53 protein-coding genes and 2 pseudogenes (1 of these 55 cut by a window edge) are annotated in these 50126 nt (G+C 70.3%); 31 read left to right on the top strand and 24 right to left on the bottom strand.

Features of this window, described 5'->3' with window-relative positions; genetic code table 11:
* A partial coding sequence (locus BIU99_RS02820; protein ID WP_139205315.1) for an HNH endonuclease signature motif containing protein occupies positions 1-297 on the top strand: 297 nt, incomplete at its 5' end.
* Between the two features lie 200 nt (positions 298-497).
* Here the strand turns inward: BIU99_RS02820 and BIU99_RS02815 are convergent.
* Together BIU99_RS02815 and BIU99_RS02810 are read right to left on the bottom strand one after the other, a co-directional pair.
* Entirely contained in the window at positions 498-1991 is a 1494-nt protein-coding gene (locus BIU99_RS02815) for a mannitol dehydrogenase family protein (protein ID WP_071259235.1), read from the bottom strand.
* Positions 1992-2060: 69 nt separating this feature from the next.
* Positions 2061-2777, bottom strand: a complete 717-nt coding sequence (locus BIU99_RS02810) for a nucleoside/nucleotide kinase family protein (RefSeq protein WP_064296393.1) — start codon at positions 2775-2777, stop codon at positions 2061-2063.
* Positions 2778-2998: 221 nt separating this feature from the next.
* On the opposite strand from BIU99_RS02810, the gene BIU99_RS02805 reads away from it, so the two are divergent.
* On the top strand, positions 2999-3727 hold the full coding sequence (locus BIU99_RS02805; protein ID WP_064296395.1) for an SDR family oxidoreductase: 729 nt from the start codon (positions 2999-3001) through the stop codon (positions 3725-3727).
* A gap of 35 nt (positions 3728-3762) precedes the next feature.
* Positions 3763-4746 (top strand): LacI family DNA-binding transcriptional regulator, encoded by a 984-nt coding sequence (locus BIU99_RS02800; protein WP_071259233.1) that lies wholly within the window; start codon positions 3763-3765, stop codon positions 4744-4746.
* Positions 4747-4834: 88 nt separating this feature from the next.
* Here the strand turns inward: BIU99_RS02800 and BIU99_RS02795 are convergent, their stop codons facing one another.
* From BIU99_RS02795 to BIU99_RS02785, 3 genes are all read right to left on the bottom strand, one after another.
* Positions 4835-5386 (bottom strand): GIY-YIG nuclease family protein, encoded by a 552-nt coding sequence (locus tag BIU99_RS02795; RefSeq protein WP_071259232.1) that lies wholly within the window; start codon positions 5384-5386, stop codon positions 4835-4837.
* 112 nt (positions 5387-5498) lie between these two features.
* Complete coding sequence (locus BIU99_RS02790; protein ID WP_071259230.1) at positions 5499-6677, bottom strand: Gfo/Idh/MocA family protein; 1179 nt, start codon at positions 6675-6677, stop codon at positions 5499-5501.
* Positions 6674-7516, bottom strand: coding sequence for a class I fructose-bisphosphate aldolase (locus tag BIU99_RS02785; RefSeq protein WP_064294740.1), 843 nt, complete (start codon positions 7514-7516; stop codon positions 6674-6676). Before BIU99_RS02785 ends, BIU99_RS02790 begins: the two co-directional genes overlap by 4 nt.
* A gap of 124 nt (positions 7517-7640) precedes the next feature.
* On the opposite strand from BIU99_RS02785, the gene BIU99_RS02780 reads away from it, so the two are divergent.
* Entirely contained in the window at positions 7641-8717 is a 1077-nt protein-coding gene (locus BIU99_RS02780) for a carbohydrate kinase family protein (RefSeq protein ID WP_071259228.1), read from the top strand.
* 25 nt (positions 8718-8742) lie between these two features.
* The gene (locus BIU99_RS02775; RefSeq protein WP_083397169.1) at positions 8743-9765 is read left to right on the top strand and encodes a LacI family DNA-binding transcriptional regulator; all 1023 of its coding nucleotides are present in this window, start codon (positions 8743-8745) and stop codon (positions 9763-9765) included.
* 58 nt (positions 9766-9823) lie between these two features.
* Here BIU99_RS02775 and BIU99_RS02770 read toward each other — a convergent pair whose 3' ends face one another.
* The 3 genes from BIU99_RS02770 to BIU99_RS02760 all read right to left on the bottom strand — a co-directional run bounded on the left by BIU99_RS02770 (position 9824) and on the right by BIU99_RS02760 (position 13092).
* Positions 9824-11596, bottom strand: coding sequence for a glycoside hydrolase family 3 protein (locus BIU99_RS02770; protein WP_071259224.1), 1773 nt, complete (start codon positions 11594-11596; stop codon positions 9824-9826).
* A gap of 136 nt (positions 11597-11732) precedes the next feature.
* Positions 11733-12686, bottom strand: coding sequence for an alpha/beta hydrolase fold domain-containing protein (locus tag BIU99_RS02765; RefSeq protein WP_071259222.1), 954 nt, complete (start codon positions 12684-12686; stop codon positions 11733-11735).
* 40 nt (positions 12687-12726) lie between these two features.
* Positions 12727-13092 (bottom strand): MerR family transcriptional regulator, encoded by a 366-nt coding sequence (locus tag BIU99_RS02760; protein WP_071259219.1) that lies wholly within the window; start codon positions 13090-13092, stop codon positions 12727-12729.
* 121 nt (positions 13093-13213) lie between these two features.
* Here BIU99_RS02760 and BIU99_RS02755 point away from each other — a divergent pair, with 121 nt between their 5' ends.
* The 5 genes from BIU99_RS02755 to BIU99_RS02735 are packed head-to-tail and all read left to right on the top strand — an operon-like array spanning position 13214 to position 18381.
* The gene (locus tag BIU99_RS02755; RefSeq protein WP_083397157.1) at positions 13214-14410 is read left to right on the top strand and encodes an MFS transporter; all 1197 of its coding nucleotides are present in this window, start codon (positions 13214-13216) and stop codon (positions 14408-14410) included.
* A gap of 50 nt (positions 14411-14460) precedes the next feature.
* Complete coding sequence (locus BIU99_RS02750) at positions 14461-15312, top strand: siderophore-interacting protein (RefSeq protein ID WP_071259216.1); 852 nt, start codon at positions 14461-14463, stop codon at positions 15310-15312.
* Between the two features lie 56 nt (positions 15313-15368).
* A complete protein-coding gene (locus BIU99_RS02745; protein ID WP_071259214.1) occupies positions 15369-16304 on the top strand; it encodes an iron-siderophore ABC transporter substrate-binding protein in 936 nt (311 codons plus the stop codon).
* The gene (locus tag BIU99_RS02740; protein WP_254773552.1) at positions 16301-17356 is read left to right on the top strand and encodes an iron ABC transporter permease; all 1056 of its coding nucleotides are present in this window, start codon (positions 16301-16303) and stop codon (positions 17354-17356) included. The genes BIU99_RS02745 and BIU99_RS02740 overlap by 4 nt, the downstream gene beginning before the upstream one ends.
* Positions 17353-18381 (top strand): iron chelate uptake ABC transporter family permease subunit, encoded by a 1029-nt coding sequence (locus BIU99_RS02735; protein WP_071259211.1) that lies wholly within the window; start codon positions 17353-17355, stop codon positions 18379-18381. Before BIU99_RS02740 ends, BIU99_RS02735 begins: the two co-directional genes overlap by 4 nt.
* Before the next feature lie 18 nt (positions 18382-18399).
* Here BIU99_RS02735 and BIU99_RS02730 read toward each other — a convergent pair whose 3' ends face one another.
* From BIU99_RS02730 to BIU99_RS02715, 4 genes are all read right to left on the bottom strand, one after another.
* Positions 18400-18639, bottom strand: a complete 240-nt coding sequence (locus BIU99_RS02730) for a helix-turn-helix transcriptional regulator (protein WP_071259208.1) — start codon at positions 18637-18639, stop codon at positions 18400-18402.
* Positions 18639-19289 carry a DUF2975 domain-containing protein gene (locus tag BIU99_RS02725; protein ID WP_139205314.1) on the bottom strand — a complete coding sequence of 217 codons (651 nt, stop codon included), beginning with the start codon at positions 19287-19289 and terminating at the stop codon, positions 18639-18641. Before BIU99_RS02725 ends, BIU99_RS02730 begins: the two co-directional genes overlap by 1 nt.
* 100 nt (positions 19290-19389) lie before the next feature.
* Positions 19390-19722 (bottom strand): biopolymer transporter Tol, encoded by a 333-nt coding sequence (locus tag BIU99_RS02720; RefSeq protein WP_071259206.1) that lies wholly within the window; start codon positions 19720-19722, stop codon positions 19390-19392.
* A gap of 81 nt (positions 19723-19803) precedes the next feature.
* Positions 19804-20112, bottom strand: coding sequence for a hypothetical protein (locus BIU99_RS02715; RefSeq protein WP_064294727.1), 309 nt, complete (start codon positions 20110-20112; stop codon positions 19804-19806).
* Positions 20113-20381: 269 nt separating this feature from the next.
* Between BIU99_RS02715 and BIU99_RS02710 the strand changes: the two genes are divergently transcribed.
* Positions 20382-20867: a pyridoxamine 5'-phosphate oxidase family protein gene (locus BIU99_RS02710; protein ID WP_071259204.1), complete on the top strand. Its 486-nt coding sequence runs from the start codon at positions 20382-20384 to the stop codon at positions 20865-20867.
* Positions 20868-20888: 21 nt separating this feature from the next.
* Here the strand turns inward: BIU99_RS02710 and BIU99_RS02705 are convergent, their stop codons facing one another.
* The gene (locus BIU99_RS02705; protein WP_071259201.1) at positions 20889-22301 is read right to left on the bottom strand and encodes a PLP-dependent aminotransferase family protein; all 1413 of its coding nucleotides are present in this window, start codon (positions 22299-22301) and stop codon (positions 20889-20891) included.
* Between BIU99_RS02705 and BIU99_RS02700 the strand changes: the two are divergent.
* Together BIU99_RS02700 and BIU99_RS02695 are read left to right on the top strand one after the other, a co-directional pair.
* Positions 22300-23214: pseudogene (locus BIU99_RS02700) on the top strand (DMT family transporter). The gene BIU99_RS02705 and the pseudogene BIU99_RS02700 sit on opposite strands and share 2 nt — an antisense overlap.
* 7 nt (positions 23215-23221) lie before the next feature.
* A complete protein-coding gene (locus BIU99_RS02695; protein ID WP_071259198.1) occupies positions 23222-23839 on the top strand; it encodes an FMN-binding negative transcriptional regulator in 618 nt (205 codons plus the stop codon).
* On the opposite strand, the gene BIU99_RS02690 is transcribed toward BIU99_RS02695, so the two are convergent.
* Positions 23757-24767 carry a DMT family transporter gene (locus tag BIU99_RS02690; RefSeq protein WP_064294722.1) on the bottom strand — a complete coding sequence of 337 codons (1011 nt, stop codon included), beginning with the start codon at positions 24765-24767 and terminating at the stop codon, positions 23757-23759. The genes BIU99_RS02695 and BIU99_RS02690 overlap by 83 nt on opposite strands.
* Before the next feature lie 32 nt (positions 24768-24799).
* On the opposite strand from BIU99_RS02690, the gene BIU99_RS02685 reads away from it, so the two are divergent.
* Together BIU99_RS02685 and BIU99_RS02680 are read left to right on the top strand one after the other, a co-directional pair.
* Positions 24800-25387, top strand: coding sequence for a TetR/AcrR family transcriptional regulator (locus BIU99_RS02685; protein WP_064294721.1), 588 nt, complete (start codon positions 24800-24802; stop codon positions 25385-25387).
* Between the two features lie 54 nt (positions 25388-25441).
* Positions 25442-26233 carry an SDR family oxidoreductase gene (locus BIU99_RS02680; protein ID WP_071259195.1) on the top strand — a complete coding sequence of 264 codons (792 nt, stop codon included), beginning with the start codon at positions 25442-25444 and terminating at the stop codon, positions 26231-26233.
* On the opposite strand, the gene mmuM is transcribed toward BIU99_RS02680, so the two are convergent.
* A complete protein-coding gene (mmuM, locus tag BIU99_RS02675) occupies positions 26230-27129 on the bottom strand; it encodes a homocysteine S-methyltransferase (protein ID WP_254773551.1) in 900 nt (299 codons plus the stop codon). The two genes, BIU99_RS02680 and mmuM, sit on opposite strands and share 4 nt — an antisense overlap.
* Before the next feature lie 237 nt (positions 27130-27366).
* Between mmuM and BIU99_RS02670 the strand changes: the two genes are divergently transcribed.
* Positions 27367-28953: an MFS transporter gene (locus BIU99_RS02670; RefSeq protein ID WP_175484340.1), complete on the top strand. Its 1587-nt coding sequence runs from the start codon at positions 27367-27369 to the stop codon at positions 28951-28953.
* On the opposite strand, the gene BIU99_RS02665 is transcribed toward BIU99_RS02670, so the two are convergent.
* From BIU99_RS02665 to BIU99_RS02650, 4 genes are all read right to left on the bottom strand, one after another.
* Complete coding sequence (locus tag BIU99_RS02665; RefSeq protein ID WP_071259191.1) at positions 28934-29410, bottom strand: hypothetical protein; 477 nt, start codon at positions 29408-29410, stop codon at positions 28934-28936. The genes BIU99_RS02670 and BIU99_RS02665 overlap by 20 nt on opposite strands.
* A 15-nt stretch (positions 29411-29425) precedes the next feature.
* Positions 29426-29605: a twin-arginine translocase TatA/TatE family subunit gene (locus BIU99_RS02660; protein WP_064294717.1), complete on the bottom strand. Its 180-nt coding sequence runs from the start codon at positions 29603-29605 to the stop codon at positions 29426-29428.
* A 56-nt stretch (positions 29606-29661) separates the two neighbouring features.
* Positions 29662-30645: an intradiol ring-cleavage dioxygenase gene (locus BIU99_RS02655; RefSeq protein ID WP_071259189.1), complete on the bottom strand. Its 984-nt coding sequence runs from the start codon at positions 30643-30645 to the stop codon at positions 29662-29664.
* A gap of 135 nt (positions 30646-30780) precedes the next feature.
* On the bottom strand, positions 30781-31056 hold the full coding sequence (locus BIU99_RS02650; RefSeq protein ID WP_064294714.1) for a hypothetical protein: 276 nt from the start codon (positions 31054-31056) through the stop codon (positions 30781-30783).
* A 139-nt stretch (positions 31057-31195) separates the two neighbouring features.
* On the opposite strand from BIU99_RS02650, the gene BIU99_RS02645 reads away from it, so the two are divergent.
* The 9 genes and pseudogenes from BIU99_RS02645 to BIU99_RS02610 all read left to right on the top strand — a co-directional run bounded on the left by BIU99_RS02645 (position 31196) and on the right by BIU99_RS02610 (position 40747).
* Positions 31196-32686 (top strand): glycoside hydrolase family 32 protein, encoded by a 1491-nt coding sequence (locus BIU99_RS02645; protein ID WP_083397156.1) that lies wholly within the window; start codon positions 31196-31198, stop codon positions 32684-32686.
* Between the two features lie 80 nt (positions 32687-32766).
* A complete protein-coding gene (locus BIU99_RS02640) occupies positions 32767-34128 on the top strand; it encodes an ABC transporter substrate-binding protein (RefSeq protein WP_254628360.1) in 1362 nt (453 codons plus the stop codon).
* 70 nt (positions 34129-34198) lie between these two features.
* The gene (locus BIU99_RS02635) at positions 34199-35080 is read left to right on the top strand and encodes a carbohydrate ABC transporter permease (RefSeq protein WP_071259372.1); all 882 of its coding nucleotides are present in this window, start codon (positions 34199-34201) and stop codon (positions 35078-35080) included.
* The gene (locus BIU99_RS02630; protein ID WP_064294712.1) at positions 35077-35991 is read left to right on the top strand and encodes a carbohydrate ABC transporter permease; all 915 of its coding nucleotides are present in this window, start codon (positions 35077-35079) and stop codon (positions 35989-35991) included. The genes BIU99_RS02635 and BIU99_RS02630 overlap by 4 nt, the downstream gene beginning before the upstream one ends.
* Positions 35988-37028: a LacI family DNA-binding transcriptional regulator gene (locus BIU99_RS02625; protein ID WP_071259187.1), complete on the top strand. Its 1041-nt coding sequence runs from the start codon at positions 35988-35990 to the stop codon at positions 37026-37028. The genes BIU99_RS02630 and BIU99_RS02625 overlap by 4 nt, the downstream gene beginning before the upstream one ends.
* 4 nt (positions 37029-37032) lie before the next feature.
* A pseudogene (locus BIU99_RS20400) lies at positions 37033-37464 on the top strand (glycoside hydrolase family 32 protein); the annotation flags it as partial.
* A gap of 17 nt (positions 37465-37481) precedes the next feature.
* Positions 37482-38465, top strand: a complete 984-nt coding sequence (locus BIU99_RS02620) for a GH32 C-terminal domain-containing protein (RefSeq protein ID WP_071259184.1) — start codon at positions 37482-37484, stop codon at positions 38463-38465.
* 81 nt (positions 38466-38546) lie between these two features.
* Complete coding sequence (locus tag BIU99_RS02615; protein ID WP_071259181.1) at positions 38547-40124, top strand: glycoside hydrolase family 32 protein; 1578 nt, start codon at positions 38547-38549, stop codon at positions 40122-40124.
* Positions 40125-40159: 35 nt separating this feature from the next.
* A complete protein-coding gene (locus BIU99_RS02610) occupies positions 40160-40747 on the top strand; it encodes a DUF1349 domain-containing protein (protein WP_071259179.1) in 588 nt (195 codons plus the stop codon).
* Here BIU99_RS02610 and BIU99_RS02605 read toward each other — a convergent pair.
* Positions 40701-41708, bottom strand: a complete 1008-nt coding sequence (locus BIU99_RS02605) for a YafY family protein (RefSeq protein WP_064294707.1) — start codon at positions 41706-41708, stop codon at positions 40701-40703. The genes BIU99_RS02610 and BIU99_RS02605 overlap by 47 nt on opposite strands.
* 98 nt (positions 41709-41806) lie before the next feature.
* On the opposite strand from BIU99_RS02605, the gene BIU99_RS02600 reads away from it, so the two are divergent.
* The gene (locus tag BIU99_RS02600; protein WP_071259176.1) at positions 41807-42265 is read left to right on the top strand and encodes a VOC family protein; all 459 of its coding nucleotides are present in this window, start codon (positions 41807-41809) and stop codon (positions 42263-42265) included.
* 88 nt (positions 42266-42353) lie between these two features.
* On the opposite strand, the gene BIU99_RS02595 is transcribed toward BIU99_RS02600, so the two are convergent.
* Positions 42354-42944, bottom strand: a complete 591-nt coding sequence (locus BIU99_RS02595) for a DUF805 domain-containing protein (RefSeq protein ID WP_071259173.1) — start codon at positions 42942-42944, stop codon at positions 42354-42356.
* Between the two features lie 241 nt (positions 42945-43185).
* Here BIU99_RS02595 and BIU99_RS02590 point away from each other — a divergent pair, with 241 nt between their 5' ends.
* Together BIU99_RS02590 and BIU99_RS02585 are read left to right on the top strand one after the other, a co-directional pair.
* Positions 43186-44457: an HNH endonuclease signature motif containing protein gene (locus tag BIU99_RS02590; RefSeq protein ID WP_071259170.1), complete on the top strand. Its 1272-nt coding sequence runs from the start codon at positions 43186-43188 to the stop codon at positions 44455-44457.
* 341 nt (positions 44458-44798) lie between these two features.
* Positions 44799-46142, top strand: coding sequence for a BNR-4 repeat-containing protein (locus tag BIU99_RS02585; RefSeq protein ID WP_071259167.1), 1344 nt, complete (start codon positions 44799-44801; stop codon positions 46140-46142).
* 98 nt (positions 46143-46240) lie between these two features.
* Here BIU99_RS02585 and BIU99_RS02580 read toward each other — a convergent pair whose 3' ends face one another.
* Complete coding sequence (locus BIU99_RS02580) at positions 46241-46552, bottom strand: GNAT family N-acetyltransferase (protein WP_071259164.1); 312 nt, start codon at positions 46550-46552, stop codon at positions 46241-46243.
* Between the two features lie 178 nt (positions 46553-46730).
* Between BIU99_RS02580 and BIU99_RS02575 the strand changes: the two genes are divergently transcribed.
* Together BIU99_RS02575 and BIU99_RS02570 are read left to right on the top strand one after the other, a co-directional pair.
* Positions 46731-47999 carry an ammonium transporter gene (locus BIU99_RS02575; RefSeq protein WP_064294702.1) on the top strand — a complete coding sequence of 423 codons (1269 nt, stop codon included), beginning with the start codon at positions 46731-46733 and terminating at the stop codon, positions 47997-47999.
* A 46-nt stretch (positions 48000-48045) separates the two neighbouring features.
* On the top strand, positions 48046-48669 hold the full coding sequence (locus tag BIU99_RS02570) for a hypothetical protein (protein WP_071259162.1): 624 nt from the start codon (positions 48046-48048) through the stop codon (positions 48667-48669).
* A 3-nt stretch (positions 48670-48672) separates the two neighbouring features.
* Here BIU99_RS02570 and BIU99_RS02565 read toward each other — a convergent pair whose 3' ends face one another.
* Complete coding sequence (locus tag BIU99_RS02565) at positions 48673-49164, bottom strand: DUF4188 domain-containing protein (RefSeq protein ID WP_071259160.1); 492 nt, start codon at positions 49162-49164, stop codon at positions 48673-48675.
* A gap of 69 nt (positions 49165-49233) precedes the next feature.
* Between BIU99_RS02565 and BIU99_RS02560 the strand changes: the two genes are divergently transcribed.
* Positions 49234-49866 carry a MerR family transcriptional regulator gene (locus tag BIU99_RS02560; RefSeq protein ID WP_071259158.1) on the top strand — a complete coding sequence of 211 codons (633 nt, stop codon included), beginning with the start codon at positions 49234-49236 and terminating at the stop codon, positions 49864-49866.
* A 26-nt stretch (positions 49867-49892) separates the two neighbouring features.
* Here BIU99_RS02560 and BIU99_RS02555 read toward each other — a convergent pair whose 3' ends face one another.
* Positions 49893-50126, bottom strand: partial view of a carbohydrate kinase gene (locus BIU99_RS02555; RefSeq protein ID WP_071259155.1) — the 3' portion only. The gene runs 684 nt beyond the window's last position; the window shows 234 of its 918 coding nt (coding positions 685-918); its start codon lies off the right edge, out of view; its stop codon occupies positions 49893-49895.

The following is a 50126-nucleotide window of genomic DNA, read 5'->3' as shown; positions in this document are numbered from 1 at the left end:
CGCCTGTTCACCCGCGGACAGCAACTCGCCCTCGCCGAACGCGACGGCGGCTGCGCCTGGACCGGCTGCACCCACCCACCATCCTTCACCGAAGCCCACCACATCACCTGGTGGTCACAAGGCGGCCCCACCAACCTCGACAACGGCATCCTCCTCTGCCCCTTCCACCACCACCGCATCCACGACGACCACTGGAGCATCACCACCCAAAACGGCATCCCCTGGTTCATCCCACCCAGCCACATCGACCGCCACCAAACCCCCATCCGAGGCGGACGCATCCACCTCGCCGCCTAGACCAAGGCACCCGCCTGCCTCCGCACAGGCCTGCCCTTCGACAAGCTCAGGGACCGACACGCGAACCGCCCTTCGACAAGCTCAGGGACCGAGATGGGAAAACGACACGCTCGGCGAACGACGCCGTCCTCGACAACCCCGCCACCCCGGTCCTTGAGCCTGTCGAAGGGCACACGGGGCGCGCCCCGTCCTCCGCAGACTCACCCCGCGGCGACGACCTCTTCCACCGTCACCCGCGCACCGACGTCCGCCAGCCGCGCGCGCGCCGCGATGAACGCCTCGCGCAGTCGCGCGTCCGATCCGAGGTCGCCGAACACGACCTCCAGGTCCAGGAACGCCCCAGGGCGCTCCGCCTCCTGCGCGACGGCCGCCTGCAACTCGGCCAACCGCCGATCGACCGGGGCAAGCTCCCGCCCGTCGTCACCGACACCCTCGATGAACCGACTCCACGCTGCGAGGACGAGCGCCGAACGCGCGATCCCGCCGCCGGTCCGCAACTGCTCACGGACCACGGGGAGCAGGAACTTCGGGATGCGCTCCGACCCGTCGACGATCTGCCGCGCCAACGTGTCCTTGATCGCCTCACTGCCGAATCGGCGCATCAGCTCCGCACAGTACGCGTCGATGTCGATGCCCGGGACCGGCGCGAGCGTCGGCCTCGCCTCCTCGTGCATGTACCCGAGGAGGAACCGCGAGAACAGCTCGTCGCGGCAGACGTCGTGCACGTACGTCTCCCCCGCCAGCAACCCGAGGTAGCTCATCGCCTGGTGGGAGGCGTTCAACAACCGGAGCTTCATCAGCTCATACGGCTCGACGTCCTCCACGAGCTGCACGCCCACCTGCTCGTACGGCGGACGACCGTCGGAGAAGTCGTCCTCGAGCACCCACTGCTCGAACGATTCCGAGAGCACCGGCCAGCGGTCGTCGATCCCGAACCGCTCGGACACGAACGCACGCTGCTCGTCCGTCGTCGCCGGCGTGATGCGGTCCACCATCGAGTTCGGGAACCGCGCCTCGGCACCGATCCAGGCGGCGAGCGCCGGGTCGATGCGCTCGGCGAAGGCGAGGATCGCGGTCCGGGCGACGTGCCCGTTGCCCTGGATGTTGTCGCAGGACATGACCGTGAACGGGACCGCACCGGCGTCGCGTCGGGCACGGAGGGCCGCCGTGATGAACCCGAGCGGGCTCTGCGGCAGCGCCCCCGCCGGCAGTCCGTCGAGGTCCGCGAGCGTCGCACCGTCGCTCGGCTCGAAAGCCCCGGTCGCATCGTTCACCCCGTAGCCGCCCTCGGTGATCGTGAGCGACACGATCCGCGTCGACGGATCGCTCACGCGGGCGAGGACCGCTTCCGGGTCGTCGGGAGCGAACAGGTACTCGACGATCGACCCGACGACGCGTGCCTCGACCTCGCCGTCCGGACTCGTCGTCACGAGCGTGTAGAGCCGGTCCTGAGCGCCGAGCGCGTCCCGCATGGCGGCGTCACCGGCCAGTGTGCCGACGCCGACGAGCCCCCAGGACGCGTGTTCGTCGCCGGGGAGCCCGAGCACGCGGTCGACGAACATCGCCCCGTGCGCACGATGGAAGGCGCCGACCCCGAAGTGGACGATGCCGGGTCGGATGGCCGAGCGGTCATAGGCGGGGACGGCCACCCGCTCGTCGAGAGCGGTGAGGGTGGCGTCGGAGAGCTGGGTCATGTGGTGCCTTCTCGTCGGTGAGCGGGTTCCGGGTGGTGCAGGTCGAGCGTGCTGGGGCTGCAGGGTGGGTCAGGCGCCGTGGGTGGATTCGGTCTCCACCGGCGTCGATGCGTCGAGCGTGACGATCCGGGTGGCACGTTGCTTGGTCGCGTCGACCAGGCGGGCGTTCGGCTCGTCGACGCCGAGCACCCAGGCTTCAGCCTCGTCGCGCGGGTGTCCGTGACCGAGGCGGCGGGCGATGAGTCGGTCGCGGCGGACCTCGTCGTCCACGTCGACGTACCAGGACTCGTCGAGATGCGCGGCGACACCCTGCCAGCCGTGGTCGTCGAACAGGAGGTAGTTGCCCTCCGTGATCACGAGCGGCACCTCAGGTCGGACGAGGACGGCACTGCCGATCGACGCCTCGAGCGAGCGGTCGAACCGGGGTGCGTAGATGGGTGTGCCCGGCGAATCGGCGGTGCGTCCGGCACGGGCGAGGCGGGACAGTAGTGCGACGTAACCGTCGACGTCGAAGGTGTCGGGCGCGCCCTTGCGGTCGCGTCGCCCGAGGCGGACGAGCTCGGCGTTGTCGAGGTGGAAGCCGTCCATCCCGACGATCACGGCCTGGTCGCCGAGCGCCGCGGCGATCGCGTCGCTCACGGTGGACTTGCCCGCACCGGGTGCCCCGACGATCCCGAGGATCCGGCGGGACCCGGTGGCGGCGAGCGAGCGGGCGTGATCGATGAGGCCGTCGAGGTCGACGAAGCCATCGAGGCCGGTCCCGGCGGTGGTCGTCGTGCCGCTCATCGTGATGCCTGACCTCTCCTGGGAGCCGACCGGTCGCGGTCGCGCCGTCGCCCGACTCACGGTAAGTCCAGGGGATGCGTGTGTCAACACCAGATGTCACCGGTGTCATTATCTGCGACAGAAATCCATGTCACGGGTGACATGACCGTCATTCCGTGGTTATGATGCTCCCGACCCGGTGCACCGACGCACGGGCCTCATCACGTCGATCGGACCACCTCATGACTGACTTCAACGGCCGCACCATCCTCGTCACGGGAGCGAGCGGCGGCATCGGCGGCGCGACCGTCCGCCACCTCGTCGCAGCGGGCGCGCAGGTGATCGCCTCCGGTCGCAACGTCGAGCACCTCGACGCCATCGCCGCTGAGACGGGCGCCGAACCGCTGCCCTTCGACCTCACCTCGGAGGACAGCATCCGCGACGCGATCGAGGGACGCGACATCTGGGGCGTCGTCAACTCCGGCGGTTGGGGCGGCGAGATCGCCTCCCCTCAGGAGACCGACATCGACGTGTTCGACAAGGTCATCAGCATCAACGCACGCGGGTCACTGCTCGTCACCAAGTACGCGTCCCGCGAGATGATCCGCCAGGAACGCGGCGGCGCGATCGTGAACGTCTCCAGCCAGGCGAGCCTCGTCGCGCTTTCCGGCCACATCTCCTACGGCTCGTCGAAGGCCGCGCTCGACAACATCACGCGGGTCTCCGCCCTGGAACTCGGGAAGTACGGCATCCGGGTGAACGCCGTCAACCCGACGGTCGTGATGACGCCGATGTCCGCCTGGTACTGGGGTCGGCCCGACATCGAAGGCCCCTTCCTCGAGGCGATGCCGCTCGGCAAGTGGGCCACCGAGGACGACATCGCCGGCCCGATCACCTTCCTGCTGAGCGACGCCGCCGGCATGATCTCGGGCGTCTCGCTGCCGATCGACGGCGGCTACACCGCGCGCTGACCCGAACCGGCAGGACCGAACGGGGGGACCCGAGCATGGCCACGATGCGCCAGATCGCCGCAGCCGCCGGCGTGAGCGCGAAGACGGTCTCGCGGGTCTTCAACGACGACCCGCACGTCCTCCCGGCGACCCGAGAACGGGTCGAGTCGATCATGCGGGAGCTCGACTACGTGCCGAACTCCCTCGCGACGGCGTTCCGCTCGGGCCGCCCGTCGGTCATCGGGGTCGCCGTCCCCGACATCGTCGACCCGTTCTTCGCCGAGATCGCACGTGCGGTGGAGCGGACGGCGCGCGACCACGACATGTCGACGCTCGTGACGAGTCTCGGCGACGACCCGGACCGCGAGCGCGCGGTCCTCGAGCCGATGCTCCGACGCCAGCTGGCCGGAGTGGTGCTCGCGCCGATCAGCGACGACCAGAGCTCACTGGCAGCGTGGGCGTCGCGGACGCCGTTCGTGTTCGTCGACCGCGCGCCAGGCGGGCTCGCTGCCGACGCGTTCACGCAGGACGACTTCGGTGGGGCGTTCGCGGCGACGACCCACCTCGTCGAGCACGGCCACCGCCGGATCGCCTTCGTCGGCGACCAGCTGGCCCTACCGACGACCGCCGAGCGGCTGCGCGGGTATCGGGCGGCACTCACCGAAGCCGGGCTGCCCTCCGACGAGGCACTCATCGCCCTCGGCGCGGCGACCCGCGAGGGCGCGGCGCGTGCGCTGGCGGCGATCGGCTCCAAGGCGACCGCCCTGTTCTCGTCGAACGCCGTCTGCACGATGGCGTTGCTGCCCGCACTCGCCGAGCAACCGCTCCCACTCGTCGCGTTCGGCGACTTCCCCCTGGCCGAGCTCCTGCGACCGTCGGTGTCCGTGATCACGCAGGACCCGGAGGCCCTCGGCCGACTCGCGGCGGAACGGATCATCGATCGCCTCGACCGCCCCGACGCGCGGTACCGCCGGAGCACGGTCCTCCCGGTGCACCTCGTCGAGCGCGACTCCTGCCGCGCCGCGTCCGCGGTGCGCTGAGCCCTCCCCGCTGGACGATCCGGGTCCCCCAGCCCGCCCACGTGCCCGCGAGCGCTTCCCACCCCTCGACGGGCTCGGGAGCGGCAGACTATCGCCCACGCAGTGCCGCCGCCTCGCTGAGCCATCGGCTGTAGAGGTCCCAGGGGTCGACGTCGCGGGCGACCGAGGCGATGTGGGCGAGCAGTCGGGGCGACCCCGTGAACCATTCGGAGCGTTCGAGGCGTTCGCGGGCGAACTGTTCGTGACGCGCACGCTCGACGTGCCGGTCGCCTCGTTCGAGGGCGAGCAGTTCGTCGTGCCAGATCGCGGCGAACCGCTGGCGTGGGTTCGTCGTGGTACCGATCTTCACGCGATCGCCGTGGCGCAGGTAGTAGACGACGTCGATCCGCGGCCGGGCGAGGTCGTCGTCGGGCACGTCCCCCTGCCGCCACTCGCACGCGGCGCACAACCAGGCGGACGGGTAGTGCCGGCCGAGCCGCGAGCCGCACATGATGCACGGCGAGGGCAGGGCGTCGACCACGCCCCATCGGCGCTCCGCCCAGTCGGCGGCGAGGGCCAGGTGATCCTCGCAGAGCGCGACAGGCGCGTCGACCGATGCCGCGGCGTCACACCCGGGTTGTACGCATCGTCTGTGGGGCATCTCCCGAGTGTCCCCCACCCCGCCGACACCGGCCTCCGCTCACGGACGGAACGCGGGGCCCACGCGCTCCCGGCTGGGAGACGGTCGGGTGGCCTCCCAGCCGATGCGCACGTCACAGCGCGATCGCGCGACTTTCCTCATGGGAGCGGATCGCCGCGCGATAGATGTCGTGGGTGAGCGCCGCCTCCTCGGGGCGCGCCGCCCCGAACCGGTCACCGAGCGAGCCGTGCCGCTCGGCGAGGAACACGGCCCACATCTGGAGGATCGTGTCGGAGAACCCGGACTCGAAGTTCGGGCCGGTCACCGTCGGCCACACCGACTGGCTGCCCGCGTCCAGCTGCTGCCACACCTGCTCCCGACCGCCACCGGGGATGTCCCGCACCGCGAACACCTCGACGAGCTTCGGGTTCTTCGTGCTGAACCGGACCCCGCCGTCGAGACCGATCGCCTCGAACTCCCACGTGTTCTTCTGCCCGGGATCGATGCGCTTCGTCTCGGTCGTCAGCGGGAAACGGACACCGTCGTGGGTCGCCCAGCTGTGCAGCACCGCGTTGTCCCAGGTGTCGCACGGCACGAGCGAACCGTCGGGGCCGGGACGCTCGGTGACGATGTTCTGCAGCACCCCGTACACGCTCTCGGGTGCCCAGCCGAGCCGCAGCGGCACGTGCCAGGTGTGCATGCCGAGGTCGTTCATCACGCCGGCCTCACCGCAGAACTGCGTCTGGCGCTTCCAGTTGATCTGCTTGCCCCGATCGATGTCGCTCGAGTGCAGGAAGCTGTTGCGCGCCTCGACGATCGTGCCGAGCGCCCCGGACCGCACATAGTCGATCGCCAGCTGAGCTCCCGGGAAGAACGGCATCTCACTCGAACACCGGACGAAGCTCTCCGGGTGCTCGGCCATCGCCGCGAGGACGGACTGCGCGGCCGCCGCGTCGATCCCGAAGGGCTTCTCCGCCAGCAGGCCCTTCCCGCCGCGGATGACGTCGGTGTAGATCTGCTCATGAAGGTCGTGACGCACGGCCACGTAGACGACGTCGACTGACGGGTCGGCGAGCAGCTCGTGGTAGTCCGTGGTCTTCGTGACGACCGTGTCGATCTCGTCGAACCAGTCGAGCGCCGCCGGGTTGATGTCGCAGACGGCCGTCAGTCGGGGTCGCACCGGGTGGTCGATGAGCGCCGGCCAGCGCTGAATGGCGGCTGCGATCTCGCGCCCCATGAGTCCGCCGCCGATGATCGCGACGTTGACGCGCTCCGCCGTCGGCCGGTCGGCCGTCACCTGGTCCGCGCTCATGCGCGAGCCGCCTCGAGGATCGCGAGGCCGGCATCGGCGTCGGCGCCGTCGTGCAGCACCGCCATGAGTGCCGCGGTGATGGCCGCCGGGTGCTCGTGCTGGATGATGTTGCGGCCGTAGACGATGCCGCTGACCCCGGCGTCGAGGACGGCGACCGTGCGCTCCAGCAGGGTCCGATCGTCGACGCGACCGCCGCCACGGACGAGGACGGGGACGTCTCCGGCGACCTGCACGACGCGCGCGTACTCGGTGATGTCGCTACTCGGATCGGCCTTGATGAGGTCGGCGCCGAGTTCGACCGCCTGGCGCACGAGGGTGACGATCTTCTCGATGTCGCCGTCGACCTGGTACCCGCCGGCCGTCGTGTTGTCCTGCATGACGAGGGGTTCGATCATGAGCGGCATCCCGTACCGGGTCGCCTCGCGGCGCAGGGCCATGATCGAGCGGATGTTCGCCTCACGGACCTCGGGGTGCTCCGGGATCTGCATGAGGTTGACGCACACGGCGACGGCGTCCAGCCGGACGGCCTCCTCGATCGCGTGCGGCACGTGGTGGCTGTAGAGGATCGAGTCGAGGGGGTTGCCGTAGACGTTCGCGACGTCCGTCCGGAGGACGAGCGCCGGCTTGTCCTTGCCGGGGACCTGCTGCAGGAGACGGGCCTGCCCGAGGGTCAGCTGGACGGCGTCCGGGCCCGCGGCGACGAGCGTGCGGACGACCTCGCCCATGTCCTCGATGCCGGTGATGAACGAACGCTCGCCGAAGAACCCATGGTCGACGGCGACGTCGAGCGCGCGACCGGATCGGGCGTTGAAGAGACGATTGAGGCGGTACAGCGACATTGCGGCGGCTCCTGATCGTGACGGGGAGGGTTTCCGAATCCTCCCTCGGTGTGTCACAGTAGTGGCCTGAGACAACGTTGTCTAGCTTGCGTCGGGTCAGCCCGGGGCGAAGAACGGAGGGTCCATGGGCGAGATCGTCGTCGCCGGTCACATCTGCGTCGACCTGTCGCCGGGGCTGAGCGCGAGCGCACGCATCGATCCGGGCGCCCTCATCGACACCGGCCCGCTCCGCATCTCCCTCGGTGGCTGCGTCGCGAACACCGGCCTCGCCCTCGCCGATCTCGGGAGTACGGTCCGCCTGCACGCGACCGTCGGCGACGACGAGCTCGGCGCGATCGTCGCCTCACGCATTGCGGCGCACGACCGGCTCCACCCGGCGCTCGAGGTCACCGACCGGGCCGCGACCTCCTACAGCGTCGTCGTCGAGCCCGCCGGCCTCGACCGGACCTTCTGGCACCACACGGGCGCGAACGAGGTGTTCACCGGCGAGCACCTGGCCGTCGGCGACGCGGACCTGGTCCACCTCGGCTATCCCCCGCTGCTCCCCGGGATCGTCGCCGACGACGCGGCGCCCCTCGCGAGGCTGCTCGAACGGATCCACCGACACGGCGCCACCACGTCCATGGACCTCGCCGTCGTCGACCCCACGAGCGCCGTCGGCCATCTGGACTGGGAGGCGATCCTCCGGCGCACCCTGCCGCTGACCGACGTCGTGAGTCCGAGCGTCGACGACCTGCGTTCGGCGCTCGGCACGCTCCGCCTCCCGGCCGGGACCAGCGCATCACCGCTGGCCCAAGCCGCGGCGTTCGCGGACCTCCTGCTCGCCTGGGGCGCCGGCGTCGTGGCGATCTCGGCCGGCGAGGACGGTCTGCTCCTGCGGGCGGCCGGCGTCGACCGCCTGCGACTGAGCGGACGGATGCTCGCACCGCTCGCCGAGGCCTGGGCCGACGTCGACCTCGTCGCGCCGCCCGTCGCCGCACCCGCGTTCGTGTCGACCAACGGCGCCGGGGACGCGTCGACCGCCGGCCTGCTCTTCGCGATGTCACGCGGTGCCACACCGGCGGAAGCGGCTGAACTCGCGGGAGCGAGTGCCGCTGCGACGATCGCGGGACGCCGGCCGACGGCGGCTGAGATCACCAGACTGCGCCCCGGACTCAGCGGGCTCTTCAGGGCCACGGGGGCGGACGAGCCGGTCGCGTGATCCCCCATACGCCAGGATGGTGAGCATGCGCAGCTCCCGACCCCCGACCATGAACGACGTCGCCGCGGCGGCCGGGGTGGGGCTGAAGACGGTGTCGCGGTATGTGAACGGCGCGACGAACATCAACCAGGAGCTGTCGGAACGGATCGGCGCGGCGATCGAGGCCCTCGGCTACCGGCACAACCTGGCGGCCGCGAGCATCCGCCCCGGGCGGTCGAGCAAGGTCATCGGGCTCATCATCGGCGACCTGGCGAACCCCTATTACTCGGTGCTGGCACGCTCGGTGGAGCGCGTCTGCACCGAACACGGCTACCTGCTGATGTCGGCGAGCTCCGAGGAGGACGCCGACCGGCACCGCCTCCTCGTCGACAGACTGGTCGCGCAGCGCGTGGACGGCCTCGTGGTCGTGCCGCCACGGCAGGCGACGACGGCCTGGGCCACGAGCACGATCGTGCACGTCCCGATGGTGCTCGTCGACCGACCGACCGGGCCGCTCGAATCGGTCGAGGTGCACACGGTGCTCGCCGACAACGCGGGCGGAGCGACCCGGGCGACGGCGGCCATGCTCGCCGCGGGTGCACGTCGGGTCGCGTTCCTCGGTGACTCACTCGAGCTGTACACGATGCGCGAGCGACTGGCCGGCTACCACCGGGCGCTGGCCGAGGCCGACCTCGGCGGCGCGACGGGGACGGGTCCGATCGAGCCGATCGTCTCCGACGGCGCCCACTCCGTCGAGGACGCTGCGGCGGTCGTGGCGGGGTTCCTGGCGTCGGGCGAGGTGGACGCCGTGTTCGCCGCGAACAACCGGGCCGCGATCGGGGCGGTGCAGGCGTTCGCGACGGCCGGGCGACGGCTTCCGCTCGTCGGGTTCGACGACTTCGAGGCGGCACCGCTCGTGACGCCGGCGGTGTCGGTGGTGGCGCAGGACGTGGCGCTCATGGGCCGGGTCTCGGCGGAGACCCTCCTGGCACTCATCGCCGGCGAAGCGGGCCCACCCGTGACCCACACCCTCGACGTGCGTCTGGAGCTGCGCGGTTCCGAGCGCTGACGCCCTTCGACAGGCTCAGGGACCGGAACGGGGCGCCTCAGGGACCGGAAAGGGGCGTTCAAGGACCGGCGGGGTACGTGAGGCCGTGGCCGAAACGGAAGAGCGGGTCCTCGGTGTCGTAGGGGACGTCGGACCGACTCGCCTCGACGGCCGCCATCGAGCGCGGCAGGTCGAACGGCAGCCGGCCCTCCGGCAGCGCCCGACCGAAGACGACGTCGAGGAACGCCGCGTCACTGCCGCCGAAGCTCGCGACGAGTGCCGCGACCGCGTCCACCACCCCGGTGAGGATCGCCGGTCGGTCGAGATGCATGTCGAGTACGGTCGGCACCGTCAGCGCGAGCGCCCGCAACCGCTCGACCTCGTCGGCCGGGATGTCGAGCGATCCGGCGTGGAACATGGCCTCGAAGCCGCCGGGCCGCGGTTCGTACGGCGTCTGCATGCGCACGAGGGCGATGTCCGCCGAAGCCGGATCCGCGACGACCTCGCCGTACACGCCCGCGACCTCGGGATCGACGCCTTCGAGATACAACCGGGGACGCGGCGAGCGCACCGGCAGCGTCTCCTCCACGTTCGTCAGGACGGTGAACGCACGGCGCTGTGCGGCGTCGCCGGCCGCGACGAAGTCCGCGCGCCCGACGATGCCGCTCGCGGCGCCCGCGTCGACGTACGGCTGCTCGAAGAGCCCGAGCACGAACTTCTCGCGCAGCAGTCGACGCACCGAGGCGTCGATGCGGTCCTCGGTGATGCGCCCCTGTTCGACGAGTTCGACGACGAGCTCGGGTCGGGCCTCGCCACCGAACTGGTCGCAACCGGCCTGCAGGATGCGCTCGACCCGGGACAGCTCGTCCAGGTGCTCCAGGCCCCAGGCCCGCGCGGGCATGTCCTGCCCCATGATCGACGTGTCGGTGACGAGTCCCCAGTCGGTGCAGACGACGCCTGCGAACCCGAGCTCCTCGCGGAGGAGCCCGGTGATGATCCCGTGGTTGAAGGCGAACGCGACCTCCTCGTGCTCGGTCCCGACGGGCATCCCGTAATACGGCATCATCTGCGCGGCACCGGCGGCGATCGCGGCGCGGAACGGGATGAGGTGGTAGTCGAAGTTGTCGCCGGGGTACACCTGTTCGCGCCCGTAGGCGAAGTGCGGGTCCTCCCCGTCGAGCTGTGGCCCACCGCCGGGGAAGTGCTTCGTCATCGTGGAGACCGACTGCGGCCCGAGTTCGGCGCCCTGGAAGCCTCGGATGTAGCCCGCGACGAGTTCGGCACTGAGCTCGGCGTCCTCACCGAAGGTGCCGCCGATGCGCGACCAGCGCGGTTCAGTCGCGAGGTCGACCTGCGGGTGGAGCGCCAGCCGGATCCCGACGGCGAGATACTCCTGCCTCGCGGTGTCGGCGAACGCCTCGACGAGGTCGGCCGATCCGATCGCCGCGAGGCCGAGCGTCTCGGGCCACTGCGAGAACGCGCCGGCACGGGCCGCCGTCCCCACGTTGTCGGTGAAGTGGTTGCGCGGGTCGGTCGACAGCGTGACGGGGATGCCGAGTCGCGTGCGCGAGGCGCGCTCCTGCAGGGCGTTGGTCCACTCGGCGAGGGCCGTCGTGTCGGGCGCGGTGCCGAGGACGTTGAAGTGGGACATGAGCTGCTCGCCGATCATGTACTCGCCGCTCGCGAGTCCCATGTGCGGGTTCGCCTCGTCGATGGGGCCCGGGGCGATCATCGTCTGGAAGAGCATGCCGGCCTTCTCGGCGACGGTCATCCGTCCGAGGAGGTCCTCCACCCGGTCCTCCACCGGCAGGCTCGCGTCGCGGTAGGGCAGCGCCGGTTCATGCTCGCTCATGGGTGGTCCGTTTCTCGTCGGTGAGTGGGGCGGCGTCGGGATCACCCGGGCTCAGGCGAGCCGGAAGCGAAAACCGAACTCCATTCGGGAACGGAGTGTGACTCCAGTATGCCCGCTGACGAGGATCACGCAAGACTCAGCCGGCGTGGTTCCCCACGGCGCGCAGCCCGTCGGCCAGCCAGTCGAGCGACGAGGAGACGCCTGGCGCGACGGGATGGCGATTGAGGTGGCCATGGAGGACGCCCGGCTCGAGCCGACTACGGACGGGTGCACCGGCCGCCTCCGACGCCGCGATGAGCAGCTCCCCCGACGGCCGGAGGTCGTCGAACTCCGAGAGCAGGACCGACAGCGGCGGGCGGTCCGGGGTCACGGGGACGATTCCCGGCAGGGCGAGCTCGGGCACGTCGTCGAGTCGACCGACGTAGTTCTCGACCATCCAGTCGATCGACTCGGTCGGGAACCGCATGAAGTCCGGGAGGACCGCCATCTCGGCCAGGACGTCCGACGGCAAGGCGGGCACGACCGCGTGCAGGAACGGGTAGGCCAGCAGTACGGCGTCCGCACGACGATCGCTGCGGAGTGACGCGGCGAGCGCGAGGGCCGCTCCGGCGCTGGCCCCACCGATGGCCGTCCGCGCACCGGGAACGGTCGACCGCTCGTCGTCGAGCTGTTCCCAGACCGCGAGCACGTCGTCGAGCGGCACCGGGTATCGCGTCGTGCCGTCCGCCAGGCGGTAGTCGACGGAGACGACCTCGGCAGCCGATCGCGCCGCCAGTTCGGCGCTCACGACGTGCGCCTCCGGCCAGTCGAGCGTCCCCGCCGCGAAGCCGCCGCCGTGCACCCAGAGGAGCGCGACGCCACTGGGATCGGCCGGGACGTAGCGTCGGATCGGGACCGCACCGTGCGGACCGTCGACGACCTCGTCGGTGATCACCACATCAATCGGCGGGCTCCACGGCCCGTCGTCGCCGTACGCGATGAGTCGTTCTTGGAACGCCTCGTCGAGCGCTCCGCCGGCGGCGGCGCGATCGGCGTTGGAGAACCCGTCGAAGAGGCTCAGGCGGTCGCGGTAGTACGGATCGAGTGACATGCGCCGAGCCTACCCAGCCGACTCGGTCGACCCGGTCGACTCAGACCGCGACGCCGCCGACGCGCTGGAGGTAGACGTCGATGGCGTCCCGGCTCTCCTGGATGCAGCCGAGCTTCGCATCCAGTCGCTCGCGATGCTCGAGCAACCGCTCCAGCACCTCCGCCGAGGGCGTCACCTGGTAGATCGTGTCGTCGTCCTCGAAGCAGGGCAGGACCTGGAGGATGAGCGCGGTCGGCATGCCGACGGCGATCAGCTCGCGGATGCGCTGCACCTTCGCGACGAGGTGGTTCCCGTACTCGCGGTACCCGTTCGGGCAGCGGGTCGGGCGCAGCAACCCCTGTTCCTCGTAGTACCGGAGCAGCCGCGGCGTGCTCCCGGTGGCCGCCGCCAGTTCGCCGATGCGCATGCAAGACCCCTTCGACCGAGTTGTGTCCTCATGCAGCAGCGGCCGGCGCAGGACGGATATTCCCGGAGCATCCTCGTCGGCTTGACCCTGCCACCAGTGGCAGGCCGGGAGACTCACCGACATGACCACCGACAGCGTGCGCACGACACGATCCACGACCCCTCCTGCCACCCGAACCCGCTCTCCCCTCCCGACCGCGCTGCTCCTCGCCGCCGTCGGATTCGTGACGCTCATCACCGAGGTGCTCCCTGCCGGGGTCCTCCCCGCGATGGCCGCCGACCTGGGCGTGTCGGAGTCGATCGCGGGCCAGAGCGTCGCCGTCTTCGCACTCGGCTGTATCGTCGCCGCGATCCCGATCAGCCGTGCGCTCGCGAGACTCGACCGCCGGACGGTCGTGCTGCTCGCCCTGATCGTCTCGGCGCTCGCGAACGCCGGCACAGCTGTCGCGCCCGACCTGCTCACGCATCTCGCGACCCGGTTCGTCGCGGGGCTCGTGGCCGGCGTCGTGTGGGCGATGCTTCCGGGGTACACGCGCGGGTTCACCACCCCGGAGCGGTTCGGCTCCACACTCGGCATCGTGCTGTCCGGTGCCACGCTCGGCTTCGCGCTCGGCGTCCCGGCCGGCGCGGTCCTCGGTGAGGAGTTCGGTTGGCGCACGGTGTTCGGGATCGTCGCCGCCGCCACCGCGCTCCTCGGCGTCATCGCGGTCGTCGTCGCTCCCCGCGTGCCAGGCAGCGCCCCCGGGCGTTCGACACGCATGGGTGCGGCGCTCCGCATCCCCGCGGTCGTCACGATCCTCGTGGCCCTCGCCGTCTGCATCATCGGCCAGAACATCGCGTACACCTACCTCGCACCGGTCCTGTCCTCCCGCGGCACGCCCGTGCCGCTCGGGGTGCTCCTCGCCACCTTCGGTGTGGCGTCGGTCGTCGGGACGCTCGGCGCCGGACGGCTGGCGAACCTGCGCCTCGGGACGACCATCCTCACGGCCGCCCTCCTCGGGACCGTCGGCCTCGCGGTCGTGGCCTGGGATCCCCCGGTCGTCGTCCTCCTCATCGCAGCGGCAGGTTGGGGGCTCGCCTTCGGCGCCTACTCCGTGCTCTTCCAGGTGGCGATCGCGCGGGTCGCCGGGAACGCCGCGGACGCGGCCCAGTCGGCGCTCGTCACGGTGTGGAACTGCTCGATCGCCACCGGCGGGGCGGTCGGCGGGGTCATCCTCGGCACCTGGGGCGCGTCCATGCTCCTCCCGGCGGCGGCCGCACTGACCGTCGTCGCCATCCCCATCTGCGCCGTGATCGCACGCGCCGTCCGCCGCGGGTGAACGACGGAGGACCCGGCACGCCGCAGCCGGGTCCTCCTAGACTCGATGCGATGCCCGTCCCGTTCCTGCACTCGCCGAACATCCTGTTCGACACGGTCGTGGACCGCACGGAACGGCTGTCCCCCGGCTTCGTCCGCCTTACCCTCGCCGGCGCCTCGCTCGTCGACTTCGCCCCGTACGAGCGGGACCAGCGGATCAAGATCCTGCTGCCGGGAGACGACGGCGCGTACCCGGACGGACTCCACGGCGGCCTGCCGGAGCACGCGTGGCGGCGCGCCTGGCGAGCGCTCCCACCGGCGGACCGCCCGGTGATGCGCAGCTACACCGCCCACCGCGTCAGGCCGGCGCAGCAGGAGGTCGACCTCGACGTGTTCATCCACGAGCCGGCCGGTCCGGCGAGTCGTTGGGCGCTCGGGGCGCGGCCGGGCGACCGGTTGCTCGTCTCGGGGCCGGACGTCCGTCGCGGCGACCCGACGCACGGTGTCCAGTGGGCGCCCGGTACCGCGACGACCGTGCTCATCGCCGCCGACGAGACGGCCTTCCCCGCCGTCCACGGGATCCTGCGCTCCCTCGACGAGGACGTCCGCGCCCACGTCCTCCTCGAGCTCGGCGATTCCGCCGACACCGCCCTGCTCGGGCCACTGCTCGAGCGTCACACGGTCGAGGTCCATGAACGGGCCGGGCGGCCTGGCGGTGACGCGCTCGTCGCCGGCATCGAGCAGTGGTTCCATCTGCACGGGTCGTCGGCGGCGACACTGGGCGCGGACTTCGCCGCCTGGCTGGTGACCGAGAGCACCCGGATCCCCCTCCTGCGCGCTGCGACGACCGACCACGGGATCGATCCCGAGCGCGTCCACGGGCAGGGCTACTGGAACGCTCGCCCCAGAACCACGCCCGAATGAAGGTTATGCTTGCCTTACTCGGTCGCGTCCGTCGCGGCCCGTTCGAAAGGTGATCCGTGCCCCTCCCCCTCGCCCATCGTCGACGTCTCGTCGCCGTCGCCGCCCTCTCCATCGCCGCCCTCGGCCTCTCCGCCTGCAGCAGCTCGAGCGCCTCGACCCCCTCGGACACCGCGACGAGCGCGACCCACGTCATGGAGCACGCCCACGGCGAGACCAGCATCCCCGACGCACCCAAGCGGGTCGTCGTCCTCGAACCGGTGCAGCTCGACACGACCGTCGCGCTCGGCATCACCCCGGTGGGCGCAGCGGTGCTGAACGAGACCGCCGGCGTCCCCGCCTACCTCGGCGAGCAGGCCGCCGACATCCCCACCGTCGGGACCGTGGCGGAGCCGAACGTGCAGCTGATCGCCGCCGCGAAGCCCGACCTCATCATCGGCACCGAGTCACGGCACTCCGCCCTGTACGACCAGTTGTCCGAGATCGCGCCGACCGTGTTCATGGCGACGCAGACCGACCCCTGGCGCGACAACGTGCAGTTCGTCGCCGAGGCACTCGGTGACCCGGACGGCGCGGACGAACTCCTCGACGCCTACGACGCACGCTGCGCGGAGATCGCGAAGGAGCACGACACCGCCGGCAAGACGGCACAGCTGATCCGCCCGCGCGACGGCGTCCTCACGCTCTACGGCCCCACCTCCTTCGCCGGCAGCACCCTCGAGTGCGCCGGGTTCACGACGCCCGAACACGCCTGGGAGGACATCTCCCTCGACCTCTCCCCCGAGCGCGTACTCGAGGCGAAGGCCGACCAGGTCTTCGTGACGAGCGTCGACCCCGACGACACCTCGACACTGCCGGCCTCCCTCACCGCGAACTCGGACGCCTTCCCCGAGCTGCACCTCGTCGACCAGTCCTTCTGGATCACCGGCGTCGGCCCCCTCGGCGGCATGGCCGTCCTCGACGACCTCGACCGGCTGCTCTCCGACGGGTCGTGACGAACCCGACCGCGATCCTGACCGCCCGCGACACCTCGGTGAGGAGGCGGGCGCCGCAGCGACACCGCCTGCTCGCAGTACTGCTCGCGGGCGTCGCGGCGCTCGCGGTCGCCGTCCTCCTGTCGCTGTTCGTCGGCGCGAACCCGATCGCACCGGATGACGTCCGTGCCGCGCTCCTCGGCACGGGCTCGGACGAGGCGGACTTCGTCGTGTGGGATCAGCGGGTGCCGCGCACGGTCGCGGCGCTGGCCGTCGGCGCGGCCCTGGGCGTCGCTGGCGCGCTCATGCAGGCGTTCACCCGGAACCCGCTCGCCGACCCCGGCATCCTCGGGGTCAACGCCGGGGCAGGCTTCGCGGTCGCCGTCGGCCTGGCATTCCTCGGCGTCCGGGCGCCGGGCGACATCGCCTGGCTCGCGTGCGGCGGGGCGCTCGTCGTCACCCTCGTCGTGTACGCGATCGGTTCGGGCGGGCGCGAGCAGTCCTCCACCGCTCGCCTCACCGTCACGGGTGTCGCCTTCGGCGCCGTGCTCGCCGGACTGACGACGGGGATCGCGATCACGCACCCCGACGCGTTCGACCGGATGCGCGGCTGGAACGCCGGCAGCCTGCTCGAACGCGACCTCGGTGTCGTCGTGCCGGTCCTCCCCTTCCTCGCCGTGGGGCTCGTCCTGGCCGCGGCGAGCGCGCGGAGCCTCAACGCGATCGCCCTCGGCCCGGACGTCGCCAGAGCACAGGGCGTCAGCGTCACGCGCACTCGCATCCTGGTGCTCGCCGCGGTGACGCTGCTCGCCGGCGGCGCCACCGCGATCGCCGGGCCGATCGCCTTCGTCGGCCTCGTCGTGCCCCACCTCGTGCGCTGGTCGGTCGGCAGTGATCAGCGCCGCATCCTCGGGGGTTCGGTCCTCGTCGGCTGCGTCCTCGTGCTGTGCTCCGACGTCGTCGGACGGTTCGCGGTGCTCCCGGGCGAGATGCCCGTCGGGCTCGTGACCGCGTTCGTCGGGGCGCCCGTCCTCATCGCGCTCGCCCGACGCAGAACGGCCTCGGGCCTGTGAGCACGACGCGGGAACGGGAGACCGCACGTCCGATCACCGGGCGCCGACCGGCACGACGGACCCTTGTCGTCTGCGCCACCGCACTCCTGGCGATCGTCGTCGCGGCGATCGCCGGTCTCGCGCTCGGCGACTACCCGCTGACCACCGAGGAGGTGATCGGCGTCCTCACCGGACGCGTCGACGGCCTGGCCCGCACGGTCGTGCTGGACTGGCGCCTGCCCCGGGTCCTCGCGGCGATCGGCTTCGGTGCAGCGCTCGGTGTCTCGGGAGCGATCTTCCAGACCCTCACCCGGAATCCACTCGCGAGCCCCGACATCATCGGCCTCGCGAACGGTTCGTTCACCGGGATGCTCGTCGCGCTCCTCCTCCTCGGCGGCAGCTGGCCGGCGTTGATGGCCGGGTCGTTGCTCGGCGGTCTGGCTGCCGCGGTCGCGATCTTCCTGCTGGCACTCCGCCAGGGCTTGTCGGGGTTCCGGTTCATCGTCGTGGGCATCGGCGTCTCGGCCATGCTCGCGGCATGCAACAGCTGGCTGTTGCTCCGGGCCGACCTCGATGTCGCGCTCTTCGCGGCGGCCTGGGGCGCGGGGACGCTCAACACCGCGACCGCGACCGTCGTCTGGCCGGCACTCGCATGCCTCGTGGCGCTCTTCGCGGTCATGCCGTTCGCCGCCCGTCCGCTCCGCCAGCTCGAACTCGGTGACGATGTGGCCGCCGCGACCGGGGTGCGCCTCACCCGCGAACGCGCCATCCTCATCGGCCTCGCGGTCGCGCTGGTGAGCGCGGTGACCGCCGTCGCCGGCCCGATCGCCTTCATCGCCCTGGCCGCTCCGCAGATCGCACGCCGACTGACCCGCTCGCCGGGGATCCCGCTGGTCGCGACGGGGCTCGTCGGCGGCGTCCTGCTCCTCGCGTCCGACCTCGTGGCCCAGCATCTGATCCCGCTGACGGTCCCGGTCGGCGTCGTCACCGTGGTCGTCGGCGGGCTGTACCTCACGCAGTTGCTGCTCCGCGAGCGGCGGCACTGAAGGTCGGGCCCGAACCACTCAGCGGGTGTCGTCGAGCTCCAGCAGTTCGCCGACCGTGCAGTCGAGCACCCGGCAGATCGCCGTCAGGGTCGAGAACCGGATCGCCTTCGCGCGGTCGTTCTTCAGCACCGAGAGGTTCACCACACTCACCCCGACGAGCTCGCTGAGCCGGGCGAGGGTGAGCCCACGGTCGGCGAGCAACCGGTCGAGGTTGCAGTGCACACCGGTCGCGACGTCCTCCTCGGGCGTCGGCACCATCAGACGAGTCCCTCGGTGTCGGCGCGCAGGCGCTCACCGGCGCGGAAGGCGATCGCGAGGCCGCCAACCGCCATGGCGACGAAGAACGGGATCCAGGTGAGCGGATACGGGGTCCCCTCGACGGCCCCGTCGGTCGCGACAGCGAGCGCGCCGTTCGAGGCCATCGTGCCGAACCAGGTGTCCGCGATCCACCCGCAGAGGATGGCGATCGAGGCGATCGAGAGCAGCCGTGCGTTCCCGGGTGCGAAGGCATCGCCACGCAGCAGACGGCGGAAGAAGCGGAACGCGCAGACGATGACCACGAGGTTCGCGATCGCCGGCAGGATCGCGGCGAGCAGCACACACACGAAGGTCGCCACCGGGAGGTCGGCGACGACGACCGAGCCCTGGTCGATCGTGAAGGCGCCGGTTCCTGCCGCACCCGGCAGGACCGTGTCGACGGCGTCGAAGAACACGGGCACCCGGGTCCCGTCGGTGCCGAAGACGTCGAGCAGCCGGAGGACGAGCATGACGACGACGGCCCCCGCCGCGACGACGGCGGCACCGAGCACGGACACGAGGTCGTTGCGGGTGGAGCGCTGGGTCTTCGCAGCCTGCCAGGCCGCGTGGTCGAAGCCGGACGGCGTCGGGCGATCGGTGGACTCGGTCATGATCATCACATCCATATCGATTGTCGTTGGTATCGATAAACGATATGCCGAGATCGATCAGAACGCAAGAGCGGGCGGAGAGCAGGTCCACCCGGCCGGATCACCCTGCTGATGACTCGTCGAGCGCGTCGAGCTCCCGCAGCGCCGCCTCGGCGCGCCCGAGTCGATCGGCCTCCGGCTCCTCCCACCATTTCGGGCCGCGTTCACCGAGCCCGTGCTTGGCGAGGCCGACCCGGCGGCGGGCAGCAGCGACCGCGTCGTCATCGCCTGCCCGCTTCGCGACGCCGACGCCGGAGCGCCCGCGGCCGAGGTGGGACTGGAGGGACGCGACGAGTTCCGACGGCAGACTCGGATCCGTCCGGCGCCAGCGTCTACCGTTCACGACGAACCAGTGGTCGTCCTCCTCCGGCCCGTCGTCCGATCGTGGCGTCACGGGTGCCTCCTGGAGACGACACAGGGCCCGGCCCACCGCGAACGCGGACGAGACCGGACCCTCGAGGTCATGATGGCGCGATCAGCCGTTCTTGACGGCGTCGAGCACGCCCGCCCAGCCGAAGGCGGAGATGGCGTCGGCGAAGGTCGAGTCACCGCGCCCCTCGCCGATCTGCTTGCCCGAGGCGTCGCGGACGACGACCGTGTGGTCCTTCTCGGCCTCGGTGCCGTTGCCCTCCTCGATGAAGTCGATGTGGATCTCGCTGTCACCGAGGGTGCCGGTGACCGTGGTCGTGGCGTCCTGCTCGGTGGTCTTCGTCGTGAGGAACGGACCGCCGCCAAGTGCCGCGAGCGCCTCGTTGATCTGGTTCGTGAGCGATGAGGTGTTCATGTGTCTCTCCCTACGGTGATGAAGAGTCCAGGCTAGTGAGCGGACCCGGGAACGGCGGGAGCATGGCGCTCGTGCACGAGATGTGCGATGGGGCGACCGGAGACGGCGACAGGACACGTCGGCCGGACTCGCCACAGGAGCAGAAGATCCGCCTCACGTCAACGGTCGGCGCCATCCAGGTGCGGTCGGGGCCACGAGTCGTAGGCTGCGAGCCACGCAGACCGGCACCCCGACACCGACGGGCCGGTCGACGAGACGAAGGAGACCCCATGGCCGGAGACACCGACCCCTACACGACCCTCAACAAGCTGCTCGCGGAATTCCGCTTCGCGATGCTCACCACGGTGGACCTCGACGGCAAGCTCGTCGCCCACCCGCTCACCGTCCAGGAGCGCGAGTTCGACGGCGACCTGTGGTTCATCGTCGGCAAGGACGCCTCCGCCGTGCAGCAGCTCGACGTCAACCCGAACGCCGGCGTCACGCTGAGCTCGGACAGTTCGTGGGTGTCGCTCGCCGGCACCGCCGAAGTCGTCGAGGACCACGCCAAGCTGGAAGAGTTGTGGAACAGCGTCGTCGAGGCATGGTTCCCGGACGGCCCCTCCGACCCGCGCGTCGGTCTGCTCAAGTTCTCGGCCGACAGCGCCGAGTACTGGGACAGCCCCGGCGGCAAGATCGCGACCGCCGTCGCGTTCGTGAAGTCCAAGGTCACCGGCGAGACCTACGACGGCGGCGACAACGCGAAGCTCGACCTGTAACGAGCGGTCGCCTGAACACCTTCAGGCACGTTCGTCCGCCAGGACACCGCCGAGGATGCGGGCCGCTTCATCGAAGCGGCCCGCGTCCTCGCCGGAGTAGTTGACTCTCACGTAGGGCCCCGCGGGTTCCGCAGGGAACCACTCGGTGCCGTCCGAGACGATGAGCCCACGGCTCTCGCATGCGCGGACCACGCGCGGCACATCGGTGCCCTCCGGGAGCCGCAGCCACAGGTTCAGTCCACCGAGCGGCAGCCGCTCGAGGTGCGCCGTCGGGGCGTGCTCGCGCAGACTCGCGACCAGCAGGTCCCGTCGAGCACGGAGGAGCGGTCGCAGACCGCGGAGGTGCGACCGCCACCCGGGCTGGGTGACGACGTCGAGGGCGGCGGCCTGCAGGACCCCGCTGATGTACATCGACTCGGCGGCCAGGTCGGCCAGGATCCGGTCGTGGGCCGGGCCCCGGGCGATGACGGCGGCGACGCGCAACGCGGGCGAGACGCTCTTGGTCAGCGACCGCAGGTAGATGACGTGGCCGTCGTCGTCGAGCGCGGCGAGCGGCCGGGCATCGACGTCGATCGCGAGATCGTGGGCCCAGTCGTCCTCGACGAGGAACGCGCCGTGTCGCCGGACGATCTCGATGATCGCGACCCCCGTCTCCGGCGACCAACGACCTCCGGTCGGATTCGCGAAGGTCGGCTGTGCGTAGAACGCCCGCGCACCGGTGTCCTGGAACGCGCGCTCCACGACGTCCGGGTCCGGTCCGTCGGGACCGGTCGGCACCGGGACCAGCGTCACGCCCGCCTGCTCGGCCGCGAGGATCGCGCCCCAGTAGCTCGGCGACTCGATGAGCATCGGCTGCCCAGGGCCGACGAGTGCCCGGAAGATCGAGCTGAGTCCACTCTGACTGCCGGAGATCACGATGACGTCCCGGGCGGTCGGCGGCGCGACCCCGGGCGGTGCGGCTGCCGCGAGGTCGGCTGCGAACCACGCCTGGAGCTCCGGCGAGCCGGCCGCCGGCGATCGGGTCATCGCCACGTCGGTGCGGGCGGCGCGCGCGAGCGCGGCGCGGACCAGCCGTTCAGGCAACAGTTCTCGGGCGGGGTATCCGGAGTGCATCGCGATCGCGGCGGGTGCGACCGACCGTTGCGCCGAGGACAGCGCGCCAGAGCGCCACGGGAGCGCGCCGAGCGCAGCGGTCTGCCAGCCGTAGTCCACCGACCGCGCCGGACGAGCCGCCCGCACGAAGGTGCCGACGCCCGGCCGACTCTCGATGAGCCCTCGCCCGGCGAGCTGGCGCATCGCGTTCTGGACGGTGACGGGGCTCGCTGCGAACTCGGCGGTCAACGCCCGGTTGGAGGGCACGCGTGCACCCGGAGGAGCCGCTGCGATCCAAGCGGTCATGGCGGCGACGATCCGCCCGGTGCTATCGTTGTCCATGAGTCCACAGAGTAGCGTTATCGCGACACCGACGCGAGTGTTATCCCGCAGCGGGCTCGGCTGGGGCGCCCTCGGCGTCCTGGCGTTCTCCCTCACGGTCCCCGTCACGAAGGTCGCCCTCGTCGGCCTCTCGCCGCTCTTCATCGGTTCCGGGCGCGCGGTCGTCGCAGCCCTGCTCGCCGCGATCACCCTCGCCACCATGCGAGCGCGGCGACCGACCGGTGTGCAGTGGGCGCGCGTCGCGATCGTCGCCGGCGGCGTCGTCGTCGGGTTCCCGCTCCTGACCTCCTTCGCGCTGACCACCGCTCCCGCCGGTCACAGCGCCGTGGTGATCGGCCTCCTCCCGGCGGCGACGGCGGTCGCCGCCGTCCTCCGGGGCGGCGAGCGCCCGACGCGTCGCTTCTGGATCTTCGCCGGCTCGGGCGCGGTCGCGGCGATGGTCTTCGCCTCGGTGCAGCACGGCGGCCTGGCCCCGATGGCCTGGTCGGACCTCCTCCTGCTCGGCGCCGTCGTCGCAGCCGCGATCGGCTACGCGGAGGGCGGACTGCTCGCACGGGAGCTGGGCTCCTGGCAGACCATCTCCCGGGCGCTCGTCGTGGCATCACCGCTCATGGTCGCCCTCACGGCACTCGCGGTCGTCCAGCAGCCGCCGACCGCAGCCATCGGTAGCTGGCTGGCGTTCGGCTACCTCGGCGTCGTGAGCATGTTCCTCGGCTTCTTCGCCTGGTATCGCGGACTCGCGATCGGCCCGATCGCCAGGGTCAGCCAGATCCAACTCGTCTAGCCGGTGCTGAGCATCGTCTGGGCGGCCCTCATCCTCCGCGAGCGACTCGACTGGGCCACCGTGCTCGGCGGGCTCGTGGTCATCCTGTGCGCCGGCCTCGCCGTCCGCACCCGTCTCGACCGGAAGTGACCCCACCATGCGCCACACCCCCACCTACCTGATGACCGACGTCGACGAGGTCGAGCGCCTCATCCGCAACCACCCGTGGGCGACGTTCGTCTCGCCTGCGAGCACCGGTCTCGTCGCCTCCCACTACCCGGCGATCCTCGAGGAGGACCGGGACGAGCTGTCGATCGTCAGCCACTTCGGCCGACCGGACGAGCGCTCGCACGAGCTCGGCGAGCACGAGATCCTCGTCATCATCCAGGGACCGCACGACTACGTCTCGCCGAGCTGGTACCCCGAGGGCCAGCTGATCCCGACCTGGAACCACGTCACCGCGCACCTGTACGGCACGCCCGAGGTCCTCAGCGAGGACGAGAACTACGAGATGCTCTCGCGACTCACCGACCACTTCGAGGACCATCGACCGGACGGCCGCCACCTGTCCCAGGACGAGGCCGGCACCCGGCGGGCCGCGAAGGGCACGGTCGGCCTGCGCATGCGTGTCAGGCGGTTCGACGCCCGCGCGAAGCTCAGTCAGAACAAGGCGCCCGAGGTGGTCGACGACATCACCGCGCACCTTGCGGAGCGGAATCCGGCACTGGCCGAGGAGATGCGCCGTCAACAGGATCGGCCGCCGGCGGGGCACTGACCCGACGGGCACCGATGCGACCGCGGGCGTCGCTCACGAGCACGAGGGCGACGCCCGCCGCACTGAGCAGGAACCCGCCGGCCGTCAGGAGCGTGAACGGCTCCCGGAACAGGAGCGCACCCACGACGGCGGTCGTCGGCGCGACGAGGAACAGGAGCGCGTTGAGGACCGTGACCCCGATGCGACGCAGCAGCCACCAGTAGAGCCCGTAGGCCGAGAGCGTCGGGACGAGCGCGAGGAAGAGCGTCGTCAGCCAGAAGGTCGCGCCGCCTGGCGGCACCGCCTCACCCGTCGCGAGGGCGAGCACCGCGAGGAGCACCATGGTCGCCGTCGCGTGGACGGTCAGCGCGAGGAGGACCGGGGATCGGTGCGGCGAGCGCCGTTCGAGGATCGTCGCGGTGATGAGGCTGGCCATGGCGAGTGCGGGCAGGGCGTAGGCGATCGGCGGCGCGTCCGAGGCGCCGAACTGGGACTGCACGATGAGGAACACTCCGACCGCGCCGATCCCGAGTCCCAGCCACTGGGCACCCGGCACCCGCACGTGCAGCAGCGGTCCGGCGAGCGCCGCGATGACGAGCGGCTGGACGGCGTCGATGAGCGCGGTCGTCCCGGTCGAGATGCCCACGGCGACCGAGGCGTAGACGAACACGACGTAGCCGAACTGCGCGAACAGGCCGATGACGAGCTGCGAGCGCAGCTGAGCCCGGGTGGCGTTCCGCCACTGCCCGCTCAGCACCAGCACGATCGCGAGCCCCACGGCGAGCGGGACGAACCGCCAGAGGAGCACGGTGAGCACCGGCACGTCCTCGGTTCCGATCTTCGCGACGATGAACCCGGAGCTCCACGCGAGGACGAACCCGATCGCCGCGAGGGGGACGATGACGGCACGAATCATCCGCGCCACAGGTATACCGATCTGTCTACTCATCCCCGCAGTATACAGACTGGTATAGTTTTCGCATGACGGTCGACACTCCAGAGCTCGCACCCCTCACGCCGGGCGCCCGACGCGTGCTCGACGCCGCCTCCGTGCTCTTCTACGAGAACGGCATCCACGCGGTCGGCGTCGACACCATCGCGGAGGCGGCCGGGGTCACGAAGAAGACGCTCTACGATCGTTTCGGCAGCAAGGAGGCCCTCGTGCTCTCCTACCTGCAGCATCGCGACGCGCGCTGGCGCATCTGGGTCGACGAGTTCCTCGCCCGGCATCCGGAACCCGGGATCGACCGGGTCCTCGCGATCTTCGACGCGGCGATCGGCTGGTCGGACGACAACAGCCCCAAGGGGTGCAGTGCCGTCAACGCACGCGCGGAGATCCCCGACCACGCGACGAGCGGCCTCGTGCTCCCCGAGGTCACCCGGCAGAAACAGTGGCTGCTCGAACGCTTCGCCGAGCTCATCACCGAAGCCGGCCTGTCGGACGCCGGAGCGCGCGCCCGCGAACTCATGTTGCTCTACGAGGGCGCGATCGTGACGGTCGGGATGCGCACCTTCCGCGAACCGTTCGAGACCGCCCGCGCGATCGCCGGTCGACTCCTGGCCGCCTGACCGGGGCCGGGCGCGGTCTGTCGGCGACCACTCGACATCGCGTAGGGTCTCGGGATGGACTTCACCGACGACGCCACCGCCACCGACCGCATCGCCATCGTCACCGGGGTCGGGCGCCGCCGCTCGATCGGCGCGGGACTCGCCACCGGTCTCGCCGCGGACGGCTGGAACCTCGTCCTCAACGCCTGGCGACCCTACGACGACCGCGTGGGCTACGAACGGACCCCCGACGACCCCGAGTCGATCGCCGACGAGTGCCGAGCGTTCGGTGTGACCGTCGAGCTCGTGCTCGGTGACCTCGCAGACCCGGCGTTCCCGGCCGAACTCGTCGAGCGCGCGGCGCAGCTGGGTCCCGTGTCAGGGCTCGTCATGTCGCACTGCGAGTCGGTCGACAGCTCGATCCTCACGACGGACCTCGACAGCTGGGACCGCCACTTCGCCGTGAACGCGCGGGCGACGTGGCTGCTCATCAAGGCCTTCGCCGAACAGCTCCCGGTGCAGCAGACGCCGCCCCGGGTGGCCGGTCGCATCGTCGCACTCACGAGCGACCACACCGTGCACAACCTGCCCTACGGGGCCAGCAAGGGTGCGCTCGACCGCATCGTGACGGCCGCGGCGGTGGAGCTGGGCGAGCGCGGGGTGCGGGCGAACGTCATCAACCCGGGTCCGATCGACACGGGCTGGATGACCGACGACATCCGTCGCTGGGGAGCCGAGGCGACGCCCGCCGGCCGGCTCGGCACGCCGTCCGACACCGCCGACCTCGTACGCTTCCTGTTCTCGCCTGCGGGCTCCTGGATCAACGGCCAGGTGCTCTCGAGCAACGGCGGATTCAACGTCGGTTAGGAACGCGTCCACCCGTCGACCTGCGCGCGGACACCGGCGATGTCGGCCGGCATGACGCGACAACAGCCGCCGACGACGGTCGCTCCGGCCTCCAGCCAGGCCTCCACCTCGCCGACCCCGGCGGCTCCACGCCAACAGCGGGCGTCGGCGTCCCAGCGCTCGCCCGAGTTCGGGTAGACCACCACCGCCTTGTCCGTCACGGACCGCGCAGCGGCGATGGCCGGGAGGACCTCGTCCGGGTGCGAGCAGTTGACACCCACCGCCTGGAACTCGTCGATCCCCTCGACCAGTCGGAAGCCCTCAGCCATCGCTTCACCCGAGCGGAGCCGACCACCCTCCACCGTGAACGACAACCACGCAGGCACTCCCGAACCCCGCACGAGCTCGGCGAGCGCCGTCGCCTCGTCGAGCGTCGGAATGGTCTCGAGGGCGAGGAGGTCGGGGGCCGCGTCGACGAGCACGGCCAGACGCCGCTCGTGCCACCGCTGCAGCTCGGTCCGGCTGAGACCGGAGGCACCCTCGTACTCCGAGCCGTCGCCGAGCGTCGCGCCGTACGGACCGACCGACGCGGCGACGAGGAGCGGGCCGTCGGGGTCCGATTCGGCCCGCGTGTCGCGCGCCGCACGCGCCAGCTCGACGCTCGACCGCAGGAGCCGTTCGGTCTCCGGAACCGAGACGCCGATCCGATCGAACGCCTCGAAGCCGACCTGGTACGACGCCGTGATCGCGATCTGCGCACCCGCGGCGAAGAACTCCTGATGAGCATCCTGAATCGCCCCAGGGTCGTGCGCGAGCAGCGCGGCGCTCCAGAGCACGGTGGACACGTCTCGACCGCGCGCTTCGAGCAGCGTCCCGAGACCGCCGTCGACCGTCCAGATACCGCGCCTCAGGTCCATACGTCCCATTGTGCTCGCGTCGCAACCCGATGAGGCGCCACTGGACACCTGGTATGGTCTATACCCGTCCAGAGCCGAGAGGACGCGTTCTCCCCGAGAACGACCCGCCACCCGACGTGCAGCTCCCCCGAGCTCCGTGCCAGTGCAGCATGGCGATCCTCCGGCATTTCTCGGGCACTGAGCGACTACGCGAGTGCCGAACGATTCAACACGACTGTCAGGAAACGAGTACTGCTTGTGAACTCCAGCGACAACGCGGCATCATCGTCCCCCGCATCCCCCTCCCCCAGAACCGGCCGGAAGCCGGCCCGCAAGACCAGGCGCCTCCGCGTCGACGACGTCCTCGTCGTCAAGACGTCCAAGGTCCGCACCGCCATCTCGGGCACCGTCGTCGGCAACTTCATGGAGTGGTTCGACTTCGGCATCTACGGCTACCTCGCGGTCACGATGACCGTCGTCTTCACCGAGGGCCTCCCTCCTGAGGCCGGCATCCTCGTCACCCTGTTCGGTTTCGCCGTGTCGTTCCTCGTGCGTCCGCTCGGCGGGCTCGTGCTCGGACCGCTCGGCGACAAGATCGGCCGGAAGAAGATCCTCTTCCTCACGATGTCGATGATGGCCGCGGCGACCGCCCTCATCGGCGTGCTGCCGACCGCCGCCCAGATCGGGCTGTGGGCGATCGCCCCGCTGTACCTCCTCAAGATGATCCAGGGCTTCTCGACCGGCGGCGAGTACGCCGGCGCGTCCACCTACGTCGCCGAGTTCTCGCCCGACCGCCGACGCGGGTTCTGGGCGTCCTGGCTCGATGTCGGGTCCTACGTCGGTTTCGCGGCAGGCGCCGGGACCGTCGCCCTCACCACGCTGATCGCGGAGGGCCTCGCCGGCCCTGACGCCATGACCGAGTTCGGTTGGCGCATCCCGTTCCTCATCGCTCTGCCGCTCGGTGCGGTGGCGGTGTGGTTCCGCCTCAAGATCCCCGAGACCCCGGCCTACGAGGTCGCCGAGACCGCCGGCGGCATCGAGGCGGAGCACGAGGACCCCATGGCCCGCCAGGGGATCTTCGGGATCTTCCGTCACTTCTGGCGCCAGATCCTCATCGCGATGGCGATCGTCGCCGCGACGAACACCGCCGGCTACGCGCTCACGAGCTACATGCCGACCTACCTCGAGAAGGACGTCGGGGTCTCCAACCTGACGGCCGCGGTCGCGACCATCCCGGTCCTGCTGATCATGTCCGCCTGCCTGCCGCTCGTCGGGCGGATGTCCGACAAGCTCGGTCGCAAGCCCGTCTACCTGATGGCCGTCGGTGCGACCCTCGCCCTCATGGTGCCGGCGTTCGCGGTCATGCAGATCGGTGAGATCTGGGCCATCTTCATCGCCCTGTTCATGGTCGCCGCCCCGGTCGCCCTGTGGGCGGGACCGTCTGCGGCCTCGCTGCCGGCGTTCTTCCCGACGGCGTCCCGCTTCGGCGCGATGGCGATCGCCTACAACCTGTCGGTCTCGCTCTTCGGTGGCACGACGCCGCTGTTCAGTGAGTTCCTCATCCAGGTCACCGGGAACACCTTCATGCCCGCGTTCTACATCATGTTCTTCGCGGCGGTGGCGGGCGTCGGCGTGCTCACGATGCGGGAGACGGCTCGTCGTCCGCTCATCGGTTCCGTGCCGACGGTCGAGACGAAGGCCGAGGCGGTGGAACTCGTCAAGGGGCAGGATGACAACCCGCTCATCGACACCCACACGATGCCGCTCGACATCCTGCCTCCGGCGTCGACCACCGGCGCCGCGGCGGACGGCCAGGACGGACGCGTCACGACGCCCGCCGGCTAGCGGGTTCGTCGACGCGTTCGTCGAGGACGACGCGTTCGGTGATCACGATCGGGGCGGGTGCGCGGTGCGCATCCGCCCCGTCGCGTCCGACCCGTTCGAGGAGCGCGGCCTGCCAGCCACCGTTCGCGACCGGCTTCGCCGGGGCGGACGGCACGGTCGGGTCCTGGTCCTCAGCCGCCGGCTCGCGCGGCGCATCCGGCCCACGTTCCTCGACGAGTGCCTCCTGGACGATCCGTCGGGGATCGAACTGTCGAGGGTCGAGGCGTTTCCACTCGGCCGGGTCGAACTCCGGTCCGAGCTCCTCGGCTGCTCGCGCCTTTGTCGTGGCGACGAGGTCGCGGACGGTGCGGACGAGCACTCCGAGTCGCTCGGCGTACACCGGCAACTGTTTCGGACCGATGAGCACGGCCGCGAGGATGCCGATGACGATCAGCTTGTCCATGGTGAGTCCGAACACGATGCGCTCCGATGATCAGGGGGCAGGGGTGTCGGCGCGGGGGTCGGTGTCGGCCGACACCTCGTCCTTCAGGATGCGTGCCGACTGCCCGACGCTGCGCGCGAGGCTCGGGAGCTTCGCGGCGCCGAAGAACAGCAGGATGACGGCGAGGACGATGAGGGCGTGCCAGCCGGTGAGGTTCTGGAGGAATCCCATGAGGAGTCCTTTCGGGTCGATGCGGGTCGGGACGGGAGGGTGTGGTGGCGCCGCGGTCAGCGTCCGCTCGGCGGCGTTCCTCCGCCGCCGCCAGCCCCGCCACCGCCGGACGGGGCAGCACCGGCGGTCGGCGTCGTCGTGGTGTCCACCCGGACGGTGAGCGCCACCTGATACCCGGAGGTCGCGTCACCCGTCACCGTCGCGAGTTGCAGGGCACCGCCGTCGTCGCCGAAGACGTTGTCGTCGTCGAGACTCACCTGGGCGAGGTTCGCGCTCGAACCGTCGTAGCCCGACAGGGCGTAGACGGTGTCGCACGCCGCCTGCGGGAGGGCGACCTGCGAGGTCGCGATGGCGTTCGCGGAGTCGGAGATGTCCGCGACCGTGGGGTACACCTCGAAGTGGATGTGCGGCCACCGGCCCGAGTAGCAGGCCGGGAAGATCGAGGTGTACGAGACGGTCCCCGAGCTGTCGGCGACCTGGACGCCGCGGAGGTAGGTCTCGTCCTCGATCCCGTCGGAGTACATCGAGTAGCCGCCCGACGCGTCGCAGTGCCAGACGTACACGGCGACGTCGGCGAACGGGGCGTCACCGTTCGCCATGTCGAGGATGGTGAGCGAGAGCGCCATGGGGACCCCGCTCGCGGTGGTGCCCGACCCGATGCTCGACCGGATGTCGCTGCGGACGATGCCGGACTCCTCGAGCACGTCGGCTCCGTTTGAGCCGTCGCCCGGGTAGGGGCCCGCGGTCTCGTCGGGGATCTCGCCCGATGGGAGGTCGCCGGTCGCGGTCGCGGTGCTCGTGCCGGTACTCGCGGCGCCGGTGCTCGTGCTGCTGCTGCCGGACGCCCCGGTGGAGCAGGCGGCGAGCGCGACGGCCCCGACCCCGGCGCCCACGAGGCTCAGCACCGTGCGCCGGCTGACGAGGGTTCCGAGGTCGAATGCGACGCCCTGGTCGACGACCTCCTCGTCGGCCCGGTCGAGTAGACGGCCCTCGTAGGCCGGGCCGTCCGGGGTGGTCTCGGGTGCTGGGATCCTGCTCATGGTGCGCCTCGCCTTCGTCTGCGATCGGTGGTCTCGATCGGTCGTGAGACGAGCATCGGCGTGGCGGCTATGGGCTTCCTATGAGCCGTCCATACGTCGTCGATGGGTCTGCTGGGCGGTTGCCGAGCCCGTGGATCAGCGCGGGGTGGCCTTGAGTCCGTTCGGCGGCCCGTCGCGGTCGGACGCGGTGCGCGGAACGTCGTACCGCACGAGGGCGTCCGCGCGTTCCAGGCTCGGTTGCACACTCATCAACACCCGCTTGAGTGGATCGATGTCCCAGGCGATGACGAAGTACGCGTCGGCACCACCCCGATCACGGCGCCGTTCGATGACCGCCTTCGGGATCACGGGGTCGTTCCGCATCACGAGCCACGTGTCGTGGTCGAGGCGGATCGGACGCGGGCGGGTCATGTGTCGAACATACGTTCGAATGTCGCGTGAGGCAAGTCGATACTCGAGCTGCTTAACTTTGCTTAACCGCTTGACCACCTTCACTGCGCCTCGCTACGGTAACTGCGTAACCGATTAACCATTCACTGCAGAGGACGTCATGAACCAACGAGGGTTCCATCAGCCGAACGGCGCATGGGTCGGAGACGTCATCCCCTGGCAGGAGGACGGTGTCTTCCACCTCTTCTACCTGCACGAGTCACGTCGCGTCCCCAAGATCGGCATGCCGTGGCATCGCGTGACCACCCGGAACCTCGTCGATTTCGACGAGCTCGGTGAGGCTCTGCCGTCGGGCGGACCGTCCGCGCCGGACTTCAACGTCTACACGGGGAGCATCGTCCGGGGTCCCGACGGGATCCACCACGTCTTCTACACGGGACAGCACCCGGAGCGCCGCGGTGCCGACGGTCTGGCGCTGCAACTCGTCATGCACGCCGTCAGCACCGACGGCATGCGCACCTGGGAGCGCCGGGAGGCCGACACCTTCGGCGCCACCGCAGGATATGAGACCGCCGACTGGCGGGATCCCTTCGTCTTCTGGGACGAGGACGCGGCCGTCTGGCGGATGCTCATCACCGCCCGACACGCACACGGCCCGGAACGGCGTCGCGGCGTCATCGCCCAGTGCACCTCCACCGACCTCTCGACCTGGGAACCCGTCGAGCCGTTCTGGGACCCGCGCCGCTACATCGCCCACGAGTGCCCCGAGGTCTTCCAGTGGGGCGACTGGTGGTACCTCGTGTCCTCCGAGTTCAGCGAGTCGTTCACGACCCGGTACCGGATGTCGCGCACCCTGCACGGTCCCTGGCTCGTCCCCGAGCACGACACGCTCGACGGACGCGCCTACTACGCGGCGAAGTCCGCCGCCCGCGACGGACGCCGGTTCTTCTTCGGCTGGATCGCCTCGCGTGAGGGAGCCCACGACGCGGGCACCTGGCAGTGGGCCGGCACCATGTCGGTCCTCGAAGCGGAGCAGCGTGCCGACGGCACCCTGGCCTTCCATCCGCCCACCGAACTCCGCGACACCTTCGCGCCCGCTGACGAGCCGACGGACACCGTCGTCACCTCGGGCACGGTCCTGAGCGCCCCCGACGGGTACGCCGACGCCCTGTCGGCCGTGGACGCACCGAGTTCCTTCCGGCTGGTCGCCCGATTCGACATCGCCCCCGGCACGACCGAGTGCGGTGTCCTCCTCCGCGCGAGCGATGACGGCGACGAGGGCTACGTCCTGCGCCTGGAGCCGAAGCGCGACCGCCTCGTGTTCGACCGCTGGCCCCGCTCCAGCACCGGCACGGAGCAGTGGCAGATCTCGGGCGACGTCCCGTTCGTCGTCGAACTCGAACGCCCCTGCCACCTCGCCCCCGGCTTGCACGAGCTCGAGGTGATCGTCGACGGCGACCTCTGCGTCGCGACCGTCGACGACGCGGTCGTCCTCAGCACGCGCCTCTATGACCGACCGGCCGGTCGCGTCGGCGTCTTCGTCGGCGAGGGGACCGTCACCGTCGAGGCGTGCACGCTCCTCGAGCGCGACGGCGGCGGCTCCGACGACGACCCCACCTCACACCGACTGCTCACCAGCACCACGTCCTGATCCCGACACCACGCTCCGCCGCCTGCACCACCACCCGCACACCCGCACCCACCTGTGATCGATCAACGGAGATTCCGACCATGCCAACCACCGCACGCCCCCGCACCATGCGCCCCACCCGCAGCACCGCCTTCGTGGCCCTCGTCGCCGCTGCAGCACTCGCCCTCTCCGGCTGCGCCGGCGGATCGAGCGCCACGGACCCGACCGACGTCGATCCGAAGGGCGACATCGTCCCCCGCGAGATCTCGTGGCTGCTCTCCCGCCCGGCCGACGGCGGGGTGATCACCGCGATGGAGCAGATCGCCGACGAGTACGCGAAGGACCACCCCGGCTTCTCGCTGAACCTCATCACGACCCCCGACCGCCCGTCCTACATCCAGAAGTACGAGACCCTCGCGGCCGCGAACAAGCTCCCTGAGCTCTTCGACACCGACGCGACCCCGTTCGCGCAGAAGCTCGCGAAGCAGGGCCGCATGGTCGACGTCGACCTGCTCCTCGAGGACCTCGGTCTCGCCGACTCCTACCGCGAGGCTGCGCTCAACTACCAGCGGTTCGACGACGGCTCGCTCTACATGGTGCCGTTCGAGTTCCAGCTGGAGTTCTTCTGGTACAACCGCTCCCTGCTCGAGGACGCCGGTGTCACCGTCCCGGCCACGCTCGACGACTTCCCCGCCATGTGCAAGGCGCTCCGCGCCAAGGGCGTCACCCCGATCGCGCTCGACGGTCAGGACCAGTGGCCGCTCGAGCGCTACATGGCCTACTACCCGTTCCGGATGGCGGGTCCCGAGTACATCCAGGACCTGAAGGCCGGGAAGGCCTCCTTCTCCGACCCGGCCGGGAAGGCCGCGGCCGAGTGGCTGTACGACCTCGGGCAGGCCGGCTGCTTCCAGGAGGGCTTCTCCTCGACCGGTTACGCGGACGCGCAGGCGCTCTTCACCTCGGGCAAGGCCGCGGTCTACAACATCGGCACGTGGGAGCTCTCGAACCTCGCGACGGATGCGCTCGACCCCGGCGTCCGTGACGCGGTCGGCACCTTCACGCTGCCGACCATCGACGGCGCCGTCACCGCCGACAACGAGTACGTCACCCCGTCCGGCATCGGCATGGCGGTGAACGCGAAGACGTACGACCCGCTCGTCCGCGACTTCCTCGCGTTCGCCCTCGAGCGCTACCCGGAGCTCTACGCGGCGACTGGCGCGCTGTCGCCGACGACCTCCGCGCAGACCACCGTCCCCGCGAACGCGACCGAGCTGTACGCCAGCTCCGTGGCGCAGGCAGACGGCGTCGGACCGGCGATCGCGATGCCGTGGGACACCCAGCTCGACCCGGCCACGAACACCCGACTCCAGCAGGAGCTGACCCTGCTCGTGCAGGGCGACATCACGCCGGACGAGTTCATCGCGACGATGGACGCGGCCCTCACGGAGAACGTCGATGACTGAGCTCACCCAGACCGCGGTGGGCGCGGCACCGGCCCGCCCACCGCGGCGGCGGAAGCCGATGTCGACGTCGATGCTGCCCCGCCGGTCGAGGCTGTCGGTGATCGTGTTCCTCGTGCCGCCGCTCGTCCTCTACGGTGTCGCGGTGCTCCTGCCGATCGTGCAGTCGCTGTTCCTCAGCCTCTTCTCGTGGGACGGCATCACGGACATGGCGTTCGTCGGACTCGACAACTACGTCAAGATGCTCACCCGGGACGACGTGTTCTGGACCTCCTTCGGCAACGCCCTCGGCTACCTCGCGATCTGCCTGGTGCTCCAGCTCGGCGGCGCGCTCCTCGTCGCCGGGCTGCTCACCGCCCTCCCCCGGGCCCGCGAGCTCGTCAAGACGCTCTACCTCCTGCCCGCCGTCATCTCGACGGTCGCGATCGCCATCCTGTTCCAGCGGCTGTACGCGCTCGAACCGGTCGGGCTGATCAACCAGCTGCTCGCGTGGGTCGGACTCGGCGACCTCCAGACGGCCTGGCTGTCGAACGTGCAGACCGTCCTCGCCGCGGTGTCGATCCCGGAGGGCTGGCGGTTCACCGGCCTGTACATGCTCATCATCTACGCCGCCCTCATGGCCGTGCCCCGCGACCTCGAGGAGGCCGCCCGGCTGGACGGCGCCTCCTGGTGGCAGATCTTCTGGCGGATCCGCTTCCCGTACATCCGGCCGGTGTGGATCACGACGACGGTCATGGCGACCACCTTCGCCCTCCGCGGCTTCGACATCCCGTACCTGCTGACGAACGGCGGGCCCGGTCAGTCGTCCGAGCTGCTGACCACCTACATGTACAAGACGGCGTTCGTCCACACGGATTACGGCTACGCCAGCGCGATCTCCATGTTCATCGTCGTCGAGTGTCTCGTCGCCGTCGGCCTCATCTTCCTGCTGCTCCGACGGAAGGACAAGTCATGACCGCCACCCTCCCCGCCCGGCCGACCGAACACGTCGCGCCCCCGGCGGCGTCGACACCGAAGCGGAAGCCCCGGCACACCCCGCGCGTGCGGGTGCAGCGGACGATCCTCACCGTGACCGTCGTCGCGATCGTGCTCGTCCAGGTCTACCCGCTCGTCTGGTTGCTGGTCACGAGCTTTCGGACGGCGGCCGACTTCGCCGGTGGCAACCCCTTCGCGCTGCCGTCCGAGTGGACGCTCGACAACTACGCAAGGGCGTTCTCGACCGGCAACCTCGGGCTCAACATCGTCAACAGCCTGATCGTCACCCTCGGGTCGAGTGCCCTGATCGTCATCGCCGGCATGATGGCGGCGTACGCGCTCCAGGTCCTCGGGTTCCGGTTCAGCGGGCTCGTCCGCGGTCTGTTCCTCCTCGGCATCATCGTGCCCGTGCAGATCGCGCTCGTCCCCCTGTTCATCGACTACTCGCAGGTCGGCCTGCTCGACACCCACCTGTCGATGATCATCCCGCTGGCGGCGTTCGCCCTGCCGATGGCCGTGTACCTGTTCTCGTCGTTCTACGAGTACATCCCGAAGGAGATGTACGAGGCCGCGTCGCTCGACGGGGCGGGTCCGTACCGGATCTTCGGACAGATCACGTTCCCGCTCTCGGTCAACACGATCATCACCGTCGTGCTCGTCAACAGCATCTTCATCTGGAACGACTTCATCTTCGCGAACACCTTCGTGCTCTCCGACGGATTGAAGACCATCCCGCTCGGCCTGCAGAACTACATCGGGGCGATGGGGAACACTGATTGGACGGCGACGTTCGCCGCCGTCTGCGTCACGGTCACACCGCTGCTGTTGGTGTTCCTCGTGTTGAACAAAGCGATGATCAGCGGCCTCGAGAGCGGAGCGACCAAGGGATGAGCAGCACCGACCAGCCGAAGCCCGGCTCAGACCACCCGAAGAACACCTCGGGCATCACGATGCGCGACGTCGCGAAGGCCGCCGGCGTCTCCGTGGCGACCGTCTCGCACGTCGTCAACGACAAGCCGGGGTCGCGGATCGGCGAGGACGCCAAACGTCGGGTGCACGAGGCGGTGGCGGAGCTCGGCTACCGGCCGAACGCCCTCGCGAAGACGCTGTCCCAGGGGCACTCCCGGTTCATCGGCCTCGTCGCCGACGCGATCGCGACCACCCCGTTCGCCGGCCAGATCATCCACGGCGCCCAGGACGAGGCGTGGCGCCACGGCTACGTCCTGCTCGTCGCCAACACCGACGGCAACACGGCCGCCGAGGAGGAGGCGATCGCGATGATGCTCGAGCACCAGGTCCGCGGGATCCTGTACTCCACCTGGTTCCACCACGAGATCACCGTGCCCGAGGCGCTCCTCCAGACCGACACCGTGCTCGTGGACTGCTACGCCGCCGGAAGCGGGCTCCCGGCCGTCGTGCCCGACGAGGTGCAGGGCGGGCGGACCGCGACCGAGGCGCTGCTCGCGGCCGGCCACCGACGGATCGCGTTCGTCAACACGACGACCCCCTCACCGGCGCAGACCGGCCGGCTCGCCGGGTACCGCTCGGCGCTGCAGGCGGCGGGAGTGGCGTTCGACGACGCCCTCGTGTTCCCGGCCTCACCGGAGCAGGAGGGTGGGTACGCGGCGACCGCCGAGGTCGTCGACTCAGGCGCCACCGCGGTCTTCTGCCACAACGACCGCGTGGCGATGGGACTCTACGACGGGCTGCGCGAGCGCGGACTGCGGATCCCCGACGACATGGCCGTCATGGGGTTCGACAACCAGGACGTCATCGCCGCCCACCTCCGGCCGCCGCTGTCGACGGTCGCCCTCCCCCACTACGAGCTCGGAGCGGCCGGCGTCCGTCGGCTGCTCGGTCTCGACGCCGCGCTGCCCGCCGGGCCGCAGCTCATCGCCTGCCCGGCCGTCCCGCGGCACTCCGTCTGAGGGCGTGACCGTGCACGACGAGCAGCACGCCCTTCCACGGCCCGGCTTCCACCTGACGCCACAGCGGAACTGGATGAACGACCCGAACGGCTTGGTCTTCCATCGCGGGCGGTGGCACGCGTTCTTCCAGTACAACCCGGAGGGTGGCGACTGGGGCAACATGAGCTGGGGTCACGCCTCGAGCGTCGACCTGCAGCACTGGGACGAGCATCCGGTAGCCCTGCGGTACACCGCCGAGGAGCAGGTGTACTCGGGATCCGTGGTCGCCGCGGGTCCCGACGGGCGCCTCACGGCGTACTACACGAGCGTGTCCACCGACGGTCGGCAGGCGCAGTCCCGGGCGACCAGTGAGGACGACGGGCTCACCTGGCAGCGCGACCCGGAGAACCCGATCCTCGACCGCGGCTCGCACGCCTTCCGCGACCCGAAGATCATCCGGTACGAGGACGCCACGTGCTCACGGTGGAGGCCGTGGAGCGTCAGGTCCTCGTGTACTCCTCCACCGACCTCCGCACCTGGGAGCACCTCAGCACCGTCGGTCCCGTCGGTCCCACCGGCGTCGTGTGGGAGTGCCCCGACCTCATCCCGCTCGCGGTCGACGGACGCCCGGACGAGGTCCGGTGGGTCCTGCTCCTCAGCACCAACCCGATCAGCGACGTGCAGGACCCGGACGGGTCGTCGATGAGCTATCTCGTCGGCGACTTCGACGGCTCGGTGTTCACGCCTGAGCGGGCCGAGCTGCAGCGGCTCGACCACGGTCGGGACTTCTACGCGGCGGTCGGGTTCGACCGCGCTCCGGACGGTGAAGCGGTGATCCTCGGTTGGATGGGCAACTGGCGCTACGCCGCCGACCTCCCCGCCTCGCCGTGGCGGGGCGCGATGTCGCTCCCGAGACGCCTGTCCTTGACCACGGTCGACGGCGAGCAGCGACTCGTGCAGGAGCCACCGGCCTTCGTCAGGGAACGACTGGCCGCGATCGACCCGACGACCGTCGCCGTGTCCTCGGACGCCGTCGACCTGGGGCTCGAGGGTGACGGCGTGGTCGAGTTGCGCTGGGATCCGTCGGTCACGGGTGAGTTGCGGCTCCGGCTGACGGCCGACACCGACGGTGCGGTCCTCATCGTCCACGACCCGGCGACGGCGTCACTCTCCGTCACCCGGTCGGGCGGTGCCATGGACACGGTGCACCCCGACTTCGCCTCCACGAGCATCGTTCCGCTCGTCGGCGACCGGCCGGCTCGACTCCTCCTGAGCCTCGACGGCCCGCTGCTCGAGCTGTTCGTCGACGGCGGTCTCGCCACCGTCTCCGACCTCGTCATCCTCGGGAGCGGACGACCGACGCTGAGCCTCGCGAGCGAACGCGCCAGTCCCGTCTCGGTGGCCGTCGCCGTCCTCGACCGGGCGCCCGCCACCGACCAGGTGCACGCGCTCGCCTGAGCAGTCTTCCACCGCACGATCCAGCACCATCCCGCCACGGGTGCCTTCGGCGCGCCCGCGGCACCGACGAAAGGAACAGCAATGACGCACGACCTCTCCCGCCGGACCGTCCTCCAGGGCGCCGGCCTCGGGGCGCTCGCCCTGTTCGCGAGTACCGGCACGCCCCTCGCCGCCCAGGCGGCGACCACCGCCCAGGCGCAGGCCTCCCTCAGATCGGTGTTCCACATGACGCCGCCGTCGGGGTGGCTCTGCGACCCGCAACGACCGGTGTTCACGAACGGCGCGTACCAGCTGTACTACCTGCACTCCGGCCAGAACAACGGTCCGGGCGGTTGGGATCACGCGACGACGACCGACGGCGTCGCCTTCACCCACCACGGGACCGTCATGCCGCTGCAGCCGGACTTCCCGGTGTGGTCGGGTTCCGCCGTCGTCGACACCGCGAACACCGCCGGTTTCGGTGCGGGTGCGGTCATCGCGCTCGCGACGCAGCCCACCGACGGCGTCCGGAAGTACCAGGAGCAGTACCTGTACTGGTCGACGGACGGCGGCTTCACGTTCACGATGCTCCCCGACCCGGTGATCGTGAACACCGACGGACGTGCAGCCCAGACCCCGGCAGAGATCGAGAACGCCGAGTGGTTCCGGGACCCGAAGGTCCACTGGGACGCGGCCAGGAACGAATGGGTGTGCGTCATCGGCCGGGCGCGCTACGCGGCCTTCTACACCTCGCCCGACCTCACGACGTGGCAGTTGCAGCACAACTTCGACTTCCCGAACCACGACCTCGGTGGCATCGAGTGCCCGGACCTGTTCCAGATGCGAGCGGGCGACGGCAGCTGGCACTGGGTCTTGGGCGCCAGCATGGACGCCTACTCGATCGGCCTGCCCATGACCTACGCCTACTGGACGGGCACGTGGGACGGGACGCGGTTCACCGCCGACGACCTCACCCCGCAGTGGCTGGACTGGGGCTGGGATTGGTATGCCGCCGTCACCTGGCCGAAGGCGGAGTCGCCCGACGACCGCCGGCTCGCGATCGCGTGGATGAACAACTGGAAGTACGCGGCCCGCGACGTCCCCACCGACGCCTCGGACGGCTACAACGGTCAGAACTCCGTCGTCCGGGAGCTACGACTCGAGGCGCAGTCCGGTGGTCGGTACAGCCTGCTCAGTTCACCCGTGGACGCTTTGGCCGGGTATGTGACCTCCACCGTCTCCCTCCCGGACCAGACCGTCACCGGGAGCGCCGTCCTGCCCTGGAGCGGCCGGGCGTACGAGATCGAACTCGACCTCACCTGGGACACCGCGACCAACGTCGGTCTCTCCGTCGGGCGGTCTGCGGACGGCTCTCGCCACACCAACATCGGGAAAGCCGGGGCCGAGCTCTACGTCGACCGCGCACCGTCCGACCTGGCGGGCTTCTCGCTGCAGCCGTACACCCGGGCCGCAGCACCGATCGACGCGGCTGCACGCTCGGTCCATCTGCGGGTCTTCGTCGACACGCAGAGCGTCGAGGTCTTCGTCAACGCCGGTCACACCGTCGTCTCGCAGCAGGTGCACTTCGCCGAGGGCGACACGGGGATCTCGCTCTACACCGATGGCGGGCCACTGACCGCCTCGGCGATCACGATCCGCGAGTTCGGCACGGCGATCTGAGGGCAGCGCGCGCATCCATACGTCAGGATGGACGGATGGATCTGCAGAACCTGGTCGAACACGGACATTGGACGACGGCCCCTGCGGCGGTGACGACGGAGCCGGACGGTTCCCTGCTTGTCAACGCCGTCGAGGGCAGTGACGCCTGGCGGCACACCTCCTACGGTTTCGTCCACGACACGGAGCACGCGCTGATCGCGCCGATGCAGCGACGGGCGGCGATCGAGGTGTCGTTCGTCCTCGACGGCACCGAGCAGTTCGATCAGGCCGGGGTGTTCCTCCGCGCCTCCGAGTCGACGTGGATCAAGGCCGGGGTCGAGGTGTCCGACGGGGTCGCCCAGCTCGGCGCGGTCGTCACGCACGGCACCTCCGACTGGTCGGTGGCACCGGTCCCCGATTGGCTCGGACGAACGGTCACGGTGCGCGCGAGCCGCGACGGTGACGCCGTGACCGTACGCGCACGGGTGGACGACGAGGACTGGCGACTGGTCCGCGTCGCCCACCTCGACCCGGAGACCGACGTCGAGGCGGGGCTGTTCTGTGCAGCCCCGACGCGCGCCGGCCTCACGGTCCGGTTCACCGCGGTGCGTCTCGGTCAGCCGGACGACGCGCTCCACGGCTGACCGTCTGTGCGGTCGCGGCATTGCGCTCCGCGAGCTGCGCGAACGCGGCGACGAGCTCGGGCGGCTCGACGACGTCGATGTCGGTGTCGAAGCGGTTCAGGGAGGCGGCGAGCGCCACCCACGACCATGCGCCGGCGGTGTAGCGCGTGCGGTCCGGGCCGAGGGGCTCGGCGATGCCGTCGCCGACGAACGGTCGGACCGCCTCGAACGGCAGGTGGAGCACGACGGTGCCGACACAGGGCCAGGCGTCGGTCTGCTCGGATCCCTTGAACCTCGCCGCCACGAACGCCTGCACGTCTCCACCCGGCACCTCACGCGGACGGAACCGCGGTCCGGTCGGCGTCCTCGGCACGATGCGGTCGGCGCGGAAGATCCGCCAGTCGTCGCGGTCGAGGTCCCAGGCCACGAGGTACCAGTGCCCCTGGGAGGTGACCAGGTGGTGCGGCTCGACGCGCCGAGGCGGTTCCGGGTCGTCGTCGGATCGCCCGAACCGGAGCACCTCCCGCGCGCGGATGGCCGCGGACAGCGCGAGGAGGATCGGCACGGCCACCTGCGGGGTCGGTCCGTCGCCTGAGCGGGGCACCGAGGTGACCTCGAGGGCGTCGAGTCGATGCCGCAGCCGTGACGGCAGGACCTGTCTCACGGTCGTCAGTGCTCGGAGCGCCGGCTCCTCGAACCCGGATCCCGCGACGGCTGCGGTCTGGAGGGCGATGGTGAGCGCGACGATCTGCTCGTCGTCGAAGAGCAGTGGCGGGAGTTCGCTCCCGGCGTCGAGGTGGTACCCGCCGTCCGGCCCCATCGTGGCCTCGATGCGATACCCCATCTCGCGGAGCCGGTCGACGTCGCGGCGGATCGTGCGGTGACTGACGTCCAGCCGGTCGGCGAGCAGGGCACCCGGCCAGTCGCGCCGTGCCTGCAGGAGCGAGAGCAACTGCAGGAGTCTGGAGGTCGGTGAGGCCATGGTGCGAGCGTAGTCCGAGTGCAGGACATGATCTGTCCTAGACGCCTGAGACAGTGGTGCTCGACCGGGAGGAGCCCGGCACGACTCGAGGAGCACACATGAGCATCACGACCACGACCCACCTCAACTTCCAGGGCGACGCCCGCGCTGCGCTGGAGTTCTACCAGTCCGTCTTCGGCGGGCGGACGACGATCGCGAGCTACAGCGACGTCGGGATGCCGAAGGACGCTCCGGGCGCCGACCTGGTCGTCTTCGGTCAGGTCGAATCCGAGGACGGCTTCCGGGTGATGGCGTACGACAGCCCCGGAGCTCCGGCGGCGTCCCTGATCGGCACCGGAACGACCCGCCGTGAGCACGGGGCGACCGTCACCGGACAGTCCTGCTTCGTCGCGGTGCGTGGCGAGACGCTCGCGGAGGTCGAGGTGTTCTGGAACCGACTCGTTGTGGGAGGTTCGGTCGTCGAAGAGCTCGCCGCGTCCGCCTGGAGCCCCGGCTTCGGCATGGTGACCGACCGGTTCGGCGTCACGTGGGTGCTCGACGTGGCGGCGGCCGGCTGAGGCGTCCACGCCCGTCCGGCGAGACAGGGAACGGGCCGGTGCGGACGATCGTGTCCGCACCGGCCCGTTCCGGTCGTCGGGTTGCGACTCAGCGCACGGTGTCGAACCGCTGACCCTCGGGCTTCGAGGGCAGGAGGAAGAGGACGAGCAGGATGATGCCGCCGACCGACGGGATGAGCGAGAAGAAGTAGAACGGGCCGGGGAAGTTGGCGTCGTGGAGACGGCGCCAAGCGAGGGCCAGGTTCGGGACGATGGTCGCCAGCCAGATGAGGCCCAGGAGGACGACGCCCGTCAGGATCAGCGGAGCAGCCCCGGGGATCTCGAGGATGCCGGGCTGGGTGTAGTAGGTCCGAGAGCCGGTACTGCTGTCGAACACGACGGCCTCGCGCTGCGCGGCAGCGGATGTCGCGCCGATCAGGACGCCGGTGAAGAACAGGATGCTCGGGATGAGCGTGACAAGGAAGACGAACAGCGTGACCCACCAGTACTCACTCCGAGAAGCACGGCCGGTGAAGGTCGCGTACTTGCGGAGGTAGCGCTTGACCGCCTGCGGGAACGTCGCTCCGTAGAGCGGGAGCGTCAGGTCATCCGGGGAGGCGGCGCCGTGGATCGGAGCGGGCGCGTACGGCTGCTTGTACGTCGGCGTCGCGGGGTAGTCAGGGGTGGCGTTGGAACTCATGGTGTCTTTCGATCGAGGTACTCGGTAATGAGACCCTGGCATAACACATGTCCACCTCAGAACAACTTGCGCGACCGACCGACTTCGGGCATGCTCCGCGGCATTTCGGTGATCCTCGGCCAGCCCCGAGCACCCGCTCCGGCCTCCGGTCCCTGAGCCTGTCGAAGGGCACACGAGGACCCTTCCACGTCCGACCCAACTCGTCATCTGGAATGTCAGTGGTCCATGGTGGACTCGTCCCATGACCGAGACCACGCTCAGCGCGATCCGCGCGAGCGACGAATACGCCGCGCGTCTCGCGGAGTTCTCGGATGAATGGGCGGACCTCCACCGGCAGCAGGCCGTCCTCGACGCACGCAAGGCGCGCCTCCTCGCCCGCTCCGCCGCCTATGCCGATGCCTTCGCGGACGCCACGGTCCCGGCGATCTTCCCGCCGGCCGAACGCCAGGCCCTGTCTCGCCGGTCGACGTGTGCGGCCCTCGCGATGGCGACCCGGATCCCGGAGCGGACGATCCAGCGTGCGACCAACGACGCCGAGCGCCTCGTGAACGACGCACCGGCGGTGCTGGCGTCGCTCGAGGCGGGCCGTATCTCGGCGAGGCATGCACAGGTGATCACGGACCAGCTCTGCGACGTCCCTGCCGCTGGCCGGGCGGTGTTCCTCGAGCAGGTGCTGCCGGTCGCCGAAGGCGCGACCGTCTCGTACCTCCGGCAACGCGCCCGCGTCCTGCGCGAGCGCCTCCATCCGGAATCGATCACCGCCCGAGCGGTCCGCTCTGAGGCCGACCGTCGGGTTGAGTTCGAGCCGGCCGCCGACGGCATGGCCTGGGTGCACCTGTTCACCACCGCGCCGATCGCGCAGGGCATCATCGAGCGAGTCGAAGCGACCGCCGCCGAATCGCGCAAGGCCGGTGACACCCGCACCTGCGGACAACTCCAGGCCGACGCGCTCGCGGCCCTCGCCCTGACCGGTGTGACCCCGGAAGACGTCGCATCGAACCCGGTGCTCCCGCACCCGATCGAGGTCCAGGAACACATCACACCGACCGTGCAGATCACCGTCCCGGCACTCAGCATGGCCGGCGTCTCCGATGCCCCGGCTACCCTCGACGGCTACGGCCCGATCGACCCCGAGACCGCAGCGCGTATCGCGGTGAACGCGCCCAGCTTCACCCGGATCCTGGTCCAACCCGAGACCGGTGCGGTTCTCTCCGTCGGCCGGAACCAGTACCGCGTTCCGGCCGACCTGCAACGCGCGGTGCGGTTGAGGGACGGCACCTGTCGCGCACCAGGCTGCGGCAGACGCGCCAGAGCGTGCGATCTCGATCATTCGATCGCGTGGGAAGACGGCGGCACCACGGATGTCGCGAATCTCGCCTGCCTGTGTCGACATCACCACCGGATGAAGCACCTCCCTGGGTGGAACCTCGACCACAAACCAGGCGGAGTCCTCGAATGGACGACACCCGACGGCAAGCACCACCGAACCGAGCCAGATCCCGCACCATTCTGACCCCGCCGACGAAGGCTCCTTCGTGGGCACTTCGACAAGCTCAGTGACCGGAGGAGGTTCACCCGGGATGTTTCGGTCCCTGAGCCTGTCGAAGGGTTTCTCGTGGGCACTTCGACAAGCTCGGTGACCGGAAAAAGTGTGTTCAGACACACTCGGTCCCTGAGCCTGTCGAAGGGCAGTCGGGTAGGGACATCTCGGCGAGCGGAAGCGGTCCACGCGGGGCACTTCCGGTCCCGCTGCCGGCCAGAGCGCACACCGAGCCGAACCGCCGCCCGGAAAGCGCTTGCCGGGCGCACGCTCGCACCGGTAACCTCGTCCGGAACCCCACCCGGAAGGTCGCGATGCTGCGCCGAAACGACACCTCCACCACGCCGATGGTCGTCAACGACAACGCCGCCTGGTGTTGGTTCCAGGACGAGCGCGCGCTCGTCGATCCCACATCGAACCTCCTCGTCGTCGGCTCGATCGCGTCAACGGGCGGCGTCGACGGCGAGCAGCGCGGCGGCAACGTCGAGGTCACCGTCGTCGACCTCAGCACCGGCACCGCCGACATCGTCGTCCTGCACGAACGCCTCGAGTCCGACGATCACGACGTCCCGGCTCTCTGGCGGCGGCGCGACGGGCGCTGGCTCGCGATGTACACCCGCCACAAGACCGACGACCTCACCCGCTGGCGCATCAGTGAACCGCACGACCCGCGCCACTGGGGGCCCGAGCACACGTTCGACTGGAGCGCCCACACCGGTGGACTCGGCGTGACGTACTCGAACCTCCACGAACTCGACGGCCGCCTGTACTGCTTCGCCCGCGCTGTCAACGACGACCAGTGCGCGCTCGTGTCGGACGACGACGGCGACACCTGGACCTACGCCGGCAAGCTCTTCACCCGACCGAAGGTCGGTTACGTCAACGGCTACACGCGCTACGTCTCCTCCCCCGGTCGCATCGACCTCATCACCACCGACCACCACCCGCGCGACTACGACAACAGCGTCTACCACGGCTTCCTCGACGCCGACGGGCTCCACCGGACCGACGGCGCCGTCGTCGACCCGCATCCGTTGCGTGGCGACGCACCCTCGCAGGTCGAGCTCACCACCCTCGTCGCCGCCGGCTCACGAATGCCCGACGGCGGCACCTGGGCCGGCGACCGACTCTCCCACTGCTGGACCGTCGACGTGCGACGAGCCCCCGACGGCACCGTGGCCGCCGTCGTCTCCGCCCGCGCCGACGACGGACCAGCGCATCCGGACGAGGCGACCGAACGCCTCCGGCCTGTCCTGGACCACCGGTTCCTGTTCGCCCGCCTCGCACCCGGCGGCTCCTGGCAGGTGCACCCGCTCGCCCTCGCCGGCCCCGGCCTCCTCCCGCACGAACAGGACTACACCGGACTCGCCGCCATCGACCCGGACGACCTCGACTCGCTCTACGTCTCGACGCCGATCGATCCGCGGAACGACCAACCGCTCGCCCACCACGAGATCTTCCACGGTCGCACCGGCGACGGCGGAGCGACCTGGACGTGGACACCGCTCACGGAGGACTCGGACGTCGACAACCTGCGTCCGATCGTCGCACCCGGTGGCCCCTCGACGGTCTCGCTCCTCTGGTTCCGCGGGGACATGGCGAGCTCGCAGGACCACCGGTGCGAGGCCGTCCTGCTCAGGCTGCCACGCACCGAGTGACGACCGGTCGCTCGGGCCAGGACACCCCGCCACTGAAGTCCGGATGCTTCCGGAGCTCGGTCCGGATGAACGGCCACCTCACGCCGGATGACGACCGGTCACTCCGGCCAGGACACCTCGCCCCTGAAGTCGGGATGCTTCCGGAGATACGCCTGGATGAAGGGGCAGCACGGGACGATCGTCAGTCCTCGCTCGACCGCATCGTCGAGTGCCGCAGCGGCGAGGACGCTGCCGAGCCCCTGTCCGCCGAAGTCCGGATCGATCTCGGTGTGGGTGAAGAGGATGCGACCGGGCTCCTCCCGGTACCCGGCGATCCCGGCGACGCGCTCCCCCACCCGGATCTCGTACTCGTGGCTGTCATCGTTGCGGACGACCTGCGGGCCGTCCTCGGGTGTGCTCGATGTCGACATCAGGGCTCCCTTCCGTTCGTTCCCCACTGTACGTCGAGCGATCCGTCATGTGCTGTTTACGCAGCGGCCGATTCCGCAACGTGCCGGAAACACGCGCACAGGCCATCGGAAACACGCCGGTGTCACGCTGGGCGCACCCGACGCGCTCCAGCCGCGTCCCTGCGGAGAGGCACCTCGAATGGATCAAGGAAACACAGCGTTCATCCTGATATCAGCGGCACTCGTGCTGCTCATGACACCAGGGCTCGCGTTCTTCTACGGCGGCCTGGTCAAGGCGAAGAGCGTCATCAGCATGATGATGATGAGCTTCGGCGCACTCGGCCTCATCGGCGTCCTCTGGGTGCTCTACGGGTACGCGATCGCGTTCCCCGGCTCCGAAGGCACCGTCGCCCCCTGGGCGATCGACACGGGGAACATCGGCCTGACCGCCGCCCTCGAGACGCCTGAGGGAGCGGCCTACCCGCCACTCGCCTTCGTCGCCTTCCAGGCCACCTTCGCGATCATCACCGTCGCCCTCGTCTCCGGCGCCATCGCCGACCGCGCGAAGTTCGGCTCCTGGATGATCTTCGCCGGCATCTGGGCGACCGTCGTCTACTTCCCCGTCGCGAGCTGGGTGTTCAACTTCGGCCTCGCCGACGACGGCAGCTTCGCCTACGGCGGTTGGATCACGCACGGCCTGCAGGACGTCTTCGGCGTCGGCGTCATCGACTTCGCCGGTGGCACCGCGGTCCACATCAACGCCGGTGCTGCAGCCCTCGCCCTCGCGCTCGTCCTCGGCCGCCGCGTCGGGTTCAAGAAGGGCGTCCACGTCCCCCACAACCCGCCGTTCGTGCTCCTCGGCGCCGGTCTGCTCTGGTTCGGCTGGTTCGGCTTCAACGCCGGTTCGGAACTGGCGGCCGACGGCACCGCTGCACTCGTGTTCGTCAACACCATCGCGGCGCCGGCCGCAGCCCTGCTCGCCTGGCTCATCGTCGAGAAGATCAAGGACGGCAAGCCGACCTCGGTCGGTGCCGCATCGGGTGCCGTCGCCGGTCTCGTCGCGATCACCCCGGCGTGTGGTTCGCTGCACCCGATCTGGGCCATCGTCCTCGGCCTCGTGGCCGGTGTCGTGTGCGCCCTCGCCATCGAACTGAAGTTCAAGCTCGGCTTCGACGACTCGCTCGACGTCGTGGGTATCCACCTCGTCGGTGGCCTCATCGGAACCCTGTACCTCGGCTTCTTCGCCAACGGCACCGGCCTCTTCATGGGTGGTGACGCTTCGCAGCTGCTCGTCCAGGCGATCGCCGCGTTCGCCGTCCTCATCTACTCCTTCGTGCTCGCCTTCATCATCGGCTTCGCGATCGAGAAGACGATCGGCTTCCGCGTGAAGAACGAGGACGAGATCGCCGGCATCGACACCGTGGTCCACGGTGAAGAGGGGTACGTCCTGGTCGACACCAAGGCCTGATCCACCGGCCTGAACGACCTGCCCGACCCGACCCGACGAGGACGAGATGCGCGGAGCAGCTGGACCCGAACCGGCTGCCACCCCCGCTCATCTCGTCCTCGTCGACGTCGCGTCACGACCACCGGCCGACCCGGGCCCGCCCCGGCTCGTCCGGTTCGCCGACCTCGTCCGGCAACCACTCGACCGTGGCCGTGGCAGCGTGCGAGACGTCTGGACGAGCACCGACGTCGACCGCCGCATCCGCTGGCGACTGCAGGTCGTCGAGCTCCGTGACGCCGCCGGACTCATCGCCGCTCCCGACGACATGAATCACGCGATCGTCGGCTTCGCCGGCCCACAAGTCGCGGTCCGCGCGGGCGGGAACGAGCTGAACGGCCCCGGACGCATCCTGCACCGCGACGAGGTCCTGACGGTCCGCGAAGCCTCGGTGCGCCTCTCGAGACCACGGCTCCGGGCCTCGGGGTCGAGCTCCATGATCCTGCTGAGCTACAGCACCTCGGAGGACCCGCCGACGCTGAGCTTCGAGCAGCCGGACGCCGCGCACGATCCCGCCGACGGCCTGCGGATCACCCTCGCCCTGCGCGGTCCGATCCGGCGCGGCGAGGGCGAGGTCCCACAGGGTGCCGCCCTCGTCTCCGCGCCGTTCGCCGTTCCGCCGCGCTACCGCTGATCGCTAACGCTGACCGGAGGTCCGGCCGTCGGCGAACCGCTGTCGCGCGTGCTGCTGCCGCGACCCGACGGGCACCGCCTCGGTCGCCGCCGGGAGCCCCATGGACGGGGTCGACACGTAGATGCTCTCGGCGCGATCGACGAGGAACGTCTCGTGCCAGACGCCGACGGCCTTCGGCGCGGACCGGGCACGCTTGTTGAAGCGCGACCAGGCGGGCCGATGGGCGGAGGCCGGAGCCGACGCGTAGGCGTAGAGCTTGTCGATCGACGACCAGTACTGGACGAGGTACGGGCCACTGGAACCGAGCAGGACGTGCGAGCCGAGGAGCCCGGACTCCGGATCGGACACGAGCTCCTGCAGCATGCGCGGCATGTCACCGAAGATCGGGAGCCACTTGTCCACCCGCCACCACTGGTTGATGGTCATTCCGATGTGGAACACGACGAGCTCACCCTCGTGACGATGGGTGATTCGGCCGACGACGACGCGTGACATAGACTGCTCCTGTTCGATAGTGACGCTATCCAAGTTGGATAGTAGCACTATCCAGACGAGGAGGACAGGATGAGGATCTCGGAACTCGCGGCGGTGTCCGAGGTGCCGGTGGCGACCATCAAGTACTACCTGCGCGAGCAACTCCTCCCCGAGGGCGAGCGCACCTCGGCGACCCAGGCGAGTTACGGCGACGCACACGTGTCCCGGCTCCGCGTGATCCGCGCGCTGCTCACCGCCGGCGTGACCATCGCGGAGACCCGCAACGTCGTCGCCGCGCTCGACTCACCGCCGGCGGGGCCCTACGACCTCCTCGGCGTCGCCCACACCGCCGTCACCCCACGCCCGAGCGGTCCGGTCGACACGACCCGCGCACTCGAGCTCTACGAACGACTCGGCGGGATCGAGGCGCAGTGCGATCCCGGACTCCTCGCCGGCCTGGCCGGGGCCTTGGACACCCTGGAACGAGCCGGCTTCACCGTGCCACCCGCAGTCCTCGACCGCTACGTCGACGCAGCGCGCAGCATCGCCGAAGCCGAGATCGACGGCATCCCGGCGGACTCACCCGAGCTCGCGGTGCAGTACATCGTGCTCGGCACCGTGCTCACCGAACCGCTCATCCTCGCCCTCCGTCGGGCGGCCCAGCAGGTGGTGTCGTCGGAGCGGTTCGCGGGGACGGGAGCGCCGGCATCCCAGCCGTCCTGAGGCTCAGGCGCCCAGCGCCCAGCGCCTCAGGCGTCGAGTTCCGCCGAGGTGGGCGGGTTCGCCCCCGGCCGCGACACCGTGATGCTCGCAGCCCGCGCGGCGCGGTCGAGCAGCTGCTGCAGCACCTCGTCGGACACCCCACGAAGTTGCTCCTCGGCCCCGGGCCCTGCGATACCGGCGGTCAGCAGTCCGTCGATCAGCGCACCCATGAACGTGTCGCCGGCACCGACGGTGTCGGCCACCTGCACCCGCGGCGTCTC

The sequence above is a fragment of the Plantibacter sp. MMLR14_011 genome (assembly GCF_001865025.1).
GTDB lineage: Bacteria > Actinomycetota > Actinomycetes > Actinomycetales > Microbacteriaceae > Plantibacter > Plantibacter flavus_A.
Note: the sequence above shows the minus strand (reverse complement) of the source record. Positions and strands in the feature narration are given on the sequence as shown.

Coding starts and splice junctions, on each gene's coding strand:
- BIU99_RS02710 (WP_071259204.1), top strand. CDS start 20,382: ATGGCCGGAGACACCGACCCCTACACGACCCTCAACAAGCTGCTCGCG.
- BIU99_RS02635 (WP_071259372.1), top strand. CDS start 34,199: ATGCTGCCCCGCCGGTCGAGGCTGTCGGTGATCGTGTTCCTCGTGCCG.
- BIU99_RS02800 (WP_071259233.1), top strand. CDS start 3,763: ATGGCCACGATGCGCCAGATCGCCGCAGCCGCCGGCGTGAGCGCGAAG.
- BIU99_RS02765 (WP_071259222.1), bottom strand. CDS start 12,686: ATGTCACTCGATCCGTACTACCGCGACCGCCTGAGCCTCTTCGACGGG.
- BIU99_RS02750 (WP_071259216.1), top strand. CDS start 14,461: ATGCCCGTCCCGTTCCTGCACTCGCCGAACATCCTGTTCGACACGGTC.
- BIU99_RS02810 (WP_064296393.1), bottom strand. CDS start 2,777: ATGAGCGGCACGACGACCACCGCCGGGACCGGCCTCGATGGCTTCGTC.
- BIU99_RS02590 (WP_071259170.1), top strand. CDS start 43,186: ATGACCGAGACCACGCTCAGCGCGATCCGCGCGAGCGACGAATACGCC.
- BIU99_RS02650 (WP_064294714.1), bottom strand. CDS start 31,056: ATGACCCGCCCGCGTCCGATCCGCCTCGACCACGACACGTGGCTCGTG.
- BIU99_RS02770 (WP_071259224.1), bottom strand. CDS start 11,596: ATGAGCGAGCATGAACCGGCGCTGCCCTACCGCGACGCGAGCCTGCCG.
- BIU99_RS02680 (WP_071259195.1), top strand. CDS start 25,442: ATGGACTTCACCGACGACGCCACCGCCACCGACCGCATCGCCATCGTC.
- BIU99_RS02725 (WP_139205314.1), bottom strand. CDS start 19,289: ATGACCGAGTCCACCGATCGCCCGACGCCGTCCGGCTTCGACCACGCG.
- BIU99_RS02780 (WP_071259228.1), top strand. CDS start 7,641: ATGGGCGAGATCGTCGTCGCCGGTCACATCTGCGTCGACCTGTCGCCG.
- BIU99_RS02690 (WP_064294722.1), bottom strand. CDS start 24,767: ATGAGTAGACAGATCGGTATACCTGTGGCGCGGATGATTCGTGCCGTC.
- BIU99_RS02805 (WP_064296395.1), top strand. CDS start 2,999: ATGACTGACTTCAACGGCCGCACCATCCTCGTCACGGGAGCGAGCGGC.
- BIU99_RS02790 (WP_071259230.1), bottom strand. CDS start 6,677: ATGAGCGCGGACCAGGTGACGGCCGACCGGCCGACGGCGGAGCGCGTC.
- BIU99_RS02640 (WP_254628360.1), top strand. CDS start 32,767: ATGCCAACCACCGCACGCCCCCGCACCATGCGCCCCACCCGCAGCACC.
- BIU99_RS02630 (WP_064294712.1), top strand. CDS start 35,077: ATGACCGCCACCCTCCCCGCCCGGCCGACCGAACACGTCGCGCCCCCG.
- BIU99_RS02595 (WP_071259173.1), bottom strand. CDS start 42,944: ATGAGTTCCAACGCCACCCCTGACTACCCCGCGACGCCGACGTACAAG.
- mmuM (WP_254773551.1), bottom strand. CDS start 27,129: ATGGACCTGAGGCGCGGTATCTGGACGGTCGACGGCGGTCTCGGGACG.
- BIU99_RS02695 (WP_071259198.1), top strand. CDS start 23,222: ATGCGCCACACCCCCACCTACCTGATGACCGACGTCGACGAGGTCGAG.
- BIU99_RS02705 (WP_071259201.1), bottom strand. CDS start 22,301: ATGGACAACGATAGCACCGGGCGGATCGTCGCCGCCATGACCGCTTGG.
- BIU99_RS02775 (WP_083397169.1), top strand. CDS start 8,743: ATGCGCAGCTCCCGACCCCCGACCATGAACGACGTCGCCGCGGCGGCC.
- BIU99_RS02795 (WP_071259232.1), bottom strand. CDS start 5,386: ATGCCCCACAGACGATGCGTACAACCCGGGTGTGACGCCGCGGCATCG.
- BIU99_RS02560 (WP_071259158.1), top strand. CDS start 49,234: ATGAGGATCTCGGAACTCGCGGCGGTGTCCGAGGTGCCGGTGGCGACC.
- BIU99_RS02730 (WP_071259208.1), bottom strand. CDS start 18,639: ATGGTGCCGACGCCCGAGGAGGACGTCGCGACCGGTGTGCACTGCAAC.
- BIU99_RS02660 (WP_064294717.1), bottom strand. CDS start 29,605: ATGGGATTCCTCCAGAACCTCACCGGCTGGCACGCCCTCATCGTCCTC.
- BIU99_RS02565 (WP_071259160.1), bottom strand. CDS start 49,164: ATGTCACGCGTCGTCGTCGGCCGAATCACCCATCGTCACGAGGGTGAG.
- BIU99_RS02615 (WP_071259181.1), top strand. CDS start 38,547: ATGACGCACGACCTCTCCCGCCGGACCGTCCTCCAGGGCGCCGGCCTC.
- BIU99_RS02655 (WP_071259189.1), bottom strand. CDS start 30,645: ATGAGCAGGATCCCAGCACCCGAGACCACCCCGGACGGCCCGGCCTAC.
- BIU99_RS02580 (WP_071259164.1), bottom strand. CDS start 46,552: ATGTCGACATCGAGCACACCCGAGGACGGCCCGCAGGTCGTCCGCAAC.
- BIU99_RS02715 (WP_064294727.1), bottom strand. CDS start 20,112: ATGAACACCTCATCGCTCACGAACCAGATCAACGAGGCGCTCGCGGCA.
- BIU99_RS02815 (WP_071259235.1), bottom strand. CDS start 1,991: ATGACCCAGCTCTCCGACGCCACCCTCACCGCTCTCGACGAGCGGGTG.
- BIU99_RS02755 (WP_083397157.1), top strand. CDS start 13,214: ATGACCACCGACAGCGTGCGCACGACACGATCCACGACCCCTCCTGCC.
- BIU99_RS02610 (WP_071259179.1), top strand. CDS start 40,160: ATGGATCTGCAGAACCTGGTCGAACACGGACATTGGACGACGGCCCCT.
- BIU99_RS02585 (WP_071259167.1), top strand. CDS start 44,799: ATGCTGCGCCGAAACGACACCTCCACCACGCCGATGGTCGTCAACGAC.
- BIU99_RS02570 (WP_071259162.1), top strand. CDS start 48,046: ATGCGCGGAGCAGCTGGACCCGAACCGGCTGCCACCCCCGCTCATCTC.
- BIU99_RS02575 (WP_064294702.1), top strand. CDS start 46,731: ATGGATCAAGGAAACACAGCGTTCATCCTGATATCAGCGGCACTCGTG.
- BIU99_RS02645 (WP_083397156.1), top strand. CDS start 31,196: ATGAACCAACGAGGGTTCCATCAGCCGAACGGCGCATGGGTCGGAGAC.
- BIU99_RS02760 (WP_071259219.1), bottom strand. CDS start 13,092: ATGCGCATCGGCGAACTGGCGGCGGCCACCGGGAGCACGCCGCGGCTG.
- BIU99_RS02785 (WP_064294740.1), bottom strand. CDS start 7,516: ATGTCGCTGTACCGCCTCAATCGTCTCTTCAACGCCCGATCCGGTCGC.
- BIU99_RS02685 (WP_064294721.1), top strand. CDS start 24,800: ATGACGGTCGACACTCCAGAGCTCGCACCCCTCACGCCGGGCGCCCGA.
- BIU99_RS02605 (WP_064294707.1), bottom strand. CDS start 41,708: ATGGCCTCACCGACCTCCAGACTCCTGCAGTTGCTCTCGCTCCTGCAG.
- BIU99_RS02600 (WP_071259176.1), top strand. CDS start 41,807: ATGAGCATCACGACCACGACCCACCTCAACTTCCAGGGCGACGCCCGC.
- BIU99_RS02625 (WP_071259187.1), top strand. CDS start 35,988: ATGAGCAGCACCGACCAGCCGAAGCCCGGCTCAGACCACCCGAAGAAC.